This is a genomic window from Halomonas sp. MCCC 1A11062 (genome assembly GCF_021404355.1).
Lineage (GTDB): Bacteria > Pseudomonadota > Gammaproteobacteria > Pseudomonadales > Halomonadaceae > Halomonas > Halomonas aerodenitrificans.
The window spans coordinates 453136-510079 of the sequence record NZ_JABFTW010000001.1 but is presented as its reverse complement, the minus strand read 5'-3'; the positions used below and the strand labels follow the sequence as shown (position 1 = coordinate 510079).

The 56944-nt window shown below is 66.0% G+C and carries 51 protein-coding genes, 2 tRNA genes and 1 other RNA gene (2 of these 54 running past the window's edge); 21 read left to right on the top strand and 33 right to left on the bottom strand.

The window, feature by feature from the left end; all coding sequences use genetic code 11:
- The 11 genes from infB to rlmE form a co-directional block, all read right to left on the bottom strand.
- Positions 1-1227, bottom strand: partial view of a translation initiation factor IF-2 gene (infB, locus tag HOP58_RS02380; RefSeq protein WP_234259416.1) — the 5' end (the start) only. It extends 1311 nt beyond the left edge of the window; only the first 1227 of its 2538 coding nucleotides appear in the window; it begins with the start codon at positions 1225-1227; its stop codon lies off the left edge, out of view.
- 27 nt (positions 1228-1254) lie between these two features.
- Positions 1255-2748 (bottom strand): transcription termination factor NusA, encoded by a 1494-nt coding sequence (gene nusA / locus HOP58_RS02375; RefSeq protein WP_010625700.1) that lies wholly within the window; start codon positions 2746-2748, stop codon positions 1255-1257.
- 52 nt (positions 2749-2800) lie between these two features.
- Positions 2801-3262, bottom strand: coding sequence for a ribosome maturation factor RimP (gene rimP, locus HOP58_RS02370; protein ID WP_010625701.1), 462 nt, complete (start codon positions 3260-3262; stop codon positions 2801-2803).
- Positions 3263-3476: 214 nt separating this feature from the next.
- Positions 3477-3553 (bottom strand) — tRNA-Met (locus tag HOP58_RS02365).
- Positions 3554-3689: 136 nt separating this feature from the next.
- Positions 3690-3776: transfer RNA gene (locus HOP58_RS02360), tRNA-Leu, on the bottom strand.
- A gap of 24 nt (positions 3777-3800) precedes the next feature.
- Entirely contained in the window at positions 3801-4160 is a 360-nt protein-coding gene (gene secG / locus HOP58_RS02355; protein ID WP_010625702.1) for a preprotein translocase subunit SecG, read from the bottom strand.
- Between the two features lie 4 nt (positions 4161-4164).
- The gene (gene tpiA / locus HOP58_RS02350) at positions 4165-4914 is read right to left on the bottom strand and encodes a triose-phosphate isomerase (protein ID WP_010625703.1); all 750 of its coding nucleotides are present in this window, start codon (positions 4912-4914) and stop codon (positions 4165-4167) included.
- A gap of 72 nt (positions 4915-4986) precedes the next feature.
- Positions 4987-6336: a phosphoglucosamine mutase gene (gene glmM, locus HOP58_RS02345; RefSeq protein WP_234259415.1), complete on the bottom strand. Its 1350-nt coding sequence runs from the start codon at positions 6334-6336 to the stop codon at positions 4987-4989.
- Positions 6329-7204, bottom strand: coding sequence for a dihydropteroate synthase (gene folP / locus HOP58_RS02340; RefSeq protein WP_234259414.1), 876 nt, complete (start codon positions 7202-7204; stop codon positions 6329-6331). The genes glmM and folP overlap by 8 nt, the downstream gene beginning before the upstream one ends.
- 74 nt (positions 7205-7278) lie before the next feature.
- The gene (gene ftsH / locus HOP58_RS02335) at positions 7279-9300 is read right to left on the bottom strand and encodes an ATP-dependent zinc metalloprotease FtsH (protein WP_026037778.1); all 2022 of its coding nucleotides are present in this window, start codon (positions 9298-9300) and stop codon (positions 7279-7281) included.
- A gap of 224 nt (positions 9301-9524) precedes the next feature.
- Positions 9525-10250, bottom strand: coding sequence for a 23S rRNA (uridine(2552)-2'-O)-methyltransferase RlmE (gene rlmE, locus HOP58_RS02330; RefSeq protein ID WP_346657447.1), 726 nt, complete (start codon positions 10248-10250; stop codon positions 9525-9527).
- Between the two features lie 164 nt (positions 10251-10414).
- Here rlmE and yhbY point away from each other — a divergent pair, with 164 nt between their 5' ends.
- The gene (yhbY, locus tag HOP58_RS02325) at positions 10415-10741 is read left to right on the top strand and encodes a ribosome assembly RNA-binding protein YhbY (protein ID WP_010625708.1); all 327 of its coding nucleotides are present in this window, start codon (positions 10415-10417) and stop codon (positions 10739-10741) included.
- Between the two features lie 113 nt (positions 10742-10854).
- Here the strand turns inward: yhbY and greA are convergent, their stop codons facing one another.
- The 4 genes from greA to dapB form a co-directional block, all read right to left on the bottom strand.
- Positions 10855-11331 carry a transcription elongation factor GreA gene (gene greA, locus HOP58_RS02320; RefSeq protein ID WP_010625709.1) on the bottom strand — a complete coding sequence of 159 codons (477 nt, stop codon included), beginning with the start codon at positions 11329-11331 and terminating at the stop codon, positions 10855-10857.
- Positions 11328-14558, bottom strand: coding sequence for a carbamoyl-phosphate synthase large subunit (carB, locus tag HOP58_RS02315; protein WP_234259413.1), 3231 nt, complete (start codon positions 14556-14558; stop codon positions 11328-11330). The genes greA and carB overlap by 4 nt, the downstream gene beginning before the upstream one ends.
- A 57-nt stretch (positions 14559-14615) precedes the next feature.
- Entirely contained in the window at positions 14616-15761 is a 1146-nt protein-coding gene (carA, locus tag HOP58_RS02310) for a glutamine-hydrolyzing carbamoyl-phosphate synthase small subunit (RefSeq protein ID WP_234259443.1), read from the bottom strand.
- A gap of 363 nt (positions 15762-16124) precedes the next feature.
- Positions 16125-16928 (bottom strand): 4-hydroxy-tetrahydrodipicolinate reductase, encoded by an 804-nt coding sequence (gene dapB / locus HOP58_RS02305; protein WP_234259412.1) that lies wholly within the window; start codon positions 16926-16928, stop codon positions 16125-16127.
- A gap of 132 nt (positions 16929-17060) precedes the next feature.
- Between dapB and HOP58_RS02300 the strand changes: the two genes are divergently transcribed.
- The gene (locus HOP58_RS02300; RefSeq protein ID WP_234259411.1) at positions 17061-19049 is read left to right on the top strand and encodes an MBL fold metallo-hydrolase; all 1989 of its coding nucleotides are present in this window, start codon (positions 17061-17063) and stop codon (positions 19047-19049) included.
- On the opposite strand, the gene HOP58_RS02295 is transcribed toward HOP58_RS02300, so the two are convergent.
- From HOP58_RS02295 to grpE, 5 genes are all read right to left on the bottom strand, one after another.
- A complete protein-coding gene (locus HOP58_RS02295) occupies positions 19046-19954 on the bottom strand; it encodes a DMT family transporter (RefSeq protein ID WP_234259410.1) in 909 nt (302 codons plus the stop codon). The two genes, HOP58_RS02300 and HOP58_RS02295, sit on opposite strands and share 4 nt — an antisense overlap.
- On the bottom strand, positions 19951-20232 hold the full coding sequence (locus tag HOP58_RS02290; RefSeq protein WP_234259409.1) for a DUF2218 domain-containing protein: 282 nt from the start codon (positions 20230-20232) through the stop codon (positions 19951-19953). The genes HOP58_RS02295 and HOP58_RS02290 overlap by 4 nt, the downstream gene beginning before the upstream one ends.
- 175 nt (positions 20233-20407) lie before the next feature.
- Positions 20408-21559, bottom strand: coding sequence for a molecular chaperone DnaJ (gene dnaJ, locus HOP58_RS02285; RefSeq protein WP_234259408.1), 1152 nt, complete (start codon positions 21557-21559; stop codon positions 20408-20410).
- Positions 21560-21664: 105 nt separating this feature from the next.
- Positions 21665-23596 carry a molecular chaperone DnaK gene (gene dnaK, locus HOP58_RS02280; protein ID WP_234259407.1) on the bottom strand — a complete coding sequence of 644 codons (1932 nt, stop codon included), beginning with the start codon at positions 23594-23596 and terminating at the stop codon, positions 21665-21667.
- A 121-nt stretch (positions 23597-23717) separates the two neighbouring features.
- Positions 23718-24347, bottom strand: coding sequence for a nucleotide exchange factor GrpE (grpE, locus tag HOP58_RS02275; protein ID WP_010625718.1), 630 nt, complete (start codon positions 24345-24347; stop codon positions 23718-23720).
- 234 nt (positions 24348-24581) lie between these two features.
- Between grpE and recN the strand changes: the two genes are divergently transcribed.
- A complete protein-coding gene (recN, locus tag HOP58_RS02270) occupies positions 24582-26258 on the top strand; it encodes a DNA repair protein RecN (protein WP_234259406.1) in 1677 nt (558 codons plus the stop codon).
- A gap of 107 nt (positions 26259-26365) precedes the next feature.
- On the opposite strand, the gene fur is transcribed toward recN, so the two are convergent.
- Positions 26366-26812, bottom strand: coding sequence for a ferric iron uptake transcriptional regulator (gene fur / locus HOP58_RS02265; protein WP_010625721.1), 447 nt, complete (start codon positions 26810-26812; stop codon positions 26366-26368).
- 72 nt (positions 26813-26884) lie between these two features.
- On the opposite strand from fur, the gene HOP58_RS02260 reads away from it, so the two are divergent.
- Complete coding sequence (locus HOP58_RS02260) at positions 26885-27370, top strand: outer membrane protein assembly factor BamE (RefSeq protein WP_234259405.1); 486 nt, start codon at positions 26885-26887, stop codon at positions 27368-27370.
- Positions 27371-27388: 18 nt separating this feature from the next.
- On the opposite strand, the gene HOP58_RS02255 is transcribed toward HOP58_RS02260, so the two are convergent.
- Both HOP58_RS02255 and HOP58_RS02250 read right to left on the bottom strand, forming a co-directional pair.
- The gene (locus tag HOP58_RS02255; RefSeq protein ID WP_010625723.1) at positions 27389-27676 is read right to left on the bottom strand and encodes an RnfH family protein; all 288 of its coding nucleotides are present in this window, start codon (positions 27674-27676) and stop codon (positions 27389-27391) included.
- Between the two features lies 1 nt (position 27677).
- Entirely contained in the window at positions 27678-28112 is a 435-nt protein-coding gene (locus HOP58_RS02250) for a type II toxin-antitoxin system RatA family toxin (protein ID WP_026037779.1), read from the bottom strand.
- A 127-nt stretch (positions 28113-28239) separates the two neighbouring features.
- On the opposite strand from HOP58_RS02250, the gene smpB reads away from it, so the two are divergent.
- On the top strand, positions 28240-28731 hold the full coding sequence (smpB, locus tag HOP58_RS02245; protein ID WP_010625725.1) for an SsrA-binding protein SmpB: 492 nt from the start codon (positions 28240-28242) through the stop codon (positions 28729-28731).
- 123 nt (positions 28732-28854) lie between these two features.
- Positions 28855-29234: a transfer-messenger RNA gene (gene ssrA / locus HOP58_RS02240) on the top strand.
- Between the two features lie 122 nt (positions 29235-29356).
- On the opposite strand, the gene HOP58_RS02235 is transcribed toward ssrA, so the two are convergent.
- Positions 29357-30049: a Crp/Fnr family transcriptional regulator gene (locus tag HOP58_RS02235; protein ID WP_234259404.1), complete on the bottom strand. Its 693-nt coding sequence runs from the start codon at positions 30047-30049 to the stop codon at positions 29357-29359.
- A gap of 368 nt (positions 30050-30417) precedes the next feature.
- Between HOP58_RS02235 and HOP58_RS02230 the strand changes: the two genes are divergently transcribed.
- From HOP58_RS02230 to HOP58_RS02220, 3 genes are all read left to right on the top strand, one after another.
- Positions 30418-31617 carry a saccharopine dehydrogenase family protein gene (locus HOP58_RS02230; protein WP_010625727.1) on the top strand — a complete coding sequence of 400 codons (1200 nt, stop codon included), beginning with the start codon at positions 30418-30420 and terminating at the stop codon, positions 31615-31617.
- A complete protein-coding gene (nspC, locus tag HOP58_RS02225) occupies positions 31614-32774 on the top strand; it encodes a carboxynorspermidine decarboxylase (protein WP_035589660.1) in 1161 nt (386 codons plus the stop codon). The genes HOP58_RS02230 and nspC overlap by 4 nt, the downstream gene beginning before the upstream one ends.
- 142 nt (positions 32775-32916) lie before the next feature.
- The gene (locus HOP58_RS02220) at positions 32917-34221 is read left to right on the top strand and encodes an aspartate kinase (RefSeq protein ID WP_234259403.1); all 1305 of its coding nucleotides are present in this window, start codon (positions 32917-32919) and stop codon (positions 34219-34221) included.
- 74 nt (positions 34222-34295) lie between these two features.
- On the opposite strand, the gene HOP58_RS02215 is transcribed toward HOP58_RS02220, so the two are convergent.
- Positions 34296-34541 (bottom strand): hypothetical protein, encoded by a 246-nt coding sequence (locus tag HOP58_RS02215; RefSeq protein WP_234259402.1) that lies wholly within the window; start codon positions 34539-34541, stop codon positions 34296-34298.
- A 159-nt stretch (positions 34542-34700) separates the two neighbouring features.
- Positions 34701-35723 carry a type I glyceraldehyde-3-phosphate dehydrogenase gene (gap, locus tag HOP58_RS02210; RefSeq protein WP_234259401.1) on the bottom strand — a complete coding sequence of 341 codons (1023 nt, stop codon included), beginning with the start codon at positions 35721-35723 and terminating at the stop codon, positions 34701-34703.
- Between the two features lie 307 nt (positions 35724-36030).
- Between gap and pyk the strand changes: the two genes are divergently transcribed.
- The 3 genes from pyk to pgi are packed head-to-tail and all read left to right on the top strand — an operon-like array spanning position 36031 to position 39675.
- Complete coding sequence (gene pyk / locus HOP58_RS02205) at positions 36031-37497, top strand: pyruvate kinase (RefSeq protein ID WP_234259400.1); 1467 nt, start codon at positions 36031-36033, stop codon at positions 37495-37497.
- The gene (locus HOP58_RS02200; protein WP_086511742.1) at positions 37494-37970 is read left to right on the top strand and encodes a methylglyoxal synthase; all 477 of its coding nucleotides are present in this window, start codon (positions 37494-37496) and stop codon (positions 37968-37970) included. Before pyk ends, HOP58_RS02200 begins: the two co-directional genes overlap by 4 nt.
- Before the next feature lie 40 nt (positions 37971-38010).
- A complete protein-coding gene (gene pgi / locus HOP58_RS02195; protein ID WP_234259399.1) occupies positions 38011-39675 on the top strand; it encodes a glucose-6-phosphate isomerase in 1665 nt (554 codons plus the stop codon).
- A gap of 52 nt (positions 39676-39727) precedes the next feature.
- Here the strand turns inward: pgi and crcB are convergent, their stop codons facing one another.
- Together crcB and HOP58_RS02185 are read right to left on the bottom strand one after the other, a co-directional pair.
- Complete coding sequence (crcB, locus tag HOP58_RS02190) at positions 39728-40120, bottom strand: fluoride efflux transporter CrcB (RefSeq protein ID WP_234254836.1); 393 nt, start codon at positions 40118-40120, stop codon at positions 39728-39730.
- Entirely contained in the window at positions 40117-40509 is a 393-nt protein-coding gene (locus tag HOP58_RS02185; RefSeq protein WP_234254837.1) for a CrcB family protein, read from the bottom strand. The genes crcB and HOP58_RS02185 overlap by 4 nt, the downstream gene beginning before the upstream one ends.
- Before the next feature lie 290 nt (positions 40510-40799).
- Here HOP58_RS02185 and HOP58_RS02180 point away from each other — a divergent pair, with 290 nt between their 5' ends.
- Both HOP58_RS02180 and HOP58_RS02175 read left to right on the top strand, forming a co-directional pair.
- Entirely contained in the window at positions 40800-43109 is a 2310-nt protein-coding gene (locus HOP58_RS02180; RefSeq protein ID WP_086511739.1) for a mechanosensitive ion channel domain-containing protein, read from the top strand.
- Positions 43110-43361: 252 nt separating this feature from the next.
- Positions 43362-45068 carry a potassium/proton antiporter gene (locus HOP58_RS02175; RefSeq protein WP_234254838.1) on the top strand — a complete coding sequence of 569 codons (1707 nt, stop codon included), beginning with the start codon at positions 43362-43364 and terminating at the stop codon, positions 45066-45068.
- On the opposite strand, the gene HOP58_RS02170 is transcribed toward HOP58_RS02175, so the two are convergent.
- The 5 genes from HOP58_RS02170 to hemC form a co-directional block, all read right to left on the bottom strand.
- Positions 45062-46126, bottom strand: coding sequence for an AI-2E family transporter (locus HOP58_RS02170; protein WP_086511737.1), 1065 nt, complete (start codon positions 46124-46126; stop codon positions 45062-45064). The two genes, HOP58_RS02175 and HOP58_RS02170, sit on opposite strands and share 7 nt — an antisense overlap.
- A 73-nt stretch (positions 46127-46199) precedes the next feature.
- Positions 46200-47459 carry a heme biosynthesis HemY N-terminal domain-containing protein gene (locus HOP58_RS02165; RefSeq protein WP_010625751.1) on the bottom strand — a complete coding sequence of 420 codons (1260 nt, stop codon included), beginning with the start codon at positions 47457-47459 and terminating at the stop codon, positions 46200-46202.
- Positions 47456-49057 (bottom strand): uroporphyrinogen-III C-methyltransferase, encoded by a 1602-nt coding sequence (locus tag HOP58_RS02160; protein WP_234259398.1) that lies wholly within the window; start codon positions 49055-49057, stop codon positions 47456-47458. Before HOP58_RS02160 ends, HOP58_RS02165 begins: the two co-directional genes overlap by 4 nt.
- A 6-nt stretch (positions 49058-49063) precedes the next feature.
- Positions 49064-49861, bottom strand: a complete 798-nt coding sequence (locus HOP58_RS02155; protein ID WP_234259397.1) for a uroporphyrinogen-III synthase — start codon at positions 49859-49861, stop codon at positions 49064-49066.
- On the bottom strand, positions 49862-50800 hold the full coding sequence (gene hemC, locus HOP58_RS02150) for a hydroxymethylbilane synthase (RefSeq protein WP_234254841.1): 939 nt from the start codon (positions 50798-50800) through the stop codon (positions 49862-49864).
- Between the two features lie 258 nt (positions 50801-51058).
- On the opposite strand from hemC, the gene argH reads away from it, so the two are divergent.
- The 7 genes in view from argH to HOP58_RS02115 are tightly spaced (at most 36 nt apart) and all read left to right on the top strand, a layout consistent with a single transcriptional unit that may run on beyond the window.
- A complete protein-coding gene (gene argH, locus HOP58_RS02145; RefSeq protein WP_234259396.1) occupies positions 51059-52480 on the top strand; it encodes an argininosuccinate lyase in 1422 nt (473 codons plus the stop codon).
- Positions 52477-52629 (top strand): lipoprotein, encoded by a 153-nt coding sequence (locus HOP58_RS02140; protein ID WP_234254843.1) that lies wholly within the window; start codon positions 52477-52479, stop codon positions 52627-52629. The genes argH and HOP58_RS02140 overlap by 4 nt, the downstream gene beginning before the upstream one ends.
- Positions 52630-52638: 9 nt before the next feature.
- Complete coding sequence (gene lysA, locus HOP58_RS02135) at positions 52639-53931, top strand: diaminopimelate decarboxylase (protein WP_010625758.1); 1293 nt, start codon at positions 52639-52641, stop codon at positions 53929-53931.
- Positions 53931-54764, top strand: coding sequence for a diaminopimelate epimerase (dapF, locus tag HOP58_RS02130; RefSeq protein WP_010625759.1), 834 nt, complete (start codon positions 53931-53933; stop codon positions 54762-54764). Before lysA ends, dapF begins: the two co-directional genes overlap by 1 nt.
- Positions 54765-54800: 36 nt before the next feature.
- Positions 54801-55538 carry a DUF484 family protein gene (locus HOP58_RS02125; protein WP_234254845.1) on the top strand — a complete coding sequence of 246 codons (738 nt, stop codon included), beginning with the start codon at positions 54801-54803 and terminating at the stop codon, positions 55536-55538.
- Entirely contained in the window at positions 55531-56445 is a 915-nt protein-coding gene (locus HOP58_RS02120) for a tyrosine recombinase XerC (RefSeq protein ID WP_234259442.1), read from the top strand. The genes HOP58_RS02125 and HOP58_RS02120 overlap by 8 nt, the downstream gene beginning before the upstream one ends.
- A 4-nt stretch (positions 56446-56449) precedes the next feature.
- Positions 56450-56944, top strand: partial view of an HAD family hydrolase gene (locus HOP58_RS02115; protein WP_234259395.1) — the 5' portion only. It continues 276 nt past the right edge of the window; 495 of the gene's 771 nt are visible here — the first part of the coding sequence; its start codon is at positions 56450-56452; its stop codon lies off the right edge, out of view.

Genomic DNA, 56944 nt, shown 5'->3' with positions numbered 1-56944 from the left:
GGCGGTGAACGCCGCGTGACCCGGGGTATCGAGGAAGGTCACGCCGCCGTGCTCGTCCTCGACGTGGTAGGCACCGATGTGCTGGGTGATGCCGCCGGCTTCGCCGGTGGCCACCTTGGCCTTACGGATGTAGTCGAGCAGCGAGGTCTTGCCGTGGTCGACGTGACCCATCACGGTCACTACCGGCGAACGGGTGATCTCCTCGCCCTCGTAGGAGATGCCTTCGAGCATTTCGGTCTCGAGGGCGTCGTCCTTGATCAGCTTGGGCTTGTGACCCATCTCCTCGACCACGATGGCCGCGGTGTCCTGATCGATGGTCTGGTTGATGGTCACCGCCGCGCCCATGGTGAACATGGTCTTGATGACCTCGTTCGCCTTGATCGACATCTTGTCGGCCAGCTCGGCAACGCTGATCGATTCGGGGATGGTGACCTCACGCACGATCGGCTGCGTCGGCTTCTGGAAGCCGTGCTTGCCGCCGCCGCTCTGGCCGGAACCGCGGCGGCCGCCGCGACGCTCGGCGCGCTTGACCTTCTTGCCGCCGCCACGGCGACGCTCCTCGCGGTCGCCACGGTCGTCGTCGTCGCGGTCGTGACGCCCCTTCTTGGCCGAGGCCTTCTTGGGCGGCGCGGTACGACGGTCGGTACGGCCCTCCTTGGGCGGCGCCGGCGGCTCGGGCTGGGCAGCCGGCTCTTCTTCCGACTCCACCAGCTCGGGCACCGCAATCTCGGGCGCTTCAGCCTTGGCGGCTTGAGCGGCCTCGGCAACTTCGGCCTTGGCGGCCTCTTCGCTGGCGGCCTGCTCAGCGGCGCGCGCCTTGGCTTGCTCGACCTGCTCGGCCTCGCGCTTGGCCTGGGAGTCGGCCATATCGCCTACCAGTTGGCGCGGCCCGGTCTCTTCCACCGGCTCCGCCTTGGGTGCCTCTTCCTCTTCGGCACGCTTGACGTAGGTACGCTTCTTGCGCACCTGCACCTCGATGGTCTTGCCACGCTCGCCGGTCTTGATCTTGCTGCGCGTCTTGCGCGTCAGCGTGATGCGATTGCGCGCACCGGCACCGGTGCCGCCATGGCTCTTGGTCAGGTAGTCGAGCAGCTTGCGCTTGTCCTCCTCGGACACAGCGTCGCCCTCCGACTTGTGCTCGAGCCCGGCTTCTTTCATCTGTTCCAGCAGTCGGGGCACGTCGCGCCCAACCTTCGCTGCAAAATCCTTAACGGTCATTTCCGACATCTCGACCCTCCTCAGCCCGTGACCCGTTTACTGTTCGTTCTCGAACCAGGGCGCACGGGCAGTCATGATCAGTGCTGCAGCGCGCTCCTCGTCCATGCCCTCGATGTCCATCAAGTCGTCGACGGACTGCTCGGCGAGATCCTCCATGGTAACGATGCCCCGGCTGGCCAGGATGAAGGCCAGATGACGCTCCATGCCATCCATCTCCAGCAGGTCGTCGGCCGGCTGAGCGCCGTCGAGTTCCTCTTCGGAGGCGATGGCCAGCGTCAGCAGCTCGTCCTTGGCGCGGGCACGCAGCTCTTCCACCAGTTCTTCGTCGAGCTCCTCGATCTCGAGCATCTCCTCGAGGGGCACGTAGGCGATCTCTTCCAGCGTGGTGAAACCCTCTTCCACCAGCAGCCGGGCGAGGTCGTCCTCGATCTCCAGATGCTGAATGAAGTTCTCGACCAGACTGTCGATTTCCTGCTCGCGCTTGTCTTCCGCCTCGCTCTCGGTCATGACGTTGATCCGCCAGCCGGTGAGTTCGGAAGCCAGACGCACGTTCTGACCACTGCGGCCGATGGCCTGAGCCAGGTTGTCCTCGGCCACGGCCACGTCCATGGCATGCGCATCCTCGTCGACCAGGATCGAGCCGACATCGGCCGGTGCCATGGCGTTGATCACCAGCTGAGCGGGATTGTCGTCCCACAGGATGATGTCGACCCGCTCGTTCTGCAGCTCGCTCGACACCGCCTGAACGCGTGAACCGCGCATGCCGACGCAGGCACCGACCGGATCGATGCGGCGGTCGTTGGTCTTGACCGCGATCTTGGCGCGGGAGCCCGGGTCGCGTGCGGCGCCCTTGATCTCGATGAGCTGCTCGGCGATCTCCGGTACCTCGATCTTGAACAGCTCGATGATCAGCTCCGGGCAGGTGCGCGACAGGATCAGCTGGGCGCCACGCGCCTCGGCGTCGACCTTGAGCAGCAGCGCGCGAACGCGATCGTTCATGCGGTAGCGCTCGCCGGGAATCATCTCGCTGCGCGGCAGGAACGCCTCGGCGTTGTCGCCCAGGTCGATGATCAGACCGTCGCGGGTGGTCTTCTTGACGATGCCGGCAACCAGCTCGCCCTCGCGCTCGGCGTACTGCCGTACCACCTCGGCGCGCTCGGCCTCGCGCACCTTCTGCACGATGACCTGCTTGGCGGTCTGGGCGGCGATGCGACCGAAGGCAGCATTCTCGATCTGCTCCTCGACCACATCACCCAGCTTGAGCGGCGTCTCGCGACGCGCGGCGAAGGACTCCTTGATCTCGGCGTCGGGGTTCTCGAACTCGTCGTCCTCCACCACCTCCCAGCGGCGGAAGGTTTCGTAGTCACCCGTTTGACGATCGATATGCACGCGCACGCTGACCTCGCGACCTTCGAAGCGCTTGCGTGACGCGCTGGCCAGCGCCGCCTCCACCGCCTCGAAGATCACTTGGCGGGGTACGCCCTTCTCGTTTGAGATCGCATCGACGACCATCAGAATTTCTTTACTCATGCCTTTGCCTCGCCAGAAAACCTGTTCTTGTGCACCGAACCTGGCCTGCGCCTCAGTCCTCGAATCGCGGGACTACCCGTGCCTGATCGATGCTTTCGATGGGAAAGCAGTATTCCTCGCCGTCGAGCTGCAGCAAGACCTCGTCTTCCTCGATACCGGCCAGCAACCCCTGGAACTTGCGCCGTCCGTCGAAGGCCACGCGCAGTTTCAGTGCTACCTCGTGCCCAGCGTAGCGAGCGAACTGATCGAGGGTGTAGAGCGGACGATCCATCCCCGGTGACGACACCTCCAGGCGATACTCGCCCGGGATGGGATCCTCCACGTCGAGCACGGCACTGACCTGACGGCTCACGTCGGCGCAGTGGTCCACGCTCACACCGTCGGCATGATCAATGTAGATCACCAACTGGGAGTGCTTGCCCTGGGGGCGATACTCGATGCCCCAGAGCTCGAATCCCATGGCGGTGACCACCGGTTCGATCAGCGCATGCAGCGCAGCGTCCTTGAGTGCCACAGAAAAAGCTCCTACAGCCGTTGCATCAGGCACCTGGCCGGGAGTGAACAGGAAAGCTAGGTGGCTGATTGGCATTGCCCGGATAAGCACTGCCGACCCATGCCGGCAGTAAGCTGCTAACAAAAAGCCCCTTCGCAGGAAGGGGCCTTTCACAAGAAACCTGTAGTACCACTTTCGCCACTCTGCATCCCTTATAGGAACACCTGGCTGAAAATGGTAGCGGGGACCGGATTTGAACCGATGACCTTCGGGTTATGAGCCCGACGAGCTACCAGACTGCTCCACCCCGCAACATTCCAGGTCGGCGATTGTAGGCGTGGAAAGCGCTTGCGTCAAGGAGACTTGCGCTAACACGGACCTGCAATCTTCCTGGTGCCAATCCTGCTTCTGACGACTCACGACCCCAATGGGCTCGCAGCGTTTCAGATGGTGCCGAAGGCGGGACTTGAACCCGCACGACCTTACGGTCACTACCCCCTCAAGATAGCGTGTCTACCAATTCCACCACTTCGGCTTGCTTGACTGCCGGAAGCGCGACTCAGTCGCCGCTTTCCTCCAGCACTGGCGCGGTATTATCCACGTCGCGGGCTTCATCGTCAAGCGTTGGCAAGCCGCGCTGCTGTTCGATCAGGCGCGCATCGGGAATTCCCGCTTCCGGCGCCTGCCCGGCCTGGGTGGCGAAGTAGGCCAGTGTCAGCGAAGTGGCGAAGAAGGCCGCCGCCAGCACCGCCGTGGTGCGCGAAAGAAAACTGCCGGTCCCGCGCGAGCCGAATACGGTCTGCGAGGCACCGCCACCGAAGGCGGCACCGGCTTCGGCGCCCTTGCCCTGCTGAAGCAGGATGAGAACGACCAGGGCGACGGCAATCGCCACATGGATCATGAGAATGGCAACTTGCATGAGTTCAACCTGCTGACTGACAAATGGCTAGGAAATCGTCGACCTTGAGCGAAGCACCGCCCACCAGGCCGCCGTCGATGTCGGGCTGAGCCAGCAGCTCAGCCGCGTTGTCGGCATTCATGCTGCCGCCGTAGAGCAGACGCAGGCCCGCCGCTAGAGCACGATCATAGCCGGCCTGGTATTCGCGAATACCGGCCATGACCTCCTGGGCCTGCTCGGGCGTGGCCGTGCGGCCGGTACCGATCGCCCAGACCGGTTCGTAAGCGATGACGACACGCTCACGCTGATCGGGCTCCAGCCGGGCCATCACATAGCCCACCTGACGCAGCACCACTTCCATGGTCTTGCCGGCATCGCGCTCTTCCAGCGTCTCGCCCACGCACAGAATCGGGGTTATCCCCACGTTCAGCGCGGCCAGCAGCCGGTCGAGCACGGCCTCGTCATCCTCGCGATAGAGCTGACGACGCTCGGAGTGGCCCGCGAGGGCGTATTCCACGCCGAACTCCTTGAGCATGCGCCCGCTCACCTCGCCGGTGCGGGCACCGGAGTGCAGCGGGTTCAAGGTTTGCGCCCCCAGGCGGATCGGCGTGCCATCGAAGGCGCGCCGGGCCGCGTCCAGATAGGGAAAAGGCGGCAGAACGACCACGTCCAGCGACGCCGGGAGCGTCTTTTCGGCGAAACGCTGACCGAACTCCTCGACCAGCGCGGCCGAACCGTTCATCTTCCAGTTCCCGGCAATCAGCGGCGTGCGCATGCTGCATCCTCTTTCAAAGTGGAGCGAAATGGTATAGGAGGTGCCTAGTCAAGACAACCGTTGCGGCGGTTGTCAACCCAACTCTCCCTCGACCTGAGCGGCCAGGCGCTGCGCCAACCCCTCGACGTCGAGATGCGCGCGCCCTTCGACCATGACGCGAATCAGCGGCTCGGTGCCTGAAGGACGCAGCAGTACGCGTCCCTCGTCGCCCAGCTCCGCCTCCGCCTCGGCCACGGCATCCTTGACGGCCGGGCTCGCCATCAGCGCCTTGGCATCGCTGCCCGGCGTCAGGCGCACGTTGACCAGTACCTGCGGCACCTTCTCCAGCCCGGCGAGCAGCGTGTGCAGGGGCTTACCCTCGCTGATCATGATCGCCAGCACCTGCAGCGCCGAGACGATACCGTCACCGGTGCTCTGCACGTCGGCGCAGACGATGTGACCGGACGACTCGCCGCCCAGCTGCCAGTCGTTGGCCAGCAGGCGCTCCACCACGTAGCGGTCGCCGACCTTGGCACGCTCGAAGGGAATGCCCATGTTCTCGAGCGCCATGGCCAGGCCAAAGTTCGTCATCAGGGTGCCGACCACGCCGCCCACCAACTGGCCGCGCTGATGGCGGTCGCGGGCGATCAGGTAGAGGATGTCGTCGCCATCGATCTCGCGACCGTCGGCATCGACCATCAGCACCCGGTCGCCGTCGCCGTCGAAGGCGATGCCCAGATCGGCGCTCTGTTGAATCACCGCCGCCCGCAGGGAGGCCGGCGAGGTGGAACCGACGTCACGGTTGATGTTGAGGCCATCGGGGCTGGCCCCGACCAGGCTGACCTCGGCACCCAGCTCGCGGAACACGCTGGGCGCGATGTGATAGGTGGCGCCATGGGCACAGTCGAGCACCATGCGCAGCCCGTGCAGGCTGACCCGGTTGGGAATGGTCGACTTGCAGAATTCGATGTAGCGACCGGCCGCGTCGTCGATGCGCATCGCCTTACCCAGCCTGTCCGCCGCCACCGTGGTCAGCGACTCGTCCAGCATCGCCTCGATGCGTTCTTCGAGCTCATCGGCAAGCTTGGTGCCCGCGGTGGAGAAGAACTTGATGCCGTTGTCGGCAAAAGGGTTGTGCGACGCCGAGATGACGATACCGGCATCGGCGCGGAAGGTGCGCGTGAGATAGGCGATCGCCGGGGTGGGCATCGGACCGAGCAGCGCCACGTCGACGCCGGCGGCGGAGAGGCCCGCCTCCAGGGCCGATTCGAACATGTAACCCGAGATGCGCGTGTCCTTGCCGATCAGGACACGGGCGCGCCCCGACTCACGGGCCAGCACCCGCCCCATGGCCCAGCCCAGCTTGAGCATGAAATCCGGCGTAATGGGGTACTCGCCGACCGTCCCACGAATGCCATCCGTACCAAAGTATTTTCTAGTCATTCTCGCAGCCTTCCCTAAGCACGGCCCAAGTCATGTTCACCGCATCCATGGCAGGGCCAACGTCATGGACGCGCAGGATACGTGCGCCGCGCTCGATCGCCAGCGACGCCAGCGCCAGCCCGCCGGGCAGACGCTCCTCCACCGGCCGTCCCAGCACCTTGCCGATCATGCTCTTGCGCGACATGCCCACCAGCAGTGGCAGCTCGAGTTCGGCCAAGCGCTCCATGCGGTTGAGCAGGCGCAGATTGTGCTCCACGGTCTTGCCGAAGCCGAAGCCGGGGTCGAGCAGCAGCCGCTCACGACGCAGCCCCGCGGCCTCACAGGCCACTACTCGGGCGGCGAGGAATCCGGCCACCGCCTCCTCGATAGGCTCATCGTAGTGGGGCGCCTGCTGCATGTCGCGTGGTTCGCCCTGCATGTGCATCAGGCACACCGGCAGGCCGGTACCGACTGCCGCCTCCAGCGCACCCTCGCGCTGCAGGGCGCGCACGTCGTTGAGCATACCGGCGCCCAGCTGAGCGACCTCGCGCATCACGTCGGGATTGCTGGTATCCACCGACACCAGCGCATCGAGTTCGCACACCAGCCGCTCGACCACCGGCGCCACGCGGTCCAGTTCCTCCTGCGTGGCCACCGGCTGCGAGCCGGGGCGGGTCGATTCGCCGCCCACATCGATGATCGCCGCGCCCTCAGCCAGCATGCGCTCGGCGTGACGCAGGGCATCGTCGATGGCGACATGGCGGCCGCCGTCGGAGAAGGAGTCGGGAGTGACGTTGAGAATCCCCATCACGCGGGGGTAGGAGAGGTCCAGACGATGCCGCCCACACGGCAGCCAAATCGCTGAAGGAGAATCTGTCATGTCATGCATCCTGTGACATGGGTCGGGTCAGGTCGCCCCACGGCAAAGGCGCCCCGGTGGGGCGCCTGTGTCGGCATCGCGGCTTACGATCCGGCGGGACCGCCCAGCGGATCGGAGGGACGGCGGCGAGGCTCGTCGTCCTCATCCTCGTCACCGTGGTCTCCGCCATCGCCGCCGTCGCCACTGCTATCGGTCGGCTGCGGTGCCGGCTCCGCTTCGGGCTTGGGCTCTGCCTCGCCGCTCACTGGCGCGCCGGTGCCCGAGTCACCGTCTTCCCAGTCCTTGGGCGGACGCGGCGTACGGCCTTCCATGATGTCCTTGAGCTGATCGGCGTCGATGGTCTCGTACTGCATCAGCGCTTCGGCCATGGCGTCGAGCTTGTCGCGGTTTTCCTCGAGGATCTGCTTGGCCTTGGCGTAGCACTCGTCGATGACCTTGCGCACCTCCTTGTCGAGCTTGGAGACGGTCTCGCCGGACTTCAGCTTGCCGCCGCCCTGGCCCGGGCCGCCGAGGAACTGATGCGACTCGTCCTCGTCGTACATGATCGGGCCCATCTCCTCGGAGAGGCCCCACTTGGCGACCATGTTGTGGGCCAGCTCGGTAGCGCGCTTGATGTCGTTGGAAGCCCCGGTGGTGACACCGTTCGGCCCCAGGGTCATCTCCTCGGCGATACGGCCGCCGAACAGCGAGCAGATCTGACTGAGGATCTGCTGGCGCGACAGGCTGTAGCGATCCTGCTCGGGCAGGAACATGGTCACACCCAGGGCGCGACCGCGCGGAATGATGGTGACCTTGTAGACCGGGTCGTGCTCCGGCATCACCAGACCGATGATGGCGTGGCCCGACTCGTGGTAGGCGGTGTTGAGCTTTTCCTTGTCGGTCATGACCATGGAGCGGCGCTCGGCGCCCATCATGATCTTGTCCTTGGCCAGCTCCAGCTCTTCCATGCCCACCAGGCGCTTGTTGCGCCGCGCGGCGAACAGCGCCGCCTCGTTGACCAGGTTGGCCAGGTCGGCACCGGAGAAGCCGGGGGTACCGCGGGCGATCAGCGACGGCTTGACGTCGTCGGCCAGCGGCACCTTACGCAGGTGCACGTTGAGGATATGCTCACGGCCGCGGATGTCGGGCAGCGGCACCACCACCTGACGGTCGAAGCGGCCCGGACGCAGCAGCGCCGGGTCGAGCACGTCGGGACGGTTGGTGGCGGCGATGACGATGATGCCCTCGTTGGCCTCGAAGCCGTCCATCTCCACCAGCAGCTGGTTCAGCGTCTGCTCGCGCTCGTCGTTGCCGCCGCCCATGCCGGCGCCGCGCGAGCGGCCCACGGCGTCGATCTCGTCGATGAAGATGATGCAGGGGGCCTGCTTCTTGGCCTGTTCGAACATGTCGCGCACGCGGGACGCACCCACGCCGACGAACATTTCGACGAAGTCGGAGCCGGAGATCGAGAAGAACGGCACCTTGGCCTCGCCGGCGATGGACTTGGCCAGCAGCGTCTTACCGGTACCCGGCGGCCCCACCATCAGTACGCCGCGGGGAATGGTGCCGCCCAGACGCTGGAACTTGGAGGGGTCGCGCAGGAAGTCGACCAGCTCCTCGACCTCTTCCTTGGCCTCGTCGCAGCCGGCGACGTCGGCGAAGGTGGTCTTGATCTGATCCTGGGAGAGCAGCTTGGCCTTGGACTTGCCGAAGCTCATCGGCCCGCCCTTGCCGCCGGCGCCACCCTGCATCTGGCGCATGAAGAACATGAAGATGGCGAGAATCAGCAAGATCGGGAAGCTGGCGATCAACAGCCGGGTCCACAGGCTCTGCTCCTGCGGCTCGCGACCTATCACGGTGACGTTATGGGTGAGCAGGTCGTCGATCAGCTTGGGATCTTCCGCCGCCGGACGGATGGTCTGGAACTGCGAGCCGTCGGCGCGCTCGCCGGTGATCCGGTAGCCGTCGATGGTCACGCTGCGGACCTGCTGGTTCTGCACCTGCTGGACGAACTGGGAATAGTTCATCGTCTGCGGTGTCGTATCGACGGTGAAATTGTTGAACACCGTCAGCAGCACTGCCGCGATGACCAACCAGAGGATCAGATTCTTCGCCATATCATTCAAGGGTCTACCCTCATTGCAAGCTACTCTCGGCCAACGATGCCTGGCTCTAAGACCACGAATGGAGCGGCCATGTTCCGCCTCGCGGGCCGCACCCGCGCCACCACACACTGTGGCACAGTTGGGCGGCCATGTCTGGTCATGGAGCTGTTAGTCTTAAGCTATTGTCGATCGCCCAGGGCCGGCACCGCCGCACCCTGGCTCGTGTCGTCGGGCCGAGCCGCGGCTCAGCCCCGAAATCCGTCTGCCAGCAGGTAGACCTCGCGCGAACGGGCGCGGGATGCCTCCGGCTTGCGCGTCACCACCTTGGTAAAGCTCTCACGCAGCTCCTTCAGGTAGGCATCGAAGCCTTCGCCCTGGAACACCTTGGCCAGGAAGCGACCGCCGGGGCGCAGGGTCTGGCGCGCCAAGTCCAGCGCCAGCTCCACCAGGTACATGGCCTGGGGTTGGTCGATGGCGCTCATACCACTCATATTGGGGGCCATGTCGGACATAACAAGGTCCACCGGCCTGCCATCGAGGGTGGCGAGTATCGCCTCCAGCACGGCCTCCTCGGTGAAGTCGCCCTGAATGAACTCGACGCCGGCCAGGGCATCCATCTCGAGGATGTCCGAGGCGATCACCATGCCTTCAGGACCCACGCGGTCGGCCGCCACCTGACTCCAGCCGCCCGGGGCCGCGCCCAGGTCGATCACGCTCATGCCGGGCTTGAACAACCGGTCCTTCTCGTCGAGCGCCAGCAGCTTGTAGCTGGCACGGGAGCGATAGCCGTCCTGCCAGCTCTGCTGCACGAAACGGTCGTCGAAGTGCTCCTTGAGCCAGCCGGCGCTGCTCTTGCTGGCATTGCTCTTGCCGGCGCTGCCCTTGCTGGCACTGCCTTTGCTGACACCAGGCTGCTGGCGGCGCGAGCCGTCGGATGCGCCGTTGCGGGACGAGGAAGTGGATCGAGCCACACGATCACCTTGACTGAAGACGCCGAGCGGAGCGCAGACATGCCGGCCCGGTTCGGTGTGATGCAGAGCTGGACGAGGGCCCGGCGGGCCTTGCCATGCTTTCGCCGGCGCGCATTTCACCGTACCATGACAGGTTACGCGCAACCGGGAAGACGCAAGATACCATGAGCTTGTCACAGGCACAAAAGAAAGCATTTCGCAGCATCGGCCACCATCTCAACCCGGTGGTGACGGTGTCGGAGAACGGTGTCTCCGAGGGCGTGCTGGCGGAACTCGACCGGGCGCTGTCCGATCACGAGCTGATCAAGGTCAAGCTGGCCCTGCCGGAGCGCGACGACCGCGCCGCCATGCTCGAGGAGCTGCTGGCGGCCAGCGGCGCCGAGCGCGTGCAGACCATCGGCAAGATGGCACTGCTCTACCGCAAGAGCCCCCAGGCCAACCCGAAGCTCTCCAACGTCAAGCGCTTCGAGAACCACCACGGTCGGCACTGAAGCAAGCCGCAGAGGCAAGGCCCAAAAAGAGCCAAGGCCTAAAAAAACAAGCCCGCGACATGATGTCGCGGGCTTTTTCGTACCGGCCCGGGCTGGACTGAACTCAGCTGGGCTCAGCGGTGATCGACGCTGGAAATCTCGTACTCGACCTCGCCGCCCGGCGTGCTGACCACCACCACGTCGCCCTCTTCCTTGCCGATTAGAGCACGGGCAATGGGTGAAGTGACGGAGATCTTGCCGGCCTTGATGTCGGCTTCGTCCTCGCCGACGATCTGGTAGCTGACCTCCTCGTCGTTGCCGAGATTGATCAGCTCCACGGTGACACCGAAGATCACCTTGCCGGTCTGCGGCAACTTGGCCACATCGATCACCTGGGCGTTGGAGAGCTTGCTCTCGATCTCCTGGATACGCCCCTCGATGAAGCCCTGCTGCTCACGCGCCGCATGGTACTCGGCGTTCTCCTTGAGATCGCCATGCTCACGGGCTTCAGCGATGGCCGCGATCACCTTGGGTCGCGCCTCGCTCTTGAGCTCCTCGAGTTCCTTACGCAGGCGTGCTTCGCCGGCAACGGTCATCGGGACCTTGTTCATTGCGTTGCTCCTGCATGCAGTTCCTGTAACCGCCGCACCGTGATCTCGTTGCCATATTCCAGTGCCATGCAAACGGCACTCGCCCCTGCCAACGTAGTGGCATAGGGCACCTTGCGGGCCAGTGCGGTGCGGCGGATCACCGAAGAGTCGTTGATCGCCTGGCGACCCTCGGTGGTATTGACGATATAGGCGATGTCGTCGTTCTTGAGCAGATCGACGATATGCGGACGACCTTCATAGACCTTGTTGACGACTTCCACCTCGAGGCCGGCGGCTTCGAGGGCTGCGGCGGTGCCGCGAGTCGCGCACAGGGTGAACCCCAATCCTAGCAGAGAACGGGCGATCTCGATAACTCCCGCCTTGTCCGGTTCACGTACCGAGAGGAACGCCTTGCGCTCGCCTTCGAGCTTGGGAATCGCCTCGCCGGCACCCAGCTGCGCCTTGTAGAAGGCCTCGGCAAAGGTTTCGCCCGAGCCCATCACCTCGCCGGTGGACTTCATCTCCGGCGACAGGATCGGGTCGACGCCGGGGAACTTGTTGAACGGGAACACCGCCTCCTTGACGCTGTAGAAGTGCGGCACGATCTCGCGGGTGAAGCCCTGCTCGACCAGGCTCTTGCCGGCCATGCAGCGTGCGGCGATCTGGGCCAGCGAGGTGCCGATGCACTTGGAGACGAAGGGCGCGGTGCGCGAGGCGCGCGGGTTGACCTCGATGACGTAGATCTCGCCGTCCTGCCACGCCAGCTGCACGTTCATCAGGCCCACCACGCCGAGCTCGACGGCCATGCGCTTGACCTGATCGCGCATCTCGTCCTGCACCTCGGCGGGCAGCGAATAGGGCGGCAGCGCACAGGCGGAGTCGCCGGAGTGCACGCCGGCCTGCTCGATGTGCTGCATGATGCCGCCGATTACCACTTCGTGGCCGTCGGAAACGGCATCGATGTCGATCTCGATGGCAGCATTGAGGAAGTGGTCGAGCAGCACCGGCGAGTCGTTGGAGACCTTGACCGCGTGGGTCATGTAGTTCTCCAGCTCGTCGGCGGAGTAGACGATCTCCATGGCACGACCGCCGAGCACGTAGCTCGGCCGCACCACCAGCGGGTAGCCGATCGCCTCGGCCTTGGCGAAGGCCTCGTCGAAACTGCGCGCGGTGGCGTTGGGCGGCTGCTTGAGGCCCAGCTTGTCGATCATCTGCTGGAAACGCTCGCGGTCCTCGGCACGGTCGATGGCGTCCGGGGTGGTGCCGATGATCGGCACGCCGGCGGCCTCGAGCTCACGGGCGAGCTTGAGCGGGGTCTGGCCGCCGAACTGCACGATCACGCCGACCGGCTGCTCCTTGTCGGCGATCTCCAGCACGTCCTCCAGGGTCACCGGTTCGAAGTAGAGGCGGTCGGAGGTGTCGTAGTCGGTGGAGACGGTCTCCGGGTTGCAGTTGACCATGATGGTCTCGTAGCCGTCGTCGCGCATGGCGAAGGCGGCGTGAACGCAGCAGTAGTCGAACTCGATGCCCTGACCGATGCGGTTGGGCCCGCCGCCCAGCACCATGATCTTCTGACGGTCGCTGACTTCGGCCTCGCACTCCTCCTCGTAGGTGGAGTACATGTAGGCGGTGTCCGAGGCGAACTCGGCGGCACAGGTGTCGACGCGCTTGTAGACCGGGCGGATGCCGGCCTTCTGGCGGGTCTTGCGGAATTCCTTCTCGGAAACGCCGAGCAGCTTGGCCAGGCGCGCGTCGGAGAAGCCCTTGCGCTTGAGACGGAACAGCTCCTGGGCGCTGAACTCTGAGAGCGAGCGCTTGGCCACGTCCTGCTCGATACGCACCAGCTCCTCGAGCTGGACCAGGAACCAGGGGTCGATATTGGTCAGGGTGAAGATCTCTTCCACGCTCAGGCCGGCGCGCATGGCGTCGGCGATGTAGAAGATGCGCTCGGCGCCGGCGGCCTGCAGCTCACCCTTGATGTGCTGCATCGCCTCTTCGGTGAACTCGCTCACCTTGGGGTCGAGGCCGTCATTGCCGGTCTCGAGCCCGCGCAGCGCCTTCTGCAGCGACTCCTGGAAGGTACGCCCGATGGCCATCACCTCGCCCACCGACTTCATCTGGGTGGTGAGGCGGTCGTTGGCCTGGGGGAACTTCTCGAAGGTGAAGCGCGGAATCTTGGTGACCACGTAGTCGATGGAGGGCTCGAACGAAGCCGGGGTGCGGCCGCCGGTGATGTCGTTGGAGAGCTCGTCCAGGGTGTAGCCCACCGCCAGCTTGGCGGCGATCTTGGCGATCGGGAAGCCGGTGGCCTTGGAGGCCAGCGCCGAGGAGCGCGACACCCGCGGGTTCATCTCGATGACCACCATGCGCCCGGTCTTGGGGTCGACGCCGAACTGCACGTTGGAGCCGCCGGTCTCGACGCCGATCTCGCGTAGCACCGCAAGCGATGCGTCGCGCATGATCTGGTATTCCTTGTCGGTCAGCGTCTGCGCCGGGGCCACGGTGATGGAGTCGCCGGTGTGCACGCCCATGGGGTCGAAGTTCTCGATCGCACAGACGATGATGCAGTTGTCGTTCTTGTCACGAACGACCTCCATCTCGTACTCCTTCCAGCCCAGCAGCGACTCGTCGATCAGCAGCTCCTTGGTGGGCGAGAGGTCGAAGCCGCGATCGCAGATCTCCTCGAACTCCTCCTTGTTGTAGGCCACGCCGCCGCCGGAGCCGCCCATGGTGAAGGAGGGGCGGATGATCACCGGGAAGCCGAGCTCGGCCTGGATCTTCCAGGCCTCGTCCATGGAGTGGGCGACCTTGGCCCGCGGGCACTCCAGTCCGATGTTCTTCATCGCCTTGTCGAAGCGGTCGCGGTCTTCGGCCTTGTCGATGGTGTCGGCGTTGGCGCCGATCATCTCCACGCCGTATTTCTCGAGCACGCCGTGCTTGTCGAGCGCCAGCGCGCAGTTGAGCGCGGTCTGGCCACCCATGGTGGGCAAGATGGCGTCGGGACGCTCGGCCTCGATGATCTTCTCCACCGCCTGCCAGGTGATCGGCTCGATATAGGTGGCGTCGGCCATCACCGGGTCGGTCATGATGGTGGCCGGGTTGGAGTTGACCAGGATGACCCGGTAGCCCTCCTCACGCAGCGCCTTGCAGGCCTGGGCGCCGGAGTAGTCGAATTCGCACGCCTGGCCGATGACGATGGGGCCGGCGCCAATGATCAGGATGCTGTTTATGTCGGTACGCTTGGGCATGTCGGTTCCCGCGGCTGGATTCGTTGAAAGCAGGCGATAAGACGAAGGCGGCGCCGCTCAGCGGCGCTCACGCATCATCGTCACGAAGCGGTCGAACAGCGGCGACACGTCGCGCGGTCCGGGGCTCGCTTCCGGGTGCCCCTGGAAGCTGAAGGCCGGGCGGTCGGTCAGCTCGATGCCCTGCAGCGTGCCGTCGAACAGCGAACGGTGAATGGCGCGCACGTTGCCCGGCAGGCTCGCCTCGTCGACGGCGAAGCCGTGGTTCTGGCTGGTGATCATCACGTGGCCGCTGTCGAGGTCCTGCACCGGGTGGTTGGCACCGTGGTGGCCGTGGTTCATCTTCACCGTCTTGGCACCGGCGGCCAGGGCCAGCAGCTGATGGCCGAGGCAGATGCCGAACACCGGCACGTTGGTCTCGAGAATCTCCTGGATCGCCTTGATGGCGTAGTCGCAGGGGGCGGGGTCGCCGGGGCCGTTGGCCAGCAGGATGCCGTCCGGATTGCGCGCCAGCACGTCGCTGGCCGGGGTCTGCGCCGGCACCACGGTGAGGCGGCAGCCGCGGGAGGCCAACATGCGCAGGATGTTGTACTTCACGCCGTAGTCGTAGACCACCACGTGGAAGGGGCGCTCGCTGCTTCTGGCATCGACGTTGCCCTGGCCCAGCACCCACTCCGCCTCGTTCCACTCGTAGGCCTCGCGGCACGAGACTTCTTTGGCCAGGTCCATGCCCTTGAGCCCCGGGAACGCCCGCGCCGCGGCCAGTGCGCGCTCAACGGCGTCGTCGCCCTCGGCCTCGCTACCGGCCAGGATAGCACCGTTCTGGGCGCCCTTGTCGCGCAGGATGCGGGTCAGGCGGCGGGTGTCGATGTCGGCGATGCCGAGCACGTTCTGGCTCTTGAGGTAGTCGGAGAGCGACTGCTCGGAGCGGAAGTTGCTGGCGATGAGCGGCAGGTCGCGGATCACCAGGCCGGCGGCGGCGATCGAGCCCGACTCGACGTCTTCGGCGTTGACGCCGGTGTTGCCAATGTGCGGGTAGGTCAGGGTCACGATCTGTCGGGTGTAGGAGAGGTCGGTGAGGATCTCCTGATAGCCGGTCATGGCTGTATTGAACACCACCTCGCCGCTGGTCTGCCCATCGGCGCCGATGGCGGTGCCGTGAAACACGCTGCCGTCTTCCAGGGCCAATATCGCGGGTCTGCTCAATGCGGGGCTGTTCAAGACAAGGTCCTCCCATGCTGGTGCGAGCCTGAGGGGCGCAGGCTCGGCGGCTATCGTCGCGGCGACAGATTTGGCTCGTAAAAAAGCGGGACGAAGCCGATGGAACCGGTTTCATCCCGCTTGTTGTCTCTGTTTGCTCGGGGCTGGCCACGCAACAAGCGCGCAGTTGGACTGCTGTATTTCAGGCGCCCGGCCAAAATTTTGGAGATGTTACAGGAAATGGCGCTCAGCGGCTACCCCCATCGGGCAGTCCAGAGCAGTTGGCGATGTCCTCGGGACTACCCCGTCGTCAGCTCCCTCTCTCCTTTTTCAACCTGTCCCCGGCGTCTCGCGTGGCTTGCCCTGCGCTTACAGGCCCAACACGTCCTGCATGCCGTAACGTCCATTACTCTGGTCGGCGACCCAGCGCGCCGCCCGCACCGCACCCTTGGCGAAGGTCATGCGGCTCGAGGCCTTGTGGGTGATCTCGATGCGCTCGCCTTCGGTGGCGAACATCACCGTGTGCTCGCCGACGATATCGCCGGCGCGCACCGTGGCGAAGCCGATCTCCTTGGGGCCCCGCGGCCCGCACTGGCCGACACGCTCGAACACGCCGTGCTCCTTGAGCGTACGCCCCAGCGCCTCGGCCACCACCTCGCCCATCTTCAGCGCGGTACCGGAGGGCGCGTCGACCTTGTGCCGGTGGTGGGCCTCGATCACCTCGATGTCGTAGCCCTCGTCGCCCAGCGCCCGGGCTGCGGTCTCGAGCAGCTTGAGGGTCAGGTTCACCCCCACGCTCATGTTGGGGGCGAAGACGAAGGGCAGCCGCTCGCGATAGCCGTCAAGCTCGGCCAGCTCGTCGTCGGAGAGCCCGGTGGTGCCGATCACCATGCGCTTGCCGTGCGCCGCGCAGAAGGCCAGGTTGGCCAGCGTGACCTGGGGCGCGGTGAAGTCGATCAACACGTCGAAGTCGTCGACGATGGCCTCGAGGGAGTCCACCGCGGCGACGCCCAGCTTGCCGAGCCCCGCCAGCTCGCCGATATCGGCCCCAACCAGCGAACTGCCCGACTCGACGATACCGCCAGCCAGGGTGGCACCGGCATCCTCCTGCACGGCGTTGACCAGGGTGCGGCCCATGCGGCCGGCGACACCGACGATGGCGATACGGGTCATGCGGACTCCTGCGAAAGCTGACGAGTGGGAATCGAAGCAGTATATCAGAGCATCGACCGGGCTGGCCGAGCGCTTGGGCAGCGACAGCGGAATCGCCCACACTGAGCATGACGACCCCACGCAAGGAACGCCATGTCTGAGCCGATGCCGCCCGACACCACCCGCGTAGCCGCCCTGCTCGAGCTGCTCGAACGTCATACGCGCGTGCTGCTCACCGGACCACCCGGCAGCGGCAAGAGCACCCTGGTGCGGAGTGCGGCGGCGGCCCTGGCCGAACGGGGCCAGGTGTGTCGTTGCCTGGCCGCCGACCCCGGTCTGCCCGGCTTCGGCCCGCCCGGCGCCGTATGCCTGGGGCACTGGGATGAGCGCCTGGGGCGCTGGGATGAGCGCCTGGACGACTGGCATTTGGAAGCCATCGAGGCACTGGCCACGCTGGACAGCGCCCGCTTCCGCCTGCCGCTGATAGAAGCCGTACGCCGCATGGTCGCACGGCTCGACGCGACGCCGCTGCTCATCGACGCTCCTGGCGTGGAGCGCGGTATCGGCGGCGCCGAGCTGCTGCCGGCACTGGCCAATGCCGGCCGGGTGAGCGCCGTGGTACGCCTGGCGCCGGCGCAGGAGCGCGACCCGTATCCGCATGAGCGCACCGCCCTTGGCCTGGCGACGCTGAACCTGCCCGCGCACCCTCAGGCGCGCCATCCCGGCAAACAGCTGCGCCGCCAGTGGCGCACCGGCGCCTGGGACGCCTATCTCGACGGCGCCGAGACGCGGGAACTCGACCTGTCGGCGCTGATCATCGTCGGCGCCCCGCCGCCCGGCGATGCTCCTCATGCCTGGCCAGGGCGGCAGGTCGGCCTGCTCGATGTCGGCGGGACGACCCTGGCCATGGGCGAAGTCGTCGCTCTGGTGGGAGATCTACTCAGCGTGCGCACTCCGCCCCTGACGAACACGCCGCGCACCCTGGTCATTCGCGATGCCCGGCGCAACGCCGAGGGTCAGCTCGGCACGGCGCGCCCTCATCCTCGCCCCTCGTCGACCGCATCCGGCGAAGAGCCGACGCTCTCGACTACCCCTCAGGAAAACACCACCGGCCCCCGCCCGACGCTGCGCCTCAATGGACTGCGCGCCACGCTGGTCAACGGCGTATTCGGCGACCCGCTGCTGCATCTGCGCCTGCGCCACCGCAAGCGCAGCCTGCTGTTCGACCTGGGCGACCCCGGCCGACTACCGGCGCGGCTGGCCCACCAGATCAGCGACGTCTTCATCAGCCACGCCCACGTCGACCATATCGGCGGTTTCCTGTGGCTGCTGCGCTCACGCATCGGCGACTATCCGGCCTGCCGTGTCTACGGCCCGCCCGGGCTCGCCACTCACTTGGATGGTTTTCTGCGCGGCATCCTGTGGGACCGGGTCGAGGAGAAGGCGCCCCGCTTCGAGGTCTTCGAGCTGCACGGCGAGCGTCTGGCCCACTATCGCCTCGTTGCCGGGCAGCCGATGCAGGCGCTCTCCCCACGCGAGGTGGATGGCGGCGTGATCCACGCCGAGCCCGGCTTTCGCGTGCGCGCCGCCACGCTGGATCATGGCACCCCGGTGCTGGCCTTCGCCTACGAGCCGGCGACGCAGCTCAAGGTGCGCAAGGAGCGCCTGGACGCCCACGGCTGGGCGCCCGGCCCCTGGCTCGGCGAGCTCAAGCAGCGCGCGCTGGAAGGCGACGACGCAGGCGAGATCGCCCTGCCCGACGGCAGCCGGCACCCCGTCGCCGGGCTGGCCGAGCAACTGCTGTTCGCGCAGCCGGGCCAGCGCCTGGTCTATGCCACCGACTTCGGCGACACACCGGAGAACCGCGAGCGCCTGTGTGCGCTTGCCCACGGCGCCGAGGTGCTGTTCTGCGAGGCTTCGTTTCGTGAAGACCAGGCCGAGCAGGCCCGGCGCACCGGCCATCTGACCGCCCGCGCCTGCGGTGAGATCGCCGCCGCGGCCAGGGTCGGCCAACTGGTGCCGTTCCACTTCTCGCGCCGCCACGTGGAGGACGTAAGCGAGCTCTACGCCGAAATTCGCCGCCATTTTCCGCGGCTGGCCGCCACGCCAGGTAGCGAACCACATACCGACGAGCTGGATTAACGGGCCGCCTTGCCGTCCTGTCGCAGCAGCAGCCCGATGGCGGCGACCACCAGGGCGCTGCCCGGCAGCCAGTGCCAGCCGAGCTGCTCGGGGGCGGTGACGAACAGCAGCAGCATGGAGACGAAGGGCACCATGTAGCCGTAGGCGGTCACGGCCCCCGGCGTGAGCACCGAGGTAGCGCGCTGCATCAGCCAGAAGGTGAGCGCACTGGAGAAGAGCCCGAGATAGACCACCAGAGCCAGATCCTGCCAGCGCATGGTAACGAGCTGCGTGGCGGGTTCGATGGCGAGTCCCAGCAGGCCGATGGCGATGCCGCCCAGCCCCAGGCTCCAGAAGGTGCGTACCGCCGCCGACTCTGGCAGCCACTCCCGCGCCAGCCCCCACTTGCTCAGCACCGGGTAGAGCGCCGACGACACGCAGCCGAGGAAGAACACCGCCTCGCCGACTCCCACTTGCATGCCTTCGCCGTGGCTGCGGGCCTCAGCGAAGGCGAGCGCCAACGCCCCGGCGGCTCCCAGCGCGAGAATGGCCGGCAGCTGCCAGCCCAGCCGCTCGACGCGAAACCCGAGCCCCAGCAGGTAGGCCAGCAGCGGCACGGTGACGTAGAGGGTGGCCATGGAGAGCGCGGTGGCGTGATGGGCGGCCCAGAACATGGCGCCGAAGAAGCCGGCCAGACACAGCCCCATCAGCGTGTAGAGCGGCAACACCCGCCAGGGCGGGAGGAAGTCGGACGAGCGCCGCGCCAACCACCACAGCCCGGCACAGGCGATGGCAAAACGCAGGGCGGTGAGCGACAGCGGCGGCAGCTCGCTCATCATCCCCACGGCGGGAAACGACAGCCCCACCAGCAGGGCCCACAGCAGCATGCCGAGGTGGGCCAGGCGGAGCGACGTCGGCGCGCTCAATTTTCCCAGACGATGGCCAGTTCCTCGTCGCCCGCCATGCGCTGCAAGTGGGAATCCACCACGCCCTCGAGACGGTCGAGCACCTCTTCGTCCAGCGCCTCGATGGCCACCAGCAGCTTGCCCGGTTCGACGCGCATCACGCAGGAGCCGCCCTCGAACGCCACGCGACTCTGCTCCTCGCCCTGCTCCACCTCCAGCTTGTGCGCCCAGTGCTTGCACAGCCGGTTCATCACCCTCGCCCCGGATTCGGTGGCGATCACCGCACGCGACATCGGCATAGCAACGATCTCCATTCGTATCTGAGCCAACAGACTAAGACGCCGGAGCGGGTTGGCGCCAGCCCCGATGCACAGCGCAGGGCGGAACGCTGGGTTCGAAGGAACCGTTCACGCCGAAAACGCAAAAGCCCCCGACACCGCCAGGGCTCGGGGGCTTTCGTGGCGCAGTTCCGCCTTACGGCTTCATGTCTTCGAAGAACTTCTTCACGCCGTCGAAGAAGCCGCTCTTCTTCGGCGAGTGGTGAGCGCTGTTGCTGCCCCCCAGGCTCTCCTGAAGCTGGCGCAGCAGCGCCTTCTGGTCTTCGCTGAGGTTGACCGGGGTCTCCACCACCACCTTGCACAGCAGGTCGCCGGGGGGGCCCCCGCGAACCGGCTTGACGCCCTTGCCGCGCAGGCGGAACAGCTTGCCGGTCTGGGTCTCGGGCGGAATCTTGAGCTTGACCCGGCCATCCAGGGTGGGCACTTCGAGCTCGCCACCGAGTGCGGCATCGACGAAGTTGATCGGCACCTCGCACTGCAGGTGCTTGCCGTCGCGCTGGAAGATACGGTGTGGCTTTATCGCCACCTGCACGTAGAGATCGCCGGGCGGGCCGCCGTTGATGCCGGACTCGCCCTCGCCGTTGAGACGAATGCGGTCGCCGGTATCGACCCCAGCGGGAATCTTCACCGACAGGGTGCGGGTCTCACGCACACGGCCTTCACCGTGGCACTTGTGACACGGCACCTTGATGTGCACGCCGCTGCCGTGACAGGTGGGACAGGTCTGCTGCACGGCGAAGAAGCCCTGCTGCATGCGCACCTGACCCAGGCCGTTACAGGTGGGGCAGGTCTCCTTGGTGGAGCCCGGCTCGGCGCCCTCGCCGTCGCAGCGGCTGCACTCCACGTGACGCGGCACGCGAATGTCCACCGTGGTGCCGGCCACCGCGCTCTCGAGATCGAGCTCGAGGTTGTAGCGAAGGTCGCTGCCGCGCTGCGGCGCATGGGGGCTGCGCCGACCGCCGCCGCCACCGAAGATGTCGCCGAACACGTCGCCGAAGATGTCACTGAAGCCGCCGGCACCCGCACCGCCGAAGCCGCCAGCGCCGAAACCGCCGGCCTGTCCGTCTACGCCGGCATGGCCGAACTGGTCGTAGGCGGCACGCTTCTCGCTGTCGGAGAGGATCTCGTAGGCCTCGGAGACCTCGCGAAACTTCTCCGCGGCCTTGTCGTCATCCGGGTTACGGTCCGGGTGGTACTTCTGCGCCAGCCGTCGGTATGCCTTCTTGATCTCTTTGGTGTCGGTCCCTCGTTCGACACCGAGCACCTCGTAATAATCGCGTTTGGACATGGGTCCATGCGCCTCCTGGTCTAGGCAGTGCTGCCCGATCCGCGGAAACGGCAACGCGGGAGTCGTCCCCCCGCGCTACCGTCGTCCGTGGCATCGCCTTGGCGATTACTGCTTCTTCTGATCGTCGTTGACTTCTTCGTACTCGGCGTCGACCACGTCGTCTTCCTGCTTGGCACCGGCCTCCTGGCCCTCGCCACCGGCCTGCTGGGCGGCCTCGGCCTGGGCGGCATACATCTTCTGCGCCAGGTTACCGGAGAGCTCGGTCAGCTTGTCCAGCTTGGCCTGGATGTCGTCCTTGTCGTCGCCCTTGAGCGCTTCCTCGAGTTCGGAGGCGGCCGTCTCGATGGCCTGCTTCTCCTCGTCGGTGCCATGCTCGCCGGCTTCCTGCACGGTCTTGCGCGCGGCGTGGACCATGCCGTCGGCCTGGTTGCGCAGCGCCACCAGCTCCTCGAACTTCTTGTCCTCGTCGGCGTGGGCCTCGGCGTCGCGCACCATCTGCTCGATCTCGTCGTCAGTCAGACCGCTAGAGGCCTTGATGACGATCGACTGCTCCTTGCCGGTGGCCTTGTCCTTGGCGGACACGTTGAGGATGCCGTTGGCATCGAGGTCGAAGGCCACCTCGATCTGCGGCACGCCGCGCGGCGCCGGCGGAATGTCGGCCAGGTCGAAGCGGCCCAGCGACTTGTTCTGGCCAGCCTGCTTGCGCTCACCCTGAAGCACGTGAATGGTCACGGCAGTCTGGTTGTCATCCGCGGTCGAGAAGGTCTGGGTCTTCTTGGTCGGGATGGTGGTGTTCTTCTCGATCAGCGGGGTCATCACGCCGCCCAGGGTCTCGATACCCAGGGTCAGCGGGGTGACGTCGAGCAGCAGCACGTCCTTGACGTCGCCGCCCAGCACGCCGCCCTGGATCGCCGCACCCACGGCCACGGCCTCATCCGGGTTGACGTCCTTGCGCGCTTCCTTGCCGAAGAAGTCGGCGACTTTCTTCTGCACCAGCGGCATGCGGGTCTGACCGCCGACCAGGATCACGTCGTCGATCTCGGAAGCGGACAGGCCGGCGTCGGACAGCGCGGTCTTGCACGGCCCCAGCGAGCGCTGCACCAGCTCTTCCACCAGCGACTCCAGCTTGGCCCGAGTCACCTTCACATTGAGGTGCTTGGGTCCGGTGTTGTCGGCGGTGATGTAGGGCAGGTTGACGTCGGTCTGCTGCGCGCTGGAAAGCTCGATCTTGGCCTTCTCGGCGGCTTCCTTGAGGCGCTGCATGGCCAGGTTGTCGCCGGACAGGTTGATGCCGCTGTCGGCCTTGAACTGATCGACCAGGTAGTTGATCAGCGCCATGTCGAAGTCTTCACCGCCGAGGAAGGTGTCGCCGTTGGTGGCCAGCACCTCGAACTGGGTCTCGCCGTCGACGTCGGCCACCTCGATGATGGAGATGTCGAAGGTACCGCCGCCCAGGTCGTACACGGCGATGGTCTTGTCGCCGCGCGACTTGTCCATGCCGTAGGCCAGCGCCGCCGCGGTGGGCTCGTTGATGATGCGCTTGACTTCGAGACCGGCGATACGACCGGCGTCCTTGGTGGCCTGACGCTGGCTGTCGTTGAAGTAGGCCGGCACGGTGATCACCGCCTCGGTGACCGGCTCGCCCAGGTAGTCCTCGGCGGTCTTCTTCATCTTCTTCAGCACTTCGGCGCTGACCTGCGGCGGTGCCAGCTTCTTGTCCTTCACCTGCACCCAGGCGTCGCCGTTGTCGGCCTCGGTGATGCCGTAGGGCACCATCTTGATGTCCTTCTGCACCACGTCATCCTTGAAGCGACGACCGATCAGGCGCTTGATGGCGTACAGGGTGTTCTGCGGGTTGGTCACCGCCTGGCGCTTGGCCGACTGCCCCACCAGAATCTCGCCATCATCGGTATAGGCGATGATGGAAGGCGTGGTGCGGGCACCTTCGGCGTTCTCGATCACCTTGGCGCTGTCGCCGTCGAGCACGGCCACACAGGAGTTGGTGGTCCCCAGGTCAATACCGATGATGCGTCCCATAGGAAATCCTCGAAAATTCGTTTGCCTTGAATCCATCGCTGCGGCAGTTGCCGCGGTTGACGTCTATCTGGGGGCGCCGGGTGGCTTTTCAAGCCCCGCCCCCGTTTTCATTCGCTAGGCCTCAGCCGGTGGCCTGACTGACCACCACCATGGCCGGACGCACCAGGCGCCCGTTGAGCAGGTAGCCCTTCTGGATCACTTCCATCACGCTATTGGGCTCGAGCTCGGGGTTGGGCACCATGGCCATCGCTTCGTGGAACTTCGGGTCGAACGGCTCGCCGGCCGGCTCGACCGTTTCGACGCCGAACTTGGCCAGCACGTCCTGCTGCATCTTCAGCGTCATGGCCACGCCCTCGCGGTGAACATCGCTGGCGTCCTCGCCCATGGCGTCCAGCGCCTTCTCCAGGCTGTCGACCACCGGCAGCAGTTCCTTGACGAAGCGCTCCAGGGCGAACTTGCGCGCCTTCTCGGCCTCCTGCTCGGCGCGGCGCCGCACGTTCTGCGCTTCGGCGGCGGCGCGCAGCGCCTGGTCCTTGGCCTCGGCCAAGCTCTGCTCCAGCTCCTCGACCTGGGCTGCCAGCATGTCGGCCTCGGGGTTGTCGCTCACCTCCGTCGGCTCCTCGGAAGCCGCGGCGTCGTCCTCCACGAGGCTAGCCGCATCGTCCAGCTCGCCTTCCAGCGGCTCCGGACGGGCCTCTTTCTCGCGCCGCGCCAGCTCGTCGTCAAGCGGGGTCTGGGGTTCTTTAGCCATGCGCATCTCCTGAAGCAGCACCGGCCCAGCGAGGCCGGAAAGATTTCGAATCGGCAAATGCCTTGTAAGGTCTGCGGCCTATATGGGGGTCCTCGCCGCAAACTCAAGTGATCGGGCATCAACGATGGGGTCTGTTTTGCGCATGTGTTGTGAGCGAACCTCGACTACTGTATAAAAACGCAATAACGTGTATGGATATCCAGCTCACCAGGATACCGGCCGCCGGGAGGTCCCATGCTGACTCAGCTTGCCATTCGCGATTACGCCATCGTCGATACGCTCGATCTGGAGCTTGCCGGCGGCATGACCGCCATCACCGGCGAGACCGGCGCCGGCAAGTCGATCCTGCTCGGCGCCCTGGGGCTGTGCCTGGGCGAGCGCAGCGACGCCGCCAGCGTACGCCACGGCTGCGAGCGCGCCGATCTCTCGGCGCGCTTCGACATCGCCGCCCTGCCCGCCGCCCGCACCTGGCTCACGGAGCGCGAGCTGCCCGACGACGACTGCCTGCTGCGCCGGGTAGTGACCGCCAGCGGCCGCTCCAAGGCATGGATCAACGGCCAGCCGGCCACGGTGGCCGATCTCAAGGCACTGGGCGAGCACCTGGTCGAGATCCACGGTCAGCATGCCCACCAGCTGCTGCTGCGCGAGGAGACCCATCTGCGTCTGCTCGACGACTTCGCCGGCAACCGCGCCGCGGTGAACGAACTCAGCGAGACGTTCCGCCGCTGGCAGGCGACCCGCAAACGCCTGAAGCAGCTGACCGAGAGCGGCGACGAGGTGCAGGCGCGCCGCCAGCTGCTGCGCTATCAGGTCGAGGAGCTCGATCTCCTGGCGCTAGGTGACGAGGAGCTCACCACCCTGGAGCACGAACAGGAGCAGCTCGCCCACGCCGAGGAGACGCTGCGCGAGGCGCAGCACGCCGCCGAATGCTGCGACAACGACGAAGGCGGCGTATTGACTCTGCTCAATCAGGCGATACATCGGCTCGATCCGCTGCCAGGCAGCGACCGCGGCGCACTGGCCGAGATCCTCGCCATGCTGGGCGAGGCGCGTATCCAGGTCGAGGAAGCCGTGCGCGAGCTGCACCGCTTCGCCGACGCCACCGAGCTGGACCCGGAGCGCCTGGCCTGGGTCGAGTCGCGCCTGGGCGAGGTGCATCGCATCGCGCGCAAGCATCACGTCATGCCCGAGGAGCTGCCCGCCCTGCACCGCCGGCTGCAGGTCGAGTTGGAAAGTCTGGAAGGCGGCGAACACGACCTCGAGGCTCTGCGCGCCGAGGTCGAGAGCCTGCGCGACAGCTGGCGCGAGCAGGCACGAAGCGTTGGCGAGACCCGCCAGCAGGCAGCGGCCAGGTTCGGCAAGGCGGTGCAGGAGCAGCTCGCCTTCCTGGCCATGGGCAAGGCGCGTTTCGAAGTGGAAGTCACGCCGCGCCAGAGCCCGCAGGCAGACGGCATGGAGGAGGTGCGCTTTCTGATCAGTGCCAACCCCGGCCAGCCGCCGCGCCCGCTGGCCAAGGTCGCTTCGGGCGGCGAATTGTCGCGAATCAGCCTGGCGATCCAGGTGGTCGCCGCGCGCCACTCGACCATCCCCAGCCTGGTGTTCGATGAGGTCGACGTGGGCATCTCCGGCGCCACCGCCGAGATCGTCGGTCAACTGCTGCGCCGGCTGGGCGAGCAGGGCCAGGTGATGACCGTGACCCACCTGCCCCAGGTGGCGGCACAGGCCCACCACCACCTGCACATCGAGAAGCAGGCCAAGCGCGACACCACCCTGACCCGCATGGCGCTGCTCGACGAGGCCGGCCGGGTCAGCGAACTGGCGCGCATGCTGGGCGGGGTGAATCTTTCCGACCGCACCCTGGCCCACGCACGCGAGATGCTGGATGCCAGCCAGCAGGGTGCGTCGCACTGAGGGCCCACAGCCTGCGACCGGTTGACGCACCGTAAAGCAAAGCGGCCCCGATCGATGATCGGGGCCGCTTTGCCATCAAGCTTTGATAGCTGATGATAGCTGATCGCTTATTTTCGCGGCGTGCCGTCCTGGCGAGTGGCATTGGAGCCGCGCGGGCGCACGTAGAGCACCAGAGCGTGATCGACCAGCTCGAAGCCGTGCTCTTCGGCGATCTCCTGCTGGCGCCGCTCGATGGTCTCGTCGAAGAATTCGATGATCTCGCCGCTGTCGAGACACACCATGTGGTCGTGATGCTCCTCCTGGGAGATCTCGAACACGGCATGGCCGCCGTCGAAATTGTGACGAATCACCAGGCCCGCCGACTCGAACTGGGTCAGCACGCGGTAGACGGTTGCCAGACCGACATCCTCTCCGGCTTCCAGCAGGGTCTTGTAGACATCCTCAGCGCTCAGGTGGTGCTGACCCGTGGCATTCTCGAGGATCTGCAGGATCTTCACTCGGGGCAAGGTGACCTTCAGGCCTGCCTTGCGCAGTTCATGGTTCTGGTCGGCCATGTTCGCTCTTCGCAGTATCAGGTAGGGTCGGGTATGATCGACCGAATCCACGATAGTGAAGAACGGACACAAATGCAAAAGCTGATCAAAACCCTCCCTCTCGTCATCGCCCTGACCATGGCCGGCGGCTGCGTCTACAAGCGGGATCTGCCCCAGGGCAACTACATCACCGAGGGCATGGTGCAGCAGCTCCAGCCCGGCATGAGCCGCTCTCAGGTCGTCGACGTGATGGGCCGCCCGCTGCTGGAAGCGCCTTTCAATGCCAACCAGTGGGACTACGTGTTCCGCCTCGACGAAGCCTACGGCGGCGTACAACAGCGCCGGGTCACGCTGACCTTCGACGGCGAACGCCTGGTCAACGTGCAGCGCGAAGGCGACTTTTCCGAGGATATCGAGCTGCGGCCGCAAAACGGTGTCGGCCCGGCCATCGAAGGCGCCGACCCCATGGGCGAACTGCCGGCCACCCAGCCGGAAGCCGCTCCCGAGGCCGCACCTGACGCTGGCGGCACTCTGCCCCGGGGCGGCGAGCCGGCAACCACCGAACCGCTGGCACAGTAACGCGAACGCGCAGCCGGGTTAACGCCCGGCGCGCCGGAGTCGTGCCTCCTTGGGGTCGATCTCGAGGGGGCGATAGACCTCGACCCGGTCGCCGGCACGCAGGCGGTGGGTGTCGGGATCGCGCAGCAGTTGGCCGAAGATGCCCAGATCCGCCGCGGCGAAGTGCGCCGCCGGCAGTTCCGGGAAGTGCTGCTCCAGCTTGGCCAGAGCGACTGCCTGGCGCGCCGTGGTGCCCGCGGGCACCTCCAGCGTCACGATGCGCTGCCGCTCGGGCAGCGCGAAGGCGACCTCTACCTGAAGCCCCACCTTAGCGTCCGTACAGCTCGTCGGCACGACGGGTGAAGGCGTCCACCAGCTGGCCGGCAACCTGCTGGAACAGCTTGCCGAAGGCCATGCCCAGCAGCCGGTTGGCGAACTCGAACTCCAGCTCGAGGCACACCTTGCAGGCGCCCTCACCCATCGGCAGGAACAGCCAGCGCCCACGCAGACGCTTGAAGGGGCCGCTGACCAGCGACATTTCGATGCGCTCGGGTTCGATCAGATCGTTACGCGTGGTGAAACTCTGCTCGATACCCGCCCGTCCCAGGGTCATCTCACCGATCAGGTGCGACTCGTCGCGCTCGAGCAGCCGCGCCCGCCGACAGCCGGGCAGGAATTCCGGATAGCGCTCGAAGTCGTTGACCAGTTCGAACATGTCCCGAGGGGTGTGCCGCACCAGGGCGGACCGATTGACCATTGGCATTGAGCTCTCCGCTGACTTCACAGTGCCCAGGGCGTATCATGAGCGGTTATTTCATGCCTTGAATGGTAACACGCTTCCCCTCATATCGAAGGAAGGGTGCCATCAGCAGAACGTGACAAGAGGTTCCATGGCCGACAAGAAAGGCAAGGGCAAGGGCCCCGGTGGCGGCGTCATCGCCCAGAACAAGAAAGCTCGCTTCGAGTACCACATCGACGAGACCTTCGAGGCCGGCCTGGTGCTGGCCGGCTGGGAGGTGAAGAGCCTGCGCGCCGGCAAGGCCCAGCTCACCGACACCTACATCCTGATCAAGGATGGCGAGGCCTGGCTGTTGGGTAGCCACATCACACCGCTCAACACCGCCAGCACCCACGAGATCGCCGATCCGTCCCGCACTCGCAAATTGCTGCTGCACCGCAAGGAGATTGCCAAGATCTTCTCGCGCTCCCAGGAGAAGGGCCACACCTGCGTGCCGCTCAAGCTCTACTGGAAAGGCAACAAGGTGAAGTGCGAGCTGGCCCTGGTGACGGGCAAGAAGCTGCACGACAAGCGCGCCACCGAGAAGGACCGCGACTGGCAGCGGCAGAAGGGCCGCATCATGCGGGAACATACCAAGGCCTGAGGCGTCATAGCGTAGGAGACATTGGTTGGCTCCCCGAAAACGGCAAGAATCGGAGAGATGAGGGAACCAGCCCCGCCAACAGGTGTCATAGATGTACCCATGCTGGTAAGATGGGACTGCTACGGGGGCGACATGGCTTCGACGCCGATGACAACCTCCTAGGTGCATGCCGAGAGCGTGATGTATCTCGTAAATCCAACATCACGACTAAATAGTCGCAAACGACGACAACTACGCTCAGGGCGCGCTGGCAGCTTAATAGCTGTTAGCTTCTAGTCCGGCCCCAAAGCGATGTGCCCATTCATCGCGGAGGGGATATGAGCCAAGACTGATGGGATCGCGGTTGGTGGTGTCCTCTCGCCAATCGCTAAACTTTAGAGGAATCGCGTAGCTGGATCCTGCCCGTTGGAGCCAGATGCGTTAAACCAAAAAACGGACCTAAGCATGTAGAGCCGAAGAGCGAGTGTCGGCGGACGCGGGTTCGATCCCCGCCGCCTCCACCAATCGAGTAACGAGAAAAGCACCCCTAGGGTGCTTTTTTCGTTTCGGCCGTCCTAACCCTCGTCGCCCGCGCCTTCGTCGCCGATGCAGCATGAGCCAGTGAAGAGCCCAATGAAATGCTGGGCTAATGAAAGCCGTGGAACGCCGGGGAAAGCGTTTCGTCGATATAGGTATCGTTGAACTCGACCAGCCGCGCCAGCGCCTGCGGGTCGGGCAGCACCACGTGCTGGCGGTCGCGCACCACCAAGCCCTCGTCACGCAGCATGGAGAAGGTCCGACTCACGTGCACGGCACTCAGCCCCAGCGCATCGCCGACCTGCTCCTGCGACAGCGGCATCACGAAGCCGTTGTCCGTCACCGCACCGATCCGCTTCAAGCGCAGGTAAAGCTCGTAGAGAAAATGCGCCAGCCGCTCGTGGGCCGCATAGCGACCGAGATAGACCAGTCGCTCGGTGAGCATCGCCTGCTGACGCACGACGGTGGCGATGATGCTCGCCGCCAGCGCCGGCGAGCGTCCGATGAGCTCGAACAGCTGCTGATGCGTGAACGGGCTGATCACCCCATCGTTGATCATCGCGACACCCGCCAGCCGCCGCGCGAAGCCAAAATCCCGCATGCCGATGATGTCACCGGGCAGGTAGACCTTGAGAATCTGCATCGAACCGTTGCCGAGGTTGCGGTAGGAGTAGGCCCAGCCCTCCTTGACCACGCAGAACAGGTCCACGTCCGCACTCTCCTGCCACAGCACTTCGCCGGCAGCGGCTCGTCTGGGATTGAGTTCCAGGTCCAGCAGCAGGGTCTTTTCTTCTGCCGTCAAAGCGCCGTGTCTGCCCAAGCCCTGTATCACTATACTGTCCAGTAGGGTCACGCTCTGCCTCTCCGGCTTATGGTTGATTCTGCGCAATACTAAAACACAAGCTTATATAGAGATTCATAACGCAGGTTATAGACGAGAAATAATGCTAAAACGCCCCACTGCTCATGGGCTCCGAGCGGCGCCACCCCCTTCTTTGGTCTAACGTGTCATGACAAAATCACTTGCCCCCGGCTTCGCTGGGGGCCATCATCAGCGCGCAAGCGACGAGCGAGACCGGGGTGGCATCGGGCACGGGCATGCGAGATGGCCGAAACACCGATAAGACCCTACGCTTTCATACACATCCCCGATCTGGATTCGAGAGGCCCATGAGCAAAGTCCTGATTATCGGCGCCGGCGGCGTCGGAGGCGTCGTCACCCATAAGTGTGCCCAGCACCCCGAAGTGTTCAGCGAGATCTGCCTGGCCAGCCGCAACGAAGCGAAGTGCAAGGCCATCGCCGCCCAACTGGATCGCCCGATCCAGACCGCCCAGGTGGACGCCGACAGCGTCGACGACCTGGTCGCGCTGATCGAGTCGTTCAAGCCGGACGTGCTGATCCACGTGGCCCTGCCCTATCAGGACCTGACCATCATGGAGGCGTGCCTGCAGACTGGCGTGCCCTACCTCGACACTGCCAACTACGAGCACCCGGACGAGGCCAAGTTCGAGTACAAGGAGCAGTGGGCCTTCCACGACCGCTACGTCAAGGCCGGCAACATGGCCACCCTGGGCTGCGGCTTCGACCCGGGCATGACCAACATCTACTGCGCCTACGCCCAGAAGAACCTGTTCGACGAGATCCACCGCATCGACATCCTCGATGCCAACGGCGGCGACCACGGCTACCCCTTCGCCACCAACTTCAACCCGGAGATCAACATTCGCGAGATCACCGCGAAGGGTCGCTACTGGGAGAAGGGCGAGTGGAAGGAGACCGACCCGCTGGCGGTGAAGCGCAAGTTCGACTTCGACGGCATCGGCGAGAAGGACATCTACCTGCTCTACCACGAGGAGCTCGAGTCGCTCAGCCAGAACATCAAGGGGCTGGAGCGCATTCGTTTCTGGATGACCTTCTCCGAGAAGTACATCACCCACCTCAAGGTGCTCGAGAACGTCGGCATGACCAGCATCGAGCCGATCGAAGTGGGCGGTACCAGGATCGCCCCGCTGGAGTTCCTCAAGGCGGTGCTGCCCGACCCGGCCTCGCTGGGCCCGCGCACCAAGGGCAAGACCAACATTGGCATCATTGCCGACGGCATCAAGGATGGCAAGCGGCGCAAGGTGTACATCTACAACATCTGCGACCACGAGGCCTGCTACCGCGAGGTCAAGTCCCAGGCGATCTCCTACACCACCGGCGTGCCGGCGGTGACCGGCGCCATGCTGATGCTGGAAGGAATCTGGAAGGGCGCGGGCGTGTTCAACGTCGAGCAGCTCGATCCCGACCCCTTCATGGAGCGCATCGGCGACATGGGCCTGCCGTGGCAAGTGGTCGAACTCGACCCGGAGCACGACCCGCTGGCATGAGTAGCATGACGAGCCCCGACTTCGACATCCACGCCTGCCCGTCGCCGGCCTACGTGGTCGACGACAAGCTGCTGCGCAAGAACCTGGAGCTGCTGCGGCAGGTCCAGGAAGCGAGCGGCGCGAGGATCCTGCTGGCGCTGAAGGGCTTCGCCATGTGGGACACCTTCCCGCTGGTCAGCCAGTACCTGGTGGGCACCACCGCCAGCGGGCAGGACGAGGCGCGTCTGGGCGCGGAGACCTTCGGCGGCGAGGTGCACGTCTACTCGCCGGCCTTCACCCCCGAGGAGATGGCGGTGGTGCTGCAGTACGCCGACCACATCAGCTTCAACTCCCCGGGGCAGTGGCGCCGCTTCCGCGAGACCGTCGCGGCGGCGCCGCGTCAGGTCTCCTGCGGCTTGCGAGTGAACCCCGAGCACTCCACCGGCGCGGTACCGCTCTACGATCCCTGCGCACCGGGCTCGCGGCTCGGCACGCGGGTGTCGGATCTCGCCGAGGGCGATCTGGAAGGGCTCGAGGGACTGCACTTCCACACCCTGTGCGAGCAGAACAGCGACGCCCTGGAGGAGACCCTCGCTGCGTTCGAGGAGAAGTTCGGCCAGTACCTGGCCGGGCTGAAATGGGTCAACTTCGGCGGCGGCCATCACATCACCCGCACTGACTACGACATCGAGCGGCTGGTGCGGGTGGTGCGCGGTTTCCGCGAGCGTCATCCTCACCTCACCGTCTACCTGGAACCGGGCGAGGCAATCGCGCTGAATACCGGCTATCTGGTGTGCTCGGTGCTGGATATCGTGGAAAACGACGGTCCCAACCTCATCCTCGACACCTCGGCCACGGCGCATATGCCCGACGTGCTGGAGATGCCCTACCGACCGCACATCATCGGTGCCGGCGAGCCGGGCGAGAAGCCCTTCACCTATCGTCTGGGCGGCACCACCTGCCTGGCCGGCGACGTGATCGGCCGCTACTCGTTCGATCAGCCGCTCGCCATCGGCGACCGCCTGGTGTTCACCGACATGGCCCACTACACCATGGTCAAGACCACCACCTTCAACGGCATTCGTCTGCCGTCGATCTGCCGGATCGACGAGCGCAGCCGCGAGGTGCGTACGGTGAAGACCTTCGGTTACGAGGACTACATGCAGCGGCTGAGTTGAGACACTGCTGCACGAAGAAAGCCCCTGCGGGGGCTTTTTTCGTATCTGCACCGCCACTTGCACGGCATGCCGAACGACCCTTTCGCTGGCCGCCGTTATGACCCATGGTGTAGGGCACGTCACCAGACAGGGAGAGCCCGACATGACGACCGTATTCAAGTTCGGCGGCGCCTCGATCAAGGATGCCGATGCCATACGCCAGCTGACTCCGCTGCTCGAGCAGCATCGCGACCGCCCGCTAATCGTGGTGGTCTCGGCCATGGGCAAGACCACCAACAAGCTGGAAGCGCTGCTGGCCGCCGCCCGCGGCGAGGGTGGAACGCAGGGAGACGAGTACCGCCAGTGCTTCGACGCCCTGCAAGCCGAGCACCGCGAAGCGATGGATACCCTGTTCGGCGACGCCTCAAACTCACCGCGTGAGCGTGTCGACGCCCTGTTCGACGAGCTCGACGCCCAGCATCGCAAGCACCGCGACAGCCCCTATGCCAAACACTACGACCAGACCGTATGCTGCGGCGAGCTGATCTCCACCACCATCGTCGCGGCCTGGCTCGACCACTGCGGCATCGCCACCGACTGGCACGACGCCCGCGAGCTGGTACGCACCGATGCCTGCCATCAGGCCGCCAATCTCGACTGGTCTGCCACTGCCGAGACCGTTCGCCAGCGCTTGGCCGACAGCGACCGCGTCATCCTGACCCAGGGCTTCATCGGCGGCACCGAGGATGGCGAGGCCACCACCCTGGGGCGTGAAGGCTCGGACTTCAGCGCAGCGATCTTCGCCCACTGCCTGGACGCCCGCGAGGTAGTGATCTGGAAGGACGTCACCGGACTGTACAACGCCGACCCCCGGCGTTTCGACAACGCCGTACAGCTCGAGCGGATCTCCTACGCCGAGGCCACTGAGCTGGCCTGGCACGGCGCCAAGGTGATCCATCCCAAGACGCTGGGGCCGCTGCAGGAGAAGTCGATTCCGCTGACGGTGCGCTCCTTCGAGACGCCCGATGCCGAGCCCACCGTCATCGATGCCGAGCGGCGTTTCGACAGCGACGTGGCCAGCTGCATCCTGCGCGAGGAGCAGGTATGGGTGGAGGTGAGACCGCGCGACTTCTCCTTCATGGACGAGCCGCGCCAGCACGACATCCTCGGCCGCCTGGTAAAGGCCGGCATGCACGCCAACCTGGTCGACAGCGGCGCCATGCGCTTCGCCTTCTGCCTCGACGACAAGCCCGAGCGGCTCGAGCCCCTCATCGAGTCCCTGCAGGGCGACTACGAGGTCGGCCGCGAGGACGCGCTGACGCTGCTCACCGTGCGCCACCCCCACCCCGGCATGATGGATACCCTCAGCGAGGGGCGCGAAGCGCTTGCCGAACGCCGCAACGCCACCACCGCCCAGCGGCTGTTTCGCAGTCGGGAGTGCCCAGAGACCTGGCACATTCCCGAGTAAGGCCGCCTCAAGCACGAAAAGACCGCGCATGCTCACATGCGCGGTCCATCGGTCGTTGCCTGACGGCATCGACATCAATCGCTGAGGTCGATATCGTCCTCATCGGTCGCTGCACCGGTCACCGCACCCGCGCCGGCGCCAATGGCGGCTCCCCGTACCACGCTGCCTCCCGTGGCAGCACCGGCGGCACCGCCTACGGCCGCACCAACGCCGGCACCGCTGGCAGCCCGCTCGCCGGTACCGGTACCGCAACCCGCCAGAGCCAGCATCAGGGATGCAGCAAAGACCACCAAGGCGCTACGCATTCCAAAGCGCTTCATGACATACCTCCCGATCCATGGATGTACCTTTCCAGCGTAGTCAATGGTCCCGGTGACAAGCCAAGCGAAGCGGCGAGTCAGTGAGGTCTGCGTGGTCGAGCGCCGGAGCAAATCTTCGCTCCGACGCTCAAGACTCCAGCCATTAGGCCGCTCGACGTCTCAGGCCACTTCACGCTTGGCGTCACTCGCGGCCTGCATGGCAAGCGCGGTGTCGAGCATGCGGTTGGAGAAGCCCCATTCGTTGTCGTACCAGGCCATCACCTTGACCAGGCGGCCGTTCACCCGGGTGTGGTTGCTGTCAAAGGTCGAGGAGTTGGCGTCGTGGTTGAAGTCGATGGAGACCAGCGGCTGGGCGTTGACCGCCAGCACCGGCGAGTTCTCGGCGGCCTTGGCGAGTATCTCGTTGATCTCTTCTCTGGAGGTGTCGCGTCCGGCGGTGAATACCAGATCCACCAGTGAGACGTTGATCACCGGCACCCGGACCGCCAGGCCGTCGAACTTGCCCTTCAGTTCCGGCAGCACCAGCCCCACCGCGGCGGCGGCGCCGGTCTTGGTCGGGATCATCGAGTGAGTGGCACTACGCGCCCGGTAGGGGTCGCTGTGGTAGACGTCGGAGAGGTTCTGATCGTTGGTGTAGGCGTGCACCGTGGTCATCAGGCCATTCTCGATACCCACCGTATCGTTGAGCGCCTTGGCCACCGGCGCCAGGCAGTTGGTGGTGCAGGAGGCGTTGGAGACCACCTTGTGCTCGGGCTTCAGCACATGCTCGTTGACCCCGAACACGATAGTGGCGTCGGCGTCCGGGCTCGGCGCCGAGATGAGCACGCGCTTGGCCCCCGCCTCGAGATGCTTGGCGGCGGCCTCACGCTTGGTGAACAGGCCGGTGCACTCCATCACCAGATCCACGCCCAGCGTCTTCCACGGCAGTGCGGCCGGGTCGCGCTGGGAGAAGATGGCAATACGGTCGCCATCCACGCTGAGGCTCTCCTCGTCGTGCTCCACCTTGAACGGAAAATGGCCGTGCACGGTGTCGTGGCGCAACAGATGGGCGTTGAGCGCGGGATCGCCCAGGTCGTTGATGGCGACGATCTGGACCTGCTTGCGATAGCCGTTCTCGTACAGAGCCCGCAACACGTTGCGGCCGATGCGACCGAATCCGTTGATAGCGATCTTGAGCGTCATGGTGGGTGTCCTCCGTAAGCAGTGTTGTCGGTATGGAGACGAGCCGATAGGTGATAACTCCAAATGTGACGCAGCAGGGCGACAGACTCAAGATTTTTTTAGTAACTTTACAACATAAAGAACGAGCCCCTCGTTCACTACGGCACTGAAGATTCATATCATTTTCGCTTTCATGCTCGCGAAAGTGTCGCCAACCCCGGCATTGCCCCGCAGTTGACGGTTTCTTTCCTTGCTGCTTTTTTGTAGTAATATTACCTTGTTAGCGTTACCGTATACGAACAATACGCCACCTCGCCGGAGGAACTCCATGTCACCCCAGTCGCCACATACCCCCATCCGCCGCACCAAGATCGTTGCCACCCTGGGCCCGGCCAGCGACCGCGAGGGTGTGCTGGAAGCCATGATCCGCACCGGCGTCGACGTGGTGCGCCTCAACTTCTCCCACGGCAGCGCCGCCGACCACCGCCGCCGCCTGATCGCCGTGCGTCAGATTGCCGACCGCCTGGGGCGCAGCGTGGCCGCCCTGGGCGACCTGCAGGGGCCCAAGATCCGCATCGCCCGCTTTCGTGACGGCGCCGTGACCCTTGAGGTGGGCCAGCCCTTCGTGCTCGACATGGCGCTGGACAGCGACGCCGGCGACGCCAGCCGCGTCGGCTGCGACTACAAGCAGCTGATCGACGACGTCGCCCCCGGCGACCGCCTGCTGCTCGACGACGGCCGCCTGGTGCTCGACGTCGAGCGCATCGAGGGGCAGCAGGTCCATACCGTCGTGGTCACCGGCGGCAAGCTCTCCAACAACAAGGGCATCAACAAGCAGGGCGGCGGGCTCTCGGCCCCGGCCCTCACTGACAAGGACAAGGCCGATCTCGAAACCGCCATCGAGATCGGCGTCGACTATCTTGCCGTCTCCTTCCCGCGCCACGCCGAAGACATGCGCGAAGCGCGTCGCCTGCTCGGCGAAGCGGGCAAGGAGATCGGCCTGGTCGCCAAGCTCGAACGCGCCGAGGCGGTGGCCGACGACGCAACGCTCAACGGTATCATCGAGGCCAGCGAGGCGGTGATGGTGGCCCGCGGCGATCTCGGCGTGGAGATCGGCGACGAGAAGCTGATCGGCATGCAGAAGCGCATCATCAAGCGCGCCCGCACCCTCAACCGTGCGGTGATCACCGCCACCCAGATGATGGAGTCGATGATCACCTCGCCGCTGCCCACCCGGGCCGAGGTGTTCGACGTCGCCAACGCCGTGCTCGACGGCACCGACGCGGTGATGCTCTCCGCCGAGACCGCCGCCGGCGACTACCCGGTGGAGACCCTCGAAGCGATACGTCGGGTGTGCCTCGGTGCCGAGCGCGAGCGTGTGGCCCAGGAGTCGGGGCACCGCATCCATGAGGGCTTCTCGCGCATCGACGAGACCATCGCGCTGTCCGCCATGTACGCCGCCAACCACCTCACCGGGGTGGCCGCCATCGCCTGCATGACCTCCACCGGCTACACGCCGCTGATCGCCTCGCGCATCCGCTCGGGGCTGCCCATCGTCGGGCTGGCCCACAGCCCCATCGCCCAGCGGCGCATGGCGCTCTACCGCGGGGTGGTCTCGCTGCCGTTCGACACCAGTGCGATGGCGGCCAGTGAGCTCAACGACCGGGCGCTGGCGCTGCTGGTGCAACAGGGGATTGCCGAACCGGGGGATCATGTCATCCTGACCCGGGGCGATCACATGAACGCCCACGGTGGGACCAATACCCTGAAGATACTCGAGGTAGGCCAGCCATGACCGACAGCCGCCCCCAGCGCAGCGTTCGCCGTACCCTGCCGGCACGCAAGCGCATCGCCCTGATCGCCCACGACGGCAAGAAGGCCGAACTATTGGAGTGGGCCACACGCTGGCGCGATACCCTGGCCAGGCATGAGCTGGTCGGCACCGGCACCACGGCGGGGCGCCTCTCGGCCAGCCTGGAACTCGCGGTGGAAGGCTTGATGAGCGGCCCGTTGGGGGGCGACCAGCAGATCGGGGCGCGCATTACCGAGCAGCGCCTCGACCTGCTGATCTTCTTCTGGGACCCCTTCGCACCCCAGCCCCACGACCCGGACGTCAAGGCGCTGCTGCGCCTGGCGGCGCTGTGGAACGTACCAGTGGCGTGCAATGCGGCCAGCGCCGATTTCCTGGTCAGCTCGCCCTGGCTCGACCAGCCCTACGAGATGGCCATTCCCGACGCCGAGGCCTGGGTGGCCTCACGCAACCCCTGACAACGAGATGGCGGGCCGCGCCCGCACGTGCGAGGAAACCATGTTCCATCTGACCCGCAGCGTCACCTGGCAGGCTCTCCAGCGGCTGCAGCAGGCCACCGCCAACGACCGCATCAGCGACTACTTTGCCGCCGACCCGCAGCGCTTCGACAAGATGAGCCTGCGTGTCGGCGGGCTGTTCCTCGACTACTCCAAGCATCACGTCTCCGAGGCGGTGCTGGCCAAGCTGCTCGAACTGGCCGACCACTCGGCGCTGGTGCAGCGCCGCGCCCAGATGTTCTCCGGCGACATCATCAACGTCACCGAAGACCGCCCGGTGCTGCACACCGCCCTGCGCAACCTCGGCGAGGGCCCACTGATGGTCGACGGCAAGGACGTGATGCCCGAGATCCAACGCACCCGCGAGCAGATCAGGCTGTTCTCCGAGGCGGTGCGCAGCGGCGAGTGGCGCGGCTACAGCGGCGAGCGCATCCGCGACGTGGTCAACATCGGCATCGGTGGCTCGGACCTCGGCCCCAACATGGCCTGCCGGGCGCTGCTCAAGTACCGCCACAGCGAGCTCAATTTCCACTTCGTCTCCAACGTCGACGGCACCCATATCCAGAAGGTGCTCAAGCGGCTCGACCCGGCCACCACGCTGTTCATCGTCTCGACCAAGACCTTCTCCACCCAGGAGACGCTGCTCAACGCCAAGACCGCACGCCGCTGGTTCCTCGACAATGCCGGCGAGGGCGCCGACGTGGGCGCTCACTTCGTCGCCGCCTCGACCAACAGCAAGGCGGCCATGGAGTTCGGCATCCGCGAGGAGAACGTGTTCGAGTTCTGGGCCTGGGTCGGTGGCCGCTACTCGATGTGGTCCTCCATCGGCCTGCCCATCGCGCTCTCCATCGGCTTCGATGGCTTCATGGAGATGCTAGAGGGCGCCTATGCCATGGACCAGCACTTCATCGAGGCCCCCAACGCCCGCAACATGCCGGTGCTGATGGCGCTGATCGGTATCTGGTACATCAACTTCCTCGGCGCCGAGACCCAGGCCATCGTGCCTTACGACCAGGCACTGCATCAGCTGCCGGCCTTCCTGCAGCAGCTCGACATGGAGTCCAACGGCAAGTCGGTGGACATCTTCGGCCATCCGGTGAACTACAAGACCGGGCCCATCGTCTGGGGCCAGACCGGCTCCAACGGCCAGCACGCCTTCTTCCAGTTGCTGCACCAGGGCACCCGCTACGTACCCATCGACTTCATCGCCTCGCTCAAGCCCGAGCCCGGCGTCGAGGAGCACCACTTCGCCCTGCTCACCAACATGCTGGCCCAGGCCAACGCCTTCATGATGGGCAGCCAGGAGGGTAGCCAGCTCGACCCCTACAGCTGCCCCGGCAACCGCCCCTCCAGCGTGCTGCTGCTCGACGAGCTGACGCCGCGCAATCTCGGTGCGCTGATCGCGCTCTACGAGCACAAGGTGTTCGTGCAGGGGGTGATCTGGAACATCAACTCCTTCGATCAGTGGGGGGTGCAACTGGGCAAGCGCATCGCCGGCGAGATCAGCGAGCGCATCGACGAGCGCAGCCAGGAGTTCGATGCCTCGACCCAGGGCCTGCTGGCGCTGGTGCGCGAGCACTTCCGCTCCACCCCCGAGACGGAGGAGACGGTGGAGCCGGCCAAGACCGGCAAAGCGGAGAAGAAGGTGGCAAAGGCCAGGCGCTGACAGCGCCGGAGAAAAAGGGAGACAGCGCCGCAGGGAGCCAGGCGCGGGCCCGTCAGGCGTGACGGGCTCGCACGAAGCGGTCGCCCCACCAGGCCGCTGCCAGCCACAGCGGAACGCTGAGCAAGACGTAGAGCAGCGCCAGGCCGGGGCGGCCGAGTTCGAGCAGGAAGAGCGTCTCCAGGCTGAACAGCGAGAAGGTGGTGAAGCCGCCGCAGAAGCCGGCCACCAGGAACGGCTGCCAGCGCGCCACTCTGCCGCCGACCCGCAGGGCAGCATAAGCGGCGAAGGCGGCGATCAGCCACGAGCCCAGCAGGTTGACCGCCAGCGTGCCCCAGGGGAAGGCCGGGCCTAGCGTGGCATGGGTGGCCAGCGATACCAGATAGCGCAGCGTCGTGCCCAAGGCGCTGCCCAGCCCCACCGCCGCATAGGCGCGCCAGCCGTTCATGTCAGTCGCCCCGTCAGCCACCAGCCAAACGCTGCCAATGCCAGCCCGGCTACCAGGGTGACGGCAACGTTGCCGATCGCCCCCCGGCGGTGGCCGCTCTGCCACAGGGTCAGGCTCTGCAGGCTCAGCGAAGAGACGGTGGTATAGCCGCCCAGCAGGCCGACGACCAAAAACAGCCAGCCGCCCGTCATCTCGCCCCCTCGGGCCAGGCCGAACCAGCCGGCCAGCGCACCGGCCAGCAGCGCCCCGCTGAGATTGACGAACAGAGTGCCCCAGGGAAAGGCGGTACCCACCCACCTGGCAAACAGGTTGGTGATTGCCAGGCGTGCCATACCACCCAAGGCACCGCCCGCTGCTACCATTAGCACTAGCCCCACGCTCGCATTCATGCGCCTCTCTCGTCGCTGTCGCCAGCCGATGCTAGCCGACTCGGGTGGCCGAGACAAAAAGAAAGCCATCCGGGGGACGGATGGCAAGAGGGATGTCGAACTTGGTGCAGGGAATCGCGCCACAAGGGGGATGGCGCAGGTTAAATATTACACAACAATCAAATGATGTACAATAGCCGAATAAGAAAGCCGGGCGTGCAGCACAAGCATTCGTTCCTCACGCCTTGAACCCGTATGATTGGCTCAGTACGCTTCGCTGCCTGCCGACACGCCCGAAATGGAGGACCTGCGTGATTGCCCAACGGATTCTTGCCTGCCTACTGGTCTGGCTATCTATCGCCCTGCTGGCGTCTTCGCCGGCCTTGGCGCAACCCGCCGACAACGGCGCCGCTCCGGCCCCTGAAGTACTGGCCGAGCTGCTCGAGAACGAGCAGACCCGTCAGCAGCTGATCGAACATCTGCGTCGTCAGGCTGCCGCCGACCCGGGGCTGGCTGCCGAACCGGATGGCGCGATATCGCTGCCCAGGCAGCTGGCCGAAATGACTAGTCGCGTCGTCAGCGATATCGGTGGCGAGATGCGCAACCTGTTCGACGTGGTGGCTGGCCTGTTCACCGCCGAGACCGACACCACCGCCATCGACTGGGGCGACTTTCTCACTGCGGCGATCAACCTGGGGCTGGTCATCGCCGCCACCTTCGCCCTGTTCATGGTATTCCGCCGCTTTGAGCGGCCACTCTTCGTTCGCTTGAGCCATTGGAAACAGCAGAAAGGTGGGCTCAATCCCACCATTCGACTCGTTCTAGGGGTACTGGCCGCTGCCGTTGCCGACGTGCTGGTGGTGGCGCTGGCCTATGTGGGCGGCAACCTGATCGCCACCTTCGCCGTGGGCGAGACCGGCGAACTCTCGACCCGCGCCTCGCTGTTCCTCAACGCCTTCTTGATCATCGAGCTGATCAAGGCGGCCGTTCGCATGCTGTTCGCCTCGCGCTACGAGGGGCTCAGGCTGCTGCCCATCTCGGCGGCCGAGGCCTCCTACTGGAACCGCTGGCTGGCCCGGCTGATCGGCCTGGTCGGCTACGGCCTGCTGGTGGTGGCGCCACTGACCAGCGTCTATCTGGCCCCGACCATGGGCCAGGCGGTCGGCGTGCTGATCATGTTCGGCGCCTTCATCTATGCCGTGGCAGTGGTGCTGAAGAACCGCCTGCGCATCCGCGATGAGCTGAATGCCATGGCGGCGCGCTCCGACTTCACCGCGACCCGGGTCACCCTGCAGTTGTTCGCACGCACCTGGCACCTCTTTGCTTTGCTCTATTTCCTGATAGTGCTGGTGCTGACCCTGACGCGCCCGGTCGATGCGCTGCCTTTCGTTCTGATTGCCACCCTGCAAACCTTGGCGGTGGTGATCGTAGGCATGCTACTTTCCAACCTGCTGACCCACTCCATCGGACGGCGTATCCGCCTCTCCGACGACCTGCGTCGCAAACTGCCGCTGCTCGAGCCACGGCTCAACAGCTACGTGCCCAATGCGCTGCGGTTCATCCGCACGATCATCCTCATCGTCGTGGTGCTGCTGATACTTAATGCCTGGGGCGCCTTCGACCTGGCCGCCTGGTACGCCTCCGAAGCCGGCCGAAGCGTAGTGGCCATGGTCGCCAGCGTAGCCACGATTCTGGCCCTGGCCGTTGCCGTATGGCTGGCACTAGCCAGCCTGATCGAGCACAAGCTCAATCCGGAGACCGGTACCGGTGAGCCCGATGCCCGCGCCAAGACGCTGCTGACCCTGTTCCGCAATGCGCTGGCCATTGCGCTGATCACCATGACCGGGATGATCGTGCTGTCGGAGATCGGCATCAATATCGGCCCACTGATCGCCGGTGCCGGGGTGCTGGGTCTTGCCATCGGCTTTGGCGCCCAGAGGCTGGTGCAGGACATCATCACCGGCATCTTCATTCAGGTGGAGAACGCCATGAATACCGGCGACGTGGTCTCGGTGGGCGGCATCACCGGCACCGCCGAGCGGCTCAGCATTCGCTCGGTTGGCATCCGCGATCTCGCCGGCACCTACCACATCGTGCCCTTCTCCAGCGTGGATACCGTCTCCAACTTCATGCGTGATTTCGGCTACCACGTCGGCGAATACGGCATCGCCTACCGCGAGAACATCGACGAAGCGATCATCGCCTTGCGCGAGGCATTCGATGAACTGGCCGCCGACGAGACCCACAAGATGAACATCGTGGCACCGCTGGAGGTGGCTGGCGTCACGGCTCTGGCAAACAGCTCGGTAAATCTTCGCGTGCGCATCAAGACCACGCCCGGCACTCACTGGGGCATCGGTCGCGCCTACAATCGCCTGGTCAAACTGCACTTCGACGCCAGGGGCATCGAGATTCCCTTCCCGCACACCACGCTCTACTTCGGCCAGGACAAGACCGGCTCGGCCCCGCCCGCCAACCTGCGGGTCATGCAGCAGGACTTCACCATCGACGGCAGCCCCGCGGGCCAACCCAAATCGGAAGATAGCCATACCGACGACCGCTACGACCCCAGGGCAAGACCCAATCCGAAATTCAAAGGGGATTTCGACGAGGAAACCTGACCTTCCACACCTCGGCGGATGAGCTACTGGTGTAGTCATCCGCCATAGCGACTGCCTTTTTAAGCGCGCCCCGGCAACTGCCGACAGCGACTTCAGCCAGGCTTGCCCAACAAAGCTGCACTCGTTATATTAATCAACCACTTAAAATCAAAGCGCACGTTAAACCACAGTGCATTCATAAACGCTACTCACAAACACGGGCTTATGGACAAGGATATGAGTCTCTGATAGCGCCGACTCGGGGCCTAGCGAATGGACACTATCAACACCCTGTTTCTACTTTCCGGCTCCTTGCTGGCGCTGAGCATCCTGGCCAGCCGGCTCTCCTCCCTGTTCGGCTTGCCCTTGCTGGTTCTCTTCCTCGCCTTGGGCATGCTGGCAGGCGAGCAGGGCCTGCTTGGCATTCGCTTTGACGATTATCCCCTCGCCTTTACCATCGGCCACCTGGCATTGGCGCTGATCCTATTGGACGGTGGCCTTCGCACCCGCCTTTCGACCTTTCGCTCGGCCTTCAAGCCGGCTCTCTCGCTGGCCTCCATCGGAGTCTTTCTCACCAGTGGCATCACCGGCCTGATCGCCATGTGGGTCTTCGACCTCAGCTTGATCGAGGGACTGCTGATCGGTGCCATCGTCGGCTCTACCGATGCGGCTGCCGTCTTCTCGATGCTGAGCGGAAAAGGCGTGAACCTCAACGAACGGGTCGGGGCGACGCTGGAGATCGAGTCAGGTACCAACGACCCGATGGCGATATTCCTCACTATCATGCTGATTGAAGTGCTGGTCGGGGATATCGGGGGAGTGGTGGAAACCACGCTTTTCTTCTTCCAGCAGTTCGGTGTCGGAGTGGCAATGGGGGTCGCGGGTGGCTGGCTGATCGCGCGCTTCATGCGCTGGGTCGACCTGGAGCCCGGCCTCTACTCGCTTCTCGCCCTCGCTTTGGGCTTCTGCGTCTTCGGTCTGACTAGCGTCGCGGGTGGCAGCGGCTTCCTGGCCATCTATCTTGCCGGCTTGATGATCGGCAACCAGCCGGGCAAGCACTTGAATTTCATACTGCCCGTCAATGACGGCCTGGCTTGGCTCAGTCAGATAGGCCTGTTCCTGGTGCTGGGCCTACTGGTCAATCCCACCGACCTACTCGAGTATGCCTTACCGGCCACCATCGTGGGACTGGCCCTGATCTTCGTGGCGCGCCCGCTGGCCGTAGTGCTCACGATCAAGCCTTTCTTCAAGTTCCGCTGGCACGAAATCGGCTTCATCTCCTGGGTCGGGCTGCGTGGCGCGGTGCCCGTCGTTCTGGCGATCTTTCCTGTAATCGGCGGAGTTGAGAACGCCTCGCTCTACTTCAACGCAGCCTTTGCCGTGGTACTGATGTCGCTGCTGATCCAAGGCGGCACCATTCCCTTGATGGCTCGTCTGCTGAAGGTCGAGGTACCGCCGGGGGTGACACCCGAACAGCGCGGGCCGCTCGGCATCCTACCGGAGGACGATTACGAGTTGTTCGTCTATCGGGTCGAGAACCAAGCGCTGGACGATGTGCCAATCCGTATGCTGCGCTTTCCCTCCGGGGCCTTGATTTCGGCGCTATTCCGCGAGCGCGACATGCTCCATCCCAAGGGCAGCACCCGTCTACAGCTTGACGACGTAGTCTGCGTGATTGGCCGCAACCATGATCTGCCGGCGTTGAACAAGCTGTTCAGCGGCGAGAAGCGCCTGAAGAAAGCCCAGGAATTCTTCGGCCCCTTCGTGATTGACGCTGAGGCCCGCATGGCCGATATCGCCAAGGCGTATGGGCTCTCGGTGACGCCCGGCGAGGGTGACGTTTCGCTTGGTGATTTTATCTCCAAACGCGTAGGCGGCCATCCGGTAGTGGGCGACGACGTCAGTTGGCATGGCATCCACTGGGTGGTCAGCGAGGTGGCGGGCGACAAGGTGCTCAAGGTGGGGGTGCGCTTCTATTGAGCTGGCGCTTGCCTTGGCCAGGCCAACCACAGCGCCTTGACCAGGGTGGCCAGGGGAATCGAGAAGAACAGCCCCCAAAAGCCCCAGATGCCGCCAAAGAACAGCACCGCCACGATGATAGACACGGGATGCAGGTTCACCGCCTCGGCGAACAGCAGCGGCGCCAGCACGTTGCCATCCAGCGCCTGGATCACGCCGTAGGCCAGGATCACGTAGAGAAATGGCTGGGTGAGACCAAAGTGGAAGCCCGCCACGGCGGCAACGGGAAGGGTGACGACGGCAGCACCGATATAGGGGAGCAGCGTCGAGAGCCCTACCAGAATGCCCAGCAGCAGCGCATAGGGCAGCCCGAACAGGGCAAAGGTGGCATAGCTGACCGTGCTGACGATGAGGATTTCGAGCGCCTTGCCCCTCACGTAGTTGCTCAACTGCACCTCCATTTCCGCCCAGACCTGGCTCATCAAGGTGCGCTTCTCCGGTAGGAAGGGCAGGAAGAAGCCCAGCAGCACTGCGCGATCCTTGAGCAGGAAGAACACCAGGATCGGTACCAGCACCAGATAGATGATGAGCGCCATGACATTACCCAGCGAAGCCAGCGACAGCGCCAACAGCCGCTGGCCGAGCTGGGTGGCCTCGCGCCCGGCCATGGCGGTCCACGCCTGCATCTGCTCAGGGCTCACCAGATTGGGGAAGCGCGTCTCCAACTGCCCCAGCAGCTCCTGGCCCTGACCGACGATATAGGGGATCTCCTGCACCAGGGCAGTCAGCTGTGACCACACCAGCGGAATCAGCAGTAGCACGACCTTGAGCAGCAGCCCGATGAACACCACGAAGACCGTGATCACCGCCGTCAGGTGCGACATGCCCCGCCGCGTGAGCCGCGTTACCGCCCCCTGTAGCAGAAAGGCGAGCACCAGTGCCGTGAGGAAAGGCGCCAGCATGCGCCCCAGCCAGAGTACGGTGGCAAAGCCGACGATGAGCAGGACGAGCAGGATCACCGCCTGTTCGTCGGAAAAGTATCGGGACGTCCAGCGCTGCCAGACCTGCTTGAGTGCCACGGTGTCCTCCTGCGACACGGGAAAGGGGCGCCGTGGCGCCCCTTACGTTGCCTTGCGACGGTTTGAAGCCGACTCAGCTAGCCTTGGGAGAGGCCGGCTTCGCATTCGTTGCCTCGGCGGGTTCGGCCGGCTGCGGCAGCGAGGGTAGCGACTTGTCGAGCAGTTCGACGCTCTGGCGATAGTAGAGCTGGCTCTTGTTGTGCTCGCCCAGGTTGGCATAGAGCCGCGCCAGCTCGGCGCAGACCAGCCCGCTGGGTCGCTGGCGCTGGCTCGCCTCGAAGTACTCCTGGGCCTTGCCCCAATAGGCGTTGCGCAGTGCCAGACGGCCCAGGGTCAGCAGCAGGTCGGGGTCGTTGGGGCGCTCCTGCAGCCACTTCTCGGCATGCACCAGCTGACGTGCCGGGTCGACGTTGAGCAGCCCGTAGCGCAGCACCAGGCGACTGTCCCAATGCTCCTTGAGCGAATGGCGCAGCAGACGCTCGGCGATACCCTCCTCGTCGCCCCGTACCAGCGCTTCGGCATACAGCACGATCAATTCGACGTTGCCGCGTAGCGAATCCGGCATATCGGCCCACAGGCTGCGAATGCGCTCGACATTCCCCGGGTCACGCGACTCGTGTACCAGCAGCTCCTTGTAGGCGCGCAGCTCCAGTTGGCCGCGCTCCTGGGGCGAGATCAGTTGGCGCGAGGCCAGACGCGGCATCAGGCGACGCAGACCCTCCCAGTCGTTGACGCTGAGATAGGCCTGCTTGAGCTGCTTGAGCACCTGAGGGTGGTTGGGCAGCTGACGGTCGAGGCGGGTCAGGATGGCCAGCGCTTCCTCGTACTGCTGACGGTCCAGCATCAGTTGGACCTGCATCAGCCCCACTGCGGTGTCGGCGCCTTCGGTGGAGAGGTGGGCACGCTTGAGCAGCGTGTCGGCCTGCTCGTAGCGGCCCTGATAGTGGGCCGCCAAGGCGGCGGAAAGATAGTTGACCAGGGGCGTGCTGGAGTCGTCGGCGGCCTTGACCAGTGACTTCTCGGCGCGCTTCCAACGTCCTTCGGCCAGCGCCACCAGGCCGCGCACGGTGCGCTTCATGGCGTTGCGATGTCGCGTGCGGCGATTCCACACCTTGAGCCGGCTGACGGGATGGCTCATGCGCATCAACAGGCGCAGCACGAAGTGCAGGACGAGGAAGGCGGCCAGCAGCAGTACCAGGCCGAACCAGAACGAGGTCTGGTAGGAGGTATCGCCCACGCGCACCAGCCAGTAGCCCGGCACCGATACCATCAGCTGGCCGAGCAGCGCTCCCAGCGCCAGGCCGAAGAGAACGATCAGCAGCAGCTTTCTCATGCCTCATCTCCCCGCTCGCCGCGCGAACCGAAACGACGCTCGATGAACTCGGCCAGAGCCTGCTGGGAGCCGCTGATGTCGGGCAGTTCGGGCTGGATGTTCTCGCCCTTGAGCTCCTCGAGCCGCGCGATGACGGCCTGGACTTCGTTACGCTCAGTGTCGTAGTAGCCTTCGATCATGGCCAGGGCCTTGTCGAGGCTGGCCTCGTAGAGTTCCTGCTCCTCCTTGAGCAGCGCCAGCTGGGCCTGCTCGAGAATCAGGCGAGCGCTTTGACGCAGGTAGGACTCCTGCTCCGGCGTGACCAGCGCCTCGAGCGCCTCGTCGTGATGACGGATCACCACGAGTTCGCGCAGCTCCTGACCGAAGCGGGAGAGCTGATCCTGCCATCCGCCGGTGGGCGCTTCCTCGATGCCGGGGCGTGCCGGGATCTCCTCCAGCTCGCGGGACAGCGGCAGCTGTGCCAGACGCTGTTGCTGGGCGTTGAGCGCCAGATAGAGGCCGCTGCGGTCGACGCGGGGCACGCCGTCGAGTACCGAAAGCTCGGCGGCGATAGCACGTCGTACGGAGAGCAGCGCCGGGTTGTCAGCCTCGTTCAGACGGGCATCGGCGGTACGCAGCAGCGCCGCGGCTCCTTCTACGTCACGCTCCAGTTGCAGCCGCTGGTTGGCCAGGCGCAGCAGGTAGGCGGCTTCGGCATGGAGCCATTCGCGCTCGTCGGCATCCTGCTCACGGGAAAGCTCGGCCAGCACCTGGTCCAGGGCGCCGTCGACTTCGCTGCGGTAGCTGGCGAATTCGCTGCGCATGGTTTCGATCGCCTCGGCTACCTCGGCGTCGCGGGTCTCGTCGGCACGCTCCAGCTCCTCGCGCAGGGTGGCGACCTCGTCGGCGGACGCCGCGCCTTCGGCGCGCTGCTCGAGTTCGGCCAGGCGCTGCTGCTGTTCGTCGAGACGCTCCCAGGCGTTCCAGGCGAACAAACCGGCGCCGATGCCCAGAAACAGCACCAGGATCAGGGCCAGAACACCGGCGGCACGGCCACCACCCTGGCCGCCGCCGCTGGCAGTAGCTGCCGGCGGCGGGGTCGCCGCGCCGCCGACCGGTGCCGCCTTGGCAGCGGCGCCATCGCTCTTGCCGGTACTCTTCCCAGCGCTCTTGCTGCCACTGTCGCTGGCCGCAGGCTTGCCCGCTGCGGCCGGCTTGTCGGCAACCTTGTCAATAGCCTTGTCGCTACCGGCGGATTTGGCGGGCTCAGGCTTGGCCGCAGCGGGTTTGTCGCCGCCCTTCTCCTGAGCGGCCTTGGTCTCGCCAGGGGCCGGGGCGACGGGCTGAGCCGGCTTGTCGGCAGCGCTGGCAGTGTCGTTGGCAGCAGGGCCGGCATCCTTCTTGTCAGCAGGGCCGGCAGCGCTTGGGGAGCCGCCCGCAGGCGCGGCGGCGGGCTTCTCGCCGCTCTTGGCGTCGCTGCCCGGCGCTGGCGAAGACGCCGCACTCTTGCCGCTGTCGCTGGCGGGCTTCGCCTTTGCCTCCGCCTCGCGGCCCTTGCCGTCCTGTCCCTTGCCGGAAGACGCCTTCCGTTCATCCTGATCGTTGGTCTGCTTGCTCATCTGTCGCTAGCCCTTTTCGAGATCGTCTTGATCGACATCGGCATCCTCCTGGTTACAGGCCGCGGCCACGGCACTGGCGAGAGCCGCCGGCGTGGCACCCGCCGCTACCACGGGAGTGCGAAAACCCAAGTTGCTGGCCAGTGTAGCCAAACGGCGACTGGACACGATTAGCGGTTGGTTCAAGGTGACCCTGGTGCACCATCTTGCCAGATGTTCGAGCAGTTCGCCGCTGCTGACCACCAGCGCCCGAAACTCGCCGCGTGCCAGGCGCTGCTGAAGCTCCGGCGGGGGCGCCTGCAGCCGCCGGCGGTAGAGCGCTACCCGTGTGATCTTCGCGCCGCGTGCCGCCAGGGTATCGGCCAGCAGCGTACGCCCGCCTTCGCCGGCCACCAGCAGCACGCGCTGATCGTTCAGCGAGCGCAGCGAGGCGAGTTCGAGCAGCGCCTCGCTGGTATCCTCGCCTGCGGCGGCCGGGGGCAGGTGGACCCGCACGCCGAGCCGCTCGTGGAGCGTCTCGGCGGTGGCCGCCCCCACCGCATACCACTGGGTGCCCAGCGGCAGCTGCGGCCAGTAGCGATCCAGGGCTTGGTAGAGACATTCCGCGGCGAAGGGGCTGACCACCACCACCTTATGGAAATGGTCGAAGACGAGCCAGGCCTGGCGCAGCGCCGGGTCTTCCGGCAACGCTTCCAGTGCCATCGCCTCGAGATTGAGCGCTGCATAGCCCACGCCCTCGATGGCCGCCGTCAGCGCAGCGGCGCGCTCACCCGGGCGGCAAATGAGAACGGCGGGCCCGGCAGCCATTCAGGCGCCGTAGACCTGCGCCAGGATGTCACCGGCGCCCTGCTCCAGCAGCTCTTCGGCCACCCGAACGCCCAGCGCCTCCGGCTCGTGAATCGAGCCGCGCCCCTCGGCGCGCAGCACCTGGGTGCCCTCGGGGTTGCCCACCAGCGCGCGCAGCCAGAGCGTCTGGCCGTCGTTCTCGAAGGTGGCGTAACCGCCGATGGGCACCTGGCAGCCGCCCTCGAGGCGGGTGTTCATGGCCCGCTCGGCGCGTACCCGGGTGGCGGTGATGGGGTCATCCAGCGGCGCCAGCAGCGAGATCAGCTCCGGGTCGTTGATACGACACTCGATTCCCAGCGCCCCCTGACCACAGGCCGGCAGACACACCTCCGGCGCCAGCTCCTGGGCGATACGCTCGCCGAGCCCCAGCCGCTTGAGGCCGGAGGTCGCCAGGATGATGGCATCGAACTCGCCGGCATCGAGCTTGGCCAGGCGGGTCTGGACGTTGCCGCGCAGGGTCAGGATCTCCAGATCGGGGCGCTGCTCGCGCATCTGCAGCCCGCGACGCAGGCTGGAGGTGCCGATGCGGGCGCCCTCGGGCAGCTCGTCGAGCGAGCCATAGTCGTTGGAGACGAAGGCATCGGTGGGCTCGGCACCGGCAAAGATCACCGACAGGCCGAGACCCTCGGGGAAGTGCATGGGCACGTCTTTCATCGAGTGCACGGCGATGTCGGCGCGGCCGTCCAGAATCGCCTCCTCGAGCTCCTTGACGAACAGGCCCTTGCCGCCGATCTTCGCCAGCGGCGTATCGAGAATCTTGTCGCCGCGGGTGGAGAGCGCCACCAGCTCGACCTCGAGCCCCGGGTGTTCGGCCATCAGCAGATCGCGAACGTGTTCGGCCTGCCACATGGCCAGTAGACTCTTGCGGGTGGCAATGCGCAGCGTGTTGATGGATCGCACGTGGTTCTCCCCAGGCAGCGGGCCCCGGCGGCCCTGCTCAACGATGATTGCCGCAACATTATCGGTCACGGTCGGCAGTCGGTCATTGACGTTCATCATAAAGCACCGGGCGAGGCAGGAAAAATCGAGCGCCCCGAGCACGCCTGCCGCCCCTCGCCACCCGCGCCGACTCTGGTACACTGCAAGACCTGACTGCCGCCGCCGCAGGCGGCTTCCCGATGAACGCCACAGCACGCAACGCGCAGGATGTCCACGCCGATGAGCTCTAGTCCCACAACCCCCGGCACCAACCAGTCCTGGGGCGGTCGCTTCAGCGAACCCACCGATGCCTTCGTCGAACGTTTCACCGCTTCGGTCGGTTTCGACCAGCGCCTGGCTCTTCAGGACATCCAGGGCTCCATCGCCCATGCCACCATGCTGGCCCGGGTCGGCGTGCTGACCGACGACGAGCGCGACGCCATCGTCGCTGGGTTGACGGAGATCCGCGGCGAGATCGAGCGCGGCGAGTTCCAGTGGTCGGTGAAGCTCGAAGACGTGCACATGAACGTCGAGGCGCGCCTGACCGACAAGATCGGCATCACCGGCAAGAAGCTGCACACCGGCCGCTCGCGCAACGACCAGGTGGCCACCGACATCCGCCTGTTCCTGCGCGACGAGATCGACGTGGTCGAGGCCGAGCTCAGCCGCCTGCGCGAGGGGCTGATCGAACTCGCCGAGCGCGAGGCCGACACCATCATGCCCGGCTTCACCCACCTGCAGACCGCCCAGCCGGTGACCTTCGGCCACCACCTGCTGGCATGGCAGGAGATGCTCGCCCGCGATCACGAGCGCCTGCTCGACTGCCGCAAGCGGGTCAATATCATGCCGCTGGGCGCCGCCGCACTGGCCGGTACCACCTACCCCATCGACCGCCACGTCACCGCCGAGCTGCTGGGCTTCGAGCGCCCGGCCGAGAATTCGCTGGACGCGGTGAGCGACCGCGATTTCGCCATCGAGTTCGCCAGCTTCGCCAGCATCCTGCTGATGCACCTGTCGCGCATGAGCGAGGAGCTGGTGCTGTGGACCAGCGCCCAGTTCGACTTCATCGACCTGCCCGACCGCTTCTGTACCGGCAGCTCGATCATGCCGCAGAAGAAGAATCCCGACGTGCCCGAGCTGGTGCGCGGCAAGACCGGGCGCGTCTACGGTCATCTGATGGGCCTGCTGACGCTGATGAAGTCGCAGCCGCTGGCCTACAACAAGGACAACCAGGAGGACAAGGAGCCGCTGTTCGACACCCTCGACACGGTGCGCGACTGCCTCAAGGCCTTCGCCGACATGGTGCCGGCCATCGAAGCGCGCAAGGAGAGCATGTACGAGGCGGCCCGCCGTGGCTTCTCCACCGCAACCGACCTGGCCGACTACCTGGTGCGCCGCGGCGTGGCCTTCCGCGACGCCCATGAGATCGTCGGCCTGTCCGTGGCCTTCGGCATTCGCGAGAAGAAGGACCTCTCCGAGATGAGCCTCGACGAGCTGCGCCAGTTCTCCGACGTGATCGAGAGCGACGTGTTCGAGGTGCTGACCCTGGAGGGCTCGGTGGCCGCGCGCAACCACATCGGCGGCACCGCCCCGGACCAGGTGCGCGCCGCGGCAAGCCGTGCCCGCGAGGCCCTGAACGCCCTGCGAGGCAGCCGCCCATGAGCCGGCTCGCCCTGGCTGCGCTGACGCTGGCGGCCAGCCTGCTGCTGGCCGGCTGCGGCCAGAAGGGGCCGCTCTATCTGCCCGACGACGAGGCCGCCGCCGAACGCTACGGCACGGGCGCTGCCGCCCCCAACGACGACGAGAGTTAACGGACCAACATGGATCACTTCGAATACCGCGACGGCGTACTCTACGGCGAGGAGGTCCCGCTGACCCAGGTGGCCGACGAGATCGGTACACCCTGCTACGTCTACTCTCGCGCCACCCTGACCCGCCACTACCGGGCCTACACCGAGGCGCTGGGCAGCCACCCTCACCTGATCTGCTACGCGGTCAAGGCCAACTCCAACCTGGCGGTGCTGAACCTGCTGGCGCGCCTGGGCGCCGGTTTCGACATCGTCTCGCTGGGCGAGCTGGAGCGCGTGCTGGCCGCCGGTGGCGACCCGGCCAAGGTGGTGTTCTCCGGCGTGGCCAAGCAGGAGCACGAGATGGCCCGGGCGCTCGAGGTGGGCATCAAGTGCTTCAACGTCGAGTCGCGCGCGGAGCTCGAGCGCCTGTCCGCCGTGGCCGAGCGGCTGGGCAAGGTGGCGCCGGTGTCGCTGCGGGTCAATCCCGACGTCGACGCCGGCACTCACCCCTATATCTCCACCGGGCTCAAGGACAACAAGTTCGGCATTGCGGTGGACGAGGCGCTCGAAGTATACGAGCTGGCCGCACGCCTGCCGGGACTGAACGTCGTCGGCATCGACTGCCACATCGGCTCGCAGCTCACCGAGCTGGCGCCCTTCCTCGACGCCCTGGACCGCCTGCTGGTGCTGCTCGAGCGTCTGCACGAGCGCGGCATCAAGGTGGAGCACCTCGATCTCGGCGGCGGTCTCGGCGTGCCCTACCGCGGCGAGCGGCCGCCCCAGCCCTTCGACTATGCCGCCTCGCTGCTGGAGCGCCTGGCCCAGTGGAAGCACGGCGAGAACCTGACCCTGCTGTTCGAGCCGGGCCGTTCGATCGCCGCCAATGCCGGCGTGCTGCTGACCCGGGTCGAGTTCCTCAAGCCCGGCGAGACCAAGAACTTCGCCATCGTCGATGCCGGCATGAACGACCTGATCCGGCCCTCGCTGTATCAGGCGTGGCAGGCGATCATTCCGGTGGACACCCGCCACGTGCGCGAAAGCGCCGTCTACGATGTAGTCGGCCCGGTGTGCGAAACCGGCGACTTCCTCGGCAAGGAGCGTGAGCTGGCCATCGGCCCCGGCGACCTGCTGGCGGTGCGCTCCGCCGGCGCCTACGGTTTCGTCATGGCCTCGAACTACAACAGCCGTCCGCGTCCCGCCGAGGTCATGGTCGACGGCGACGGCTATCACGTGGTGCGCCAGCGCGAGAGCGTCGAGTCGCTGTGGGCCGGCGAAGCGCTGCTGCCCAATGAGAGCAAGACGAGTGAAGGAGGCGCGCGCTGATGCTGCTGCACTTCACCAAGATGCATGGCCTCGGCAACGACTTCATGGTAATCGATCTGATCACCCAGCGGGCGCGGCTGCGCGACGAGCAGATCCGCAAGCTCGCCGACCGCCGCTTCGGCATCGGCTTCGATCAGCTGCTGGTGGTCGAGCCGCCGCGCAGCCCCGACATGGACTTCCGCTACCGGATCTTCAATGCCGACGGCAGCGAGGTGGAGAACTGCGGCAACGGCGCTCGCTGCTTCGCCCGTTTCGTGCTCGATCAGCGTCTGACCCACAAGCGCGAGATCCACGTGGAGACCGCCGGCGGGCCGCTGACGCTGGTGGTCAATGACGACGACCAGATCACGGTGGACATGGGCACCCCGCGCTTCGAGCCCACGGCCCTGCCCTTCGATGCCGCCGAGGATCGCCCGCTGCATGCGCTCGAGGTCGACGGCGAGCGCTACGAGATCGGCGCCGTTTCCATGGGCAACCCCCACGCCGTGCTGCGCGTCGACGATGTCGACAGCGCTCCCGTCGAACGCCTCGGCCCGCTGATCGAGCGCCATCCGCGCTTCCCGCGCCGGGTCAACGCCGGCTTCATGCAGGTGGTGTCTCCCCACGAGATCCGTCTGCGGGTGTTCGAGCGCGGTACCGGCGAGACCCTGGCCTGCGGCACCGGCGCCTGTGCCGCGGTGGCCAGCGGTATCCGTCAGGGTCTGCTGGAGAGCCCGGTCACGGTCCATCTGCGCGGCGGCGACCTGCGCATCGAATGGGCCGGCGACGAGACGCCGCTGCTCATGACCGGCCCCGCCGAACGCGTCTTCGAAGGGCGTATCGCCCTGGCCTGATGTGACGGGCCAACCCCGAACCGTAGGAGTCACTGCATGACCCGAGCCGTTCCCGAACCGCGCAAGACCCTCGATCCGGACCGGGTAGCCGAGTGGCTGGCCCGCCATCCGGACTTCTTCGTCGGCCGCGAGGGGCTGCTGCAGCAACTCAAGGTGCCCCATCCGGAGGCCCACGGCACCACCTCGCTGCTGGAGCGTCTGGTTCACGACCTGCGCCGCCGCGCCGAACAGGCCGAGTGGCGGCTGGAGCAGCTGCTGGAGTCGGCGCGCCACAACGAGGTGCAGTACCGCCGCACCCGCGAGCTGGTGCTGGCGTTGCTGGATGCCGAGGATGCCGACGCCCTGGGCCAGGCACTGGCTACGCAGATCGCCGAACGCTTTCAGATCCCCGCCGTGGCCCTGTGGTGTCCCGCCCAGCTCACCAACCACGAGCCGCTGCCGCCGCAGCCGCCGCGCCACGTGCTCGACGAACACGCCGGCGTACGCCTGGCCGCGCTGCTCGACGGACGCACCAGCCGCTGCACCCGACTCACCCCCACCGACTGGGGGCGCCTGTTGCCCCACGCCAAGCCGCCGCGCCAGGCCGGCTCCTGCGCCCTGACCCGGCTGACCCTGGGCGAGCCGATGGGCTACCTGGTGCTGGCCAGCCCCGATCCTGACCATTTCCGCGCCAGCATGGACACCCTGTTCACCGAGTACCTGGGCGACGTGCTGGCCCGGCTGTTGCTGCGCCATGCGCCCAGCGTGCATGACAGCCCCCCGGCCCATGGCTGAGAGCGCGCTGCGCCACCAGCTGGGCGCGTGCCTCAAGCGGCTGGCGCAGCAGGCCAGTCCGGCCACGCTGAGCGCCTACCGCCGCGACCTCGAAGCGCTGGCGGAATTTCTCGAGACCCGCGACATCCATGACGCCGCGCACCTGGACCTGAGCCTGGTGCGCCGCTTTCTCGGCGCCGAGCGCAGCCGCGGGCTGGCACCGCGCAGCCTGGCCCGCCGCCGTGCCGCCGTGTCGCACTTCGGTGCCTTCCTGGTGAACGCCGGCGTGCTCGGCCACAACCCCGCCGAACTGGTGCCGACGCCCCGCCAGGGCGCCCACCTGCCCAAGCCACTGGATGCCGACCAGCTTGCCCAACTGCTCGATACACCCCACGACGGCTCGCCGCTGGCGCTGCGCGACCAGGCGATGCTGGAGCTCTTCTACTCCAGCGGCCTGCGTCTGGCGGAGCTGGCCGGACTCGACCTGGGCGACGTCACCAGCCGCCGCGTTCGGGTCATGGGCAAGGGCAGCAAGCCGCGTCAGGTGCCGGTCGGCCGCAGCGCAAGGCGCGCCCTGGAGGCGTGGCTGGCCGTGCGCGGCAGCCTGGCCGGCGATGGCGAAACGGCGCTGTTCGTCGGCCGCAGCGGCAGCCGCCTCGGCCATCGGGCGATTCAGAAACGCATGGCCGAGGTGGCCCGCCAGCGCGGCCTGCCCGAGCACCTGCATCCGCACCGGCTGCGCCACTCCTTCGCCAGCCATCTGTTGGAGTCGAGCCAGGACCTGCGCGCGGTGCAGGAGCTGCTGGGACACGCCAACCTCTCCACCACCCAGGTCTACACCAAGCTCGACTGGCAGCACCTGGCGGCCAGCTACGACGCCGCGCACCCCCGCGCGCGGCGCCGCCGCGACGACTCTCCGGGCACCTGACACCATGCTTCGAACCGCGCCGCTCCAGGCCATCACCTTCGACCTCGACGACACCCTGTGGGACAACCACGGCGTCATGGTCGCCACCGAGACAGGCCACTACGCCTGGCTCGATCGCGAACTCGGCGCCTGGCTGAGCATGCGCGGGCAGCAGGGCTCGCCCTCGTTCGCCGAGCGCTTCCCGCTGGAAGCCTTCGAACAGCACCGCCGCGCCCTGGCGCGCGCCCACCCGCTGCGCCGCGGCGACTTCACCTGGCTGCGCGAGCGAGCCCTGCGCGAGATGCTGGCGGAGTTCGGGCTCGACCCGGCCGCCGCCCGACTCTGGGCCGAGGCGGCCATGGAGCGCTTCATGGAGCTGCGTCATCGGGTCGAGCCGCACCCCGAGGTGGAACCGCTGCTGGCCGGGCTGAGCCGGCACTACCGCCTGGCCAGCATCACCAACGGCAACGTGGCGGTGCAGCGCCTGGCGCTGGGCCGGCACTTCCCGGTGGCCATTGCC

What these genes read in the sequence shown, in the direction of transcription:
- nusA (WP_010625700.1), bottom strand. Translation starts at nt 2,748, where the DNA reads ATGAGTAAAGAAATTCTGATGGTCGTCGATGCGATCTCAAACGAGAAG.
- secG (WP_010625702.1), bottom strand. Translation starts at nt 4,160, where the DNA reads ATGCAAGTTGCCATTCTCATGATCCATGTGGCGATTGCCGTCGCCCTG.
- tpiA (WP_010625703.1), bottom strand. Translation starts at nt 4,914, where the DNA reads ATGCGCACGCCGCTGATTGCCGGGAACTGGAAGATGAACGGTTCGGCC.
- glmM (WP_234259415.1), bottom strand. Translation starts at nt 6,336, where the DNA reads ATGACTAGAAAATACTTTGGTACGGATGGCATTCGTGGGACGGTCGGC.
- folP (WP_234259414.1), bottom strand. Translation starts at nt 7,204, where the DNA reads ATGCATGACATGACAGATTCTCCTTCAGCGATTTGGCTGCCGTGTGGG.
- yhbY (WP_010625708.1), top strand. Translation starts at nt 10,415, where the DNA reads ATGAGCTTGTCACAGGCACAAAAGAAAGCATTTCGCAGCATCGGCCAC.
- greA (WP_010625709.1), bottom strand. Translation starts at nt 11,331, where the DNA reads ATGAACAAGGTCCCGATGACCGTTGCCGGCGAAGCACGCCTGCGTAAG.
- carB (WP_234259413.1), bottom strand. Translation starts at nt 14,558, where the DNA reads ATGCCCAAGCGTACCGACATAAACAGCATCCTGATCATTGGCGCCGGC.
- dapB (WP_234259412.1), bottom strand. Translation starts at nt 16,928, where the DNA reads ATGACCCGTATCGCCATCGTCGGTGTCGCCGGCCGCATGGGCCGCACC.
- HOP58_RS02300 (WP_234259411.1), top strand. Translation starts at nt 17,061, where the DNA reads ATGTCTGAGCCGATGCCGCCCGACACCACCCGCGTAGCCGCCCTGCTC.
- HOP58_RS02290 (WP_234259409.1), bottom strand. Translation starts at nt 20,232, where the DNA reads ATGCCGATGTCGCGTGCGGTGATCGCCACCGAATCCGGGGCGAGGGTG.
- dnaJ (WP_234259408.1), bottom strand. Translation starts at nt 21,559, where the DNA reads ATGTCCAAACGCGATTATTACGAGGTGCTCGGTGTCGAACGAGGGACC.
- dnaK (WP_234259407.1), bottom strand. Translation starts at nt 23,596, where the DNA reads ATGGGACGCATCATCGGTATTGACCTGGGGACCACCAACTCCTGTGTG.
- grpE (WP_010625718.1), bottom strand. Translation starts at nt 24,347, where the DNA reads ATGGCTAAAGAACCCCAGACCCCGCTTGACGACGAGCTGGCGCGGCGC.
- recN (WP_234259406.1), top strand. Translation starts at nt 24,582, where the DNA reads ATGCTGACTCAGCTTGCCATTCGCGATTACGCCATCGTCGATACGCTC.
- fur (WP_010625721.1), bottom strand. Translation starts at nt 26,812, where the DNA reads ATGGCCGACCAGAACCATGAACTGCGCAAGGCAGGCCTGAAGGTCACC.
- HOP58_RS02260 (WP_234259405.1), top strand. Translation starts at nt 26,885, where the DNA reads ATGCAAAAGCTGATCAAAACCCTCCCTCTCGTCATCGCCCTGACCATG.
- HOP58_RS02250 (WP_026037779.1), bottom strand. Translation starts at nt 28,112, where the DNA reads ATGCCAATGGTCAATCGGTCCGCCCTGGTGCGGCACACCCCTCGGGAC.
- smpB (WP_010625725.1), top strand. Translation starts at nt 28,240, where the DNA reads ATGGCCGACAAGAAAGGCAAGGGCAAGGGCCCCGGTGGCGGCGTCATC.
- HOP58_RS02230 (WP_010625727.1), top strand. Translation starts at nt 30,418, where the DNA reads ATGAGCAAAGTCCTGATTATCGGCGCCGGCGGCGTCGGAGGCGTCGTC.
- nspC (WP_035589660.1), top strand. Translation starts at nt 31,614, where the DNA reads ATGAGTAGCATGACGAGCCCCGACTTCGACATCCACGCCTGCCCGTCG.
- HOP58_RS02220 (WP_234259403.1), top strand. Translation starts at nt 32,917, where the DNA reads ATGACGACCGTATTCAAGTTCGGCGGCGCCTCGATCAAGGATGCCGAT.
- HOP58_RS02215 (WP_234259402.1), bottom strand. Translation starts at nt 34,541, where the DNA reads ATGAAGCGCTTTGGAATGCGTAGCGCCTTGGTGGTCTTTGCTGCATCC.
- gap (WP_234259401.1), bottom strand. Translation starts at nt 35,723, where the DNA reads ATGACGCTCAAGATCGCTATCAACGGATTCGGTCGCATCGGCCGCAAC.
- pyk (WP_234259400.1), top strand. Translation starts at nt 36,031, where the DNA reads ATGTCACCCCAGTCGCCACATACCCCCATCCGCCGCACCAAGATCGTT.
- HOP58_RS02200 (WP_086511742.1), top strand. Translation starts at nt 37,494, where the DNA reads ATGACCGACAGCCGCCCCCAGCGCAGCGTTCGCCGTACCCTGCCGGCA.
- pgi (WP_234259399.1), top strand. Translation starts at nt 38,011, where the DNA reads ATGTTCCATCTGACCCGCAGCGTCACCTGGCAGGCTCTCCAGCGGCTG.
- crcB (WP_234254836.1), bottom strand. Translation starts at nt 40,120, where the DNA reads ATGAACGGCTGGCGCGCCTATGCGGCGGTGGGGCTGGGCAGCGCCTTG.
- HOP58_RS02185 (WP_234254837.1), bottom strand. Translation starts at nt 40,509, where the DNA reads ATGAATGCGAGCGTGGGGCTAGTGCTAATGGTAGCAGCGGGCGGTGCC.
- HOP58_RS02175 (WP_234254838.1), top strand. Translation starts at nt 43,362, where the DNA reads ATGGACACTATCAACACCCTGTTTCTACTTTCCGGCTCCTTGCTGGCG.
- HOP58_RS02165 (WP_010625751.1), bottom strand. Translation starts at nt 47,459, where the DNA reads ATGAGAAAGCTGCTGCTGATCGTTCTCTTCGGCCTGGCGCTGGGAGCG.
- HOP58_RS02160 (WP_234259398.1), bottom strand. Translation starts at nt 49,057, where the DNA reads ATGAGCAAGCAGACCAACGATCAGGATGAACGGAAGGCGTCTTCCGGC.
- HOP58_RS02155 (WP_234259397.1), bottom strand. Translation starts at nt 49,861, where the DNA reads ATGGCTGCCGGGCCCGCCGTTCTCATTTGCCGCCCGGGTGAGCGCGCC.
- argH (WP_234259396.1), top strand. Translation starts at nt 51,059, where the DNA reads ATGAGCTCTAGTCCCACAACCCCCGGCACCAACCAGTCCTGGGGCGGT.
- HOP58_RS02140 (WP_234254843.1), top strand. Translation starts at nt 52,477, where the DNA reads ATGAGCCGGCTCGCCCTGGCTGCGCTGACGCTGGCGGCCAGCCTGCTG.
- lysA (WP_010625758.1), top strand. Translation starts at nt 52,639, where the DNA reads ATGGATCACTTCGAATACCGCGACGGCGTACTCTACGGCGAGGAGGTC.
- dapF (WP_010625759.1), top strand. Translation starts at nt 53,931, where the DNA reads ATGCTGCTGCACTTCACCAAGATGCATGGCCTCGGCAACGACTTCATG.
- HOP58_RS02125 (WP_234254845.1), top strand. Translation starts at nt 54,801, where the DNA reads ATGACCCGAGCCGTTCCCGAACCGCGCAAGACCCTCGATCCGGACCGG.
- HOP58_RS02120 (WP_234259442.1), top strand. Translation starts at nt 55,531, where the DNA reads ATGGCTGAGAGCGCGCTGCGCCACCAGCTGGGCGCGTGCCTCAAGCGG.